Source organism: Pedobacter sp. (assembly GCF_045627485.1).
Lineage (GTDB): Bacteria > Bacteroidota > Bacteroidia > Sphingobacteriales > Sphingobacteriaceae > Pedobacter.
Genome location: NZ_JAZQNU010000172.1, coordinates 1 through 49373, shown reverse-complemented (window position 1 = coordinate 49373; position 49373 = coordinate 1). Strand labels below are relative to the sequence as shown.

Genomic DNA, 49373 nt, shown 5'->3' with positions numbered 1-49373 from the left:
GCATCCACTGGGTGTAGGCCCTGATGCGGTAGTTACCCTCGGCTAAGGTGTCGGGCAAATTGATATCCCCCCAGGTTACCCCCCCTGCTAAAGGCAGTTTAAGCTGACGTTTAATGGAATCAGATTCGTTGATGAGTTCTACATACAGACTTCCACTGATGTTAGAAGGCCGTCCGTCCTGGGTGTTGACGACATAGGCTTTGAACCAAATATCATCGCCAATGGCATAATAGGGTTTGTCTAGATGGAGGTGCACTTTCTCCTGCGGGTGGTTCTGCACATAGGCTTCCATTTTCTTTAGAAGTAAAGAAAATGGATCGTCATTTATTTTAAAAGCAGTAACTAAGGTGGCACCTAATAGGAGCAATGCTGTTATGTGATATCTGGTTTTCATGGAAAGCGATTAACATGTCAGATCAATATAACAATAATTGTAGCGTATTAGAATTTATTCTTCCACATCATGCTTTCAACAGGCTTTGTGGTCTTATTATTATACTTAGCATTATCTTTCATGTTGTACATCACATTGATGTCGCCTTCTACCATAAAATAGATTAGCTGGCCAATTGGCATGCCTGCATAAACTCTCACGGGTTGCGAGCATGAAATTTCAAGGGTCCAGGTGTTGCAAAAACCCACATCGCCTTTACCGGCTGTGGCGTGAATGTCGATACCTAAACGTCCTGTACTTGACTTGCCTTCCAGGAAAGGAATATGGGCATGAGTCTCTGTATATTCAAGAGTAACACCTAAATACAAAGTGCCAGGTTGCAAAACAAAGCCGTCTTTAGGTATTTCAAAGTGGGTGATGGTGTTGTGTTTTTTTGCATCGAGAACCCGGTCTTTATAAGTGGCCAGGTATTTACCCAAATGCACATCATAAGAGTTTGTCCCTAGGCAGTCGGCAGTAAATGGCTCAATAATAATTGTACCTTTTTCTATTTCTTCGAGGATGCGTTTGTCGGAAAGTATCATTTATTAAGTTATTGGGCTAAATTATGATTATTTTAAGATACTTTTACCATTGATTTCCCAAAATACAAATGCCAATCGTTTTTAACAAAAATATTGATGATCATACCATACTGGCTGTATGGAAGATACAAGAAAGTGAAACTGAACTCATCGCAGGCTTACAGCTCAAACAACATGAACTGGATTTTATTTCTTCACTAAATAACGGCAAGCGTTTGTTACATTGGCTAAGCACCCGATTATTGCTGCGAACCATGCTTAATACCAAAGAATACATCGATTGCCGGATGGACGATCACGGTAAACCATACCTGGTGAATATCGACTATGAAATTTCGCTGAGCCACTCTTACGATTATGCTGCGGTTATGATTAGTAAGGATAAGAAGGTTGGTGTCGACATTGAGAAGATGAAAGACAAGATCGAGTTAATCAAACACAAATTTCTATCTACCGAAGAACTGGAACAGAATCACCTGGACGAATCCATCGAGGGTTTGTACGTGTGTTGGTGTGTTAAAGAAGCAATTTATAAATGGAACGGCAGGAGAGGGCTGGAGCTTAAAAAAGATATGTTCGTAAAGGCTTTCGAATTAGCTGATTCAGGTGACGTGGAAGCGATAGTGAGCCTGCCTGACCGCAAACAACCCTTGTTGGCGAGTTATTTTAAAACCACTGATGGTTACATGCTCGCTTATGTGATGACTTAAGATCAATGATCATGAATAAAGAAGTGAAGTATATAGATTGGGGCCTGATAGATTACCAGGAGGCCTGGGCGAAACAGGAGACTGTTTTTAACGAAACAGTAGCTATCAAAACAGCCAACAGAACCAATAATACGACTTTAATTACGCCTAATATGCTGGTTTTTTGCGAGCATCCGCATGTATATACTTTAGGAAAAAGTGGAGTGCCCGAAAACCTATTACTGGACGAACAGGGGCTTAAAGAAAAACAGGCTGCTTATTATAAAATTAATCGTGGAGGGGATATTACTTACCATGGACCAGGACAGATAGTCGGTTATCCGATACTGGATCTGGATAACTTCTTTACAGATATTCATTTGTACCTGCGGACGCTGGAAGAAGCGGTAATTTTAACGTTAAAAGATTATGGTATTGAGGCGGGGCGTTACCCAGGTTATACTGGGGTATGGCTTGACCCGGATAATGATAAAGCCCGTAAAATATGTGCCATGGGTGTTCGATGCAGCCGATGGGTAACTATGCATGGGTTTGCTTTTAATGTAAACACTAATCTCGACTATTTCAATAATATCATTCCTTGCGGGATTGACGATAAAGCGGTTACCTCTATGCAAAAAGAGTTAGGTTACGAATTGCCCATGGAAGAGGTGAAACTTAAACTCAGAACACATATAGCTGATCTTTTTGGAATGACCCTGGTTTAATGGTCTAACATTCGGGCAAACTGATTGGAATGTTTGTAGCCAGTCCTCCGTCAGAGGTTTCTTTATACTTTGAATTCATATCAATCGCCGTTTCCCACATCGTGTTTACTACCGCATCCAGGCTCACTTTAGCCTTATCAGGATTGCTTTGCAGGGCAAGCTGACTTGCTGTAATGGCTTTTATTGCGCCCATGGTATTACGTTCAATGCAGGGAACTTGTACCAGGCCCCCAATAGGGTCGCAGGTCATGCCTAAATGGTGTTCCATGGCAATCTCTGCCGCCATAAGCACCTGTCGCTGCGAACCGCCCATCACTTCAGTTAATGCTGCCGCAGCCATCGCTGATGAAACGCCTATCTCTGCCTGGCAACCACCCATTGCGGCGGATATCGTAGCGCCTTTTTTAAAGATGCTGCCTATTTCTGAGGCACAAGCTATAAATTGTATAATTTTATCATCGTTATAACCATCGCAAAAAGCGATGTAATATTGTAATACCGCTGGAATAACGCCTGCAGCGCCATTTGTAGGGGCAGTAACCACCCGACCAAAGGAAGCGTATTCTTCATTGACAGCCAATGCAAAACAGCTTACCCAATCCAATATGTAATTGAAGTTCTGTCCGCCATTTCTAATGGCCATCATCCAGGTTTTATAGTCATGATAAGGTTGGTCGCCAATTAACCTTTTATTTAAAGCTGCTGCCCTGCGACCTACATTTAAACCACCCGGCAAAAAACCTGTGGTATGGCAACCGCGGAAGGTGCAGTCTTTCATTACGTGGAAGTGTTGTAAAATGCCTTTACGTGTCTCCTCTTCTTCACGCCAGGCCGTTTCGTTTTCCATCACAACTTCCGACACTTTTAAGCCCGTTGTTTTACACCAGTGCAGTAAATCGTCGGCTCTTTCTACCGGAAAAGGTAGCTCTACCTGTTCTTTTTCCGTTCCATCTTCCCCTTCTTTAACCACGAAACCTCCACCAATAGAGTAATAGGTTTCAGATACTGCTTTACCAGTGTTTAAGAACGCTTGAAAGGTGACCGCATTGGGGTGGAAAGGAAGGCTTTCCTGGAAAAGGAAAATAAGATCGTCATCAAAGTCGAAATGAATATTATGAAGGCCGTTCAAACGCAGTTGCTGCTGTTGTTTAATACCTTCTATGGTAGAATCTATAGCGTTAACATCAAAAGTCACCGGATCTGCACCCGTCATACCCAGTAAAATCGCAATATCTGTACCATGACCCTTACCTGTTTTAGCCAGGGAGCCGTACAATAATATTTTTACCTGTTCCACTTGTGTCAATTGTTCGTTTTGCACAAGGGTAGCTATAAACCTTTGTGCAGCACGCCAGGGACCTAAAGTGTGTGAACTTGAGGGACCAACACCTATCTTAAAAATATCAAATACTGAGATTTGTTCTCTTTGCATCCTACAAAGCTACGCCCGTTAAAAATCAAAAGCAAGTATCTTGTCGTCGGCCAACATGCGATCCACAAATTTCTTGTGGTTTTCAGGACGTCCAACAGCTACCCAGGTTCCAATAATCTTGTTATCACGCAGTTGCTGTCTGCCACGGATAAATTTTAATTTTGAGGTCGTGATATATTCTTCATATTTATCCAGGTTTTCCTTCTCAAAAGCCTTCACCACCCTATAAGTTCTGGTAACTATCCGACGCTCTACGCGATGTTCTATAAATGGGAAAACCAGGAGGGAGAACAATACGATACACGTAACACCAATGGCCTGTTCATAATATCCGGCACCGACAGCCATACCAATGGCCGCAACAATCCAGATCACGCTTGCAGTAGTCAGTCCTTTAACCTGGTTGTCGTCTTTAAAGATGACCCCAGCACCTAAAAATCCAATGCCTGTAACAATATTTGAGGCGATACGATCAGCGCTGCCCAGACCAATATTAACAGATAGGATGGTGAACAGGGTGGAGCCAAGTCCCATCATGATTAATGTTTTTAAACCCGCCTGTTTACTCCTGAACTCTCTTTCTGCGCCTATTAAACCACATAATATTATGGTAAGTAAAAACTTGTTTACTTCGCTTGAAGTAATGAAATGATTGTTTTCTAAAATTTCTGTAACGTCCATGGGCTAAAATATGATTAAGCATAGAAAAAGGGCGTCTGGAACTTCCAGACACCCTTTAGAATTAAATAGGAAAAAGAAGAATTACATCATTCCGCCCATGCCGCCGCCGCCCATAGGAGGCATGCCAGCACCAGCTGATTTTTCTTCAGGCTCATCAGCCAATACACATTCTGTAGTTAACAACATCGCTGCGATAGAAGCGGCGTTTTCTAATGCTACACGACCTACTTTAGTTGGATCAATAACACCAGCTGCAATTAAGTTTTCGTAAACATCAGTACGTGCGTTGTAACCAAAGTCAGCAGTACCTTCTTTAACTTTTTGAACTACGATAGAACCTTCAATACCTGCGTTTTCACAGATTTGACGTAATGGCTCTTCAATTGCACGTTTAACGATAGCGATACCAGTAGTCTCATCTTCGTTAGCACCTTTCATGCCTTCTAAAGCTTCGATTGCACGGATGAAAGCAACACCACCACCAGCAACAATACCTTCTTCAACCGCAGCGCGGGTTGCATGTAAAGCATCATCAACACGGTCTTTTTTCTCTTTCATCTCTACTTCTGAAGCAGCACCAACGTAAAGAACTGCAACACCGCCAGCTAATTTAGCCAAACGCTCTTGTAATTTCTCTTTATCGTAATCAGATGTAGTGGTTTCAATCTGAGATTTAATCTGGTTAACGCGAGCTTTAATATCATCAGACTGACCAGCACCATTGATTACAGTTGTATTGTCTTTATCAACAACAACTTTCTCAGCAGTACCTAAATAAGTTAAGTCAGCATTTTCTAATTTATAACCTCTTTCTTCAGAAATTACCGTTCCACCAGTTAAGATAGCGATATCTTCTAACATGGCTTTTCTACGGTCACCAAATCCTGGCGCTTTAACAGCAACAACTTTCAGTGATCCACGGATTTTGTTTACCACTAAAGTAGCTAAAGCTTCTCCGTCTAAATCTTCCGCAATAATTAATAATGGTTTTCCAGTTTGAACTTGTTTCTCCAGGATCGGCAACAATTCTTTCATGTTGCTGATTTTTTTGTCGTAGATTAAAATGTAAGGGTTTTCTAATTCTGCCTCCATTTTATCTGCATTGGTAACAAAGTATGGTGATAAGTAACCACGGTCAAATTGCATACCTTCAACTGTTTTTACTTCAGTTTCAGTACCTTTTGCTTCTTCAACAGTAATTACACCATCTTTCCCAACTTTACCCATTGCTTCTGCAATTAGTGAACCGATAACTTCATCGTTGTTTGCTGAAATAGAAGCAACTTGTTTGATTTTGTTATTGTCTTCACCAACAGTCTGAGATTGTGCTCTTAAGTTTTCTACAATTGCAGTAACCGCTTTGTCGATACCGCGTTTCAAATCCATTGGATTTGCACCAGCAGCAACGTTTTTAATACCAGCAGTAACAATAGCTTGCGCTAATACAGTTGCAGTTGTTGTTCCGTCACCTGCAATATCAGCAGTTTTAGAAGCAACTTCTTTAACCATTTGAGCGCCCATATTTTCGATAGGATCTTTTAACTCAATTTCTTTTGCTACAGTTACACCATCTTTAGTGATCGAAGGTGAACCAAATTTTTTATCAATAATTACATTACGGCCTTTTGGACCTAAAGTTACTTTTACAGCATTAGCCAAAGTATCAACACCTCTTTTCAGGGCGTCACGGGCTTCTACATTATATTTTACTTGTTTTGACATTTTCGTATGTTATTTTGTAAAGTTGAAAAAAGAAGATAAACTTATATTCAAACAATGATTTATTAAAGGGTACCTAAGATATCAGAATCTCTCATGATTAAGTATTCTTTACCTTCGATGGTTACTTCAGTACCACCATATTTGCTGTATAATACTTGATCGCCAACATTAACACTTACAGGAATTAAATTTCCAGTTTGATCCGCGTATTTACCAGGTCCAACAGCTATAACAATACCTTGTTGAGGTTTTTCTTTTGCGGTATCCGGAATGTAAATACCAGAAGCTGTTTTTTCTTCGGCAGCAGCAGCTTCAACAACTACTCTATCTGCATTAGGTTTAAAGTTTAAAGCCATAATTTATTATTATTTTATTTAAGGTTAATGTAAAAAATTATAAATAACGATTCCAATACATCAGTTTTTATGCCAAGGGGCAGCCCTTGACAAAATTACACCGCCTTGGCAGCTATTCGTTTTATGATCGGAATTTTCGTGTCAGTATGGCAGCGTCAGGCCTGCCTATATAGCAAGTAAGGCTTGCAAAACATGGAGGTATTAAGCATAAAAAAAGGCTGCACCATTTTCATGATGCAGCCTTTTTTTTATTACTTGTATATCTTATTGCACTGGTTTCTGTTCGTTAACCGGTGGAGTTGTATTTGCTGGTGCCTGTTGGTTAAGTGGCGATGGTGTAGGTGTCCTATCCAAATGCTCCTGAATTTTTGAGCCTCCAGTACTTCCGGTTCCATTTTTAGAAATCGCTGAGATGCTTAATGTGATCACTACGATTAATGTTAGAAGAACCCAGGTTCCTTTTTCCAGAACATCACCGGTACGTTGAACACCAAACATGTTGCTTCCTGAACCGCCAGTCATTAATCCCCCACCTTTAGGATTTTGGATTAATACAAAGATGCCTAGGGCAACGCAAATGATGATTAATAAAATAATTAAAAAAATCATAGTCTGTTATATAGTTAAATTTTCTTTTCTAAAGATTGGATAAGGTCGGCAAAGTAACGGCTTTTTTCTGGAAACTTCAAACTTAATTTTTGATAAGTGTCTATTGCCTTGTGATAAAGCATCTGTTCAATATAAATTTTAGCAAGTGTTTCTGATACCAGGTCATTGTGGTCTTCCGCGCTCTTTTTTGCCTTATTTTCGTTATCGATCTGTTCAGGCTTTGGGGGACTGATTTGTGGAGCCTTTTTTAAGAAATCGTCTATGATCGAGGTTTCCTTGTGATCGATGTGTTTGCCTTTCGGCGTGTTGTTAATAAGTTCTTCTGCGTTGAACGGACTTTGAATATGAAAGATGTGTTCAACATACTGTTGCTGCAATTCGCCCGGTGTCCTTTTTTTCGGCGTTGCATAAGGTTGAAACACCGCCTGATGTTCTTTGCGCGTTTTTGCCAGCCACCATAAAAACGTATAGGGTAAGGTGTCATCGTCGTAATTGCTTACGCTTACCGGCTCTTCTTTTGGCATAACAGGCTCCCGATCAGTTGTTGAAAGGGTTGTAACCGGTTCATCCTTAACTTCTTCCGTTATTTCTTCAGATGTAAAGTTCTCCTGAAAGGCAAAGAAATCTGAAGAAGAGATGCTTTCCAGTACAAAAGCGTCTTCAATGGTATCTGAAAAATTACTTTCATCCGGGTTTGTATCAGTCAGATTTGCCTTGCGCTGCATAACGTGATGTAGCAAATCCCCATTTGTATATAGTGCTGCAGTAGCTAAAGCTTTATCATTCGTAGGTTCAGCTTTCGCTAATAACAAGTGTAGTGCTTCAAAATATGGGAATTGCCTGGACAGGTCCTTTAATAAAGGAATATCCTGCTGATCCACTAAATCGGGTTCAGCAAGGCACATTGATAATCTTTCCTGTTTAATTTTGTCCAGCTCCACGGTGCTAAGTTAAGGATTGGTTTTTGTTTTGGCTACCATTGTGCAAATGCCCGGTTAAATATATTTTCAGTTATCATCACATTAATCTCTTTAATCAATTGGGGCTCAATCGACTGTAAACTCCTGCCTGTCAAAGAGAAATTCTTAAAGCTACTGAAGCTTTCTTCAAAGCTTTGTTTAGGGTCAAGGTTATTAGTATACTTGGCCGTTACTGTTATGGTTAAACGGCTTGATCCTTCGGTAAGCCTCTCATTATCGGTAAGTGTTAACTGCCTGATGTCATAGCCAGTAATACGACCTTCCAGTTTGGCGTCGGCGTCACCTTGTGTTAAATTTAGGCGGGTTTGCGTGCGAATCCTGTTTTTAAGCTCTTCTGTGAATTGCTGACTTAAAGTAGGTACTACCAATTGGGCATTGTTTTCAAAAAAATCAACGTTAATTGTTTTCATTTCCGGTGGAATCGAAGCGCCGTTAAACTTAATGGTGCAAGAATTAAATGTTGCCACGATAACCAACAGGACTAAAACTACTGTTCTTTTCATTTTTAATTTAAACTCAGTTCTTTAATTTTTCTATAGAGTGTGCGTTCAGAAATACCCAATTCCTGCGCAGCAAACTTACGCTTGCCTTTGTGCTTTTTCAGGGCTTTTTTAATCAGATCTGATTCTTTGTCGATTAGAGATAACGATTCCTCTACTTCCTCCGCATCGTTGGCATAGTTATATTCAATGGGGTTATTATTTGGAGTTGGTTTTTTAATCGTCAATGTCGGCTCCATACCAGATCCTAGTTCTGCTTCCTGATAAAGCTGATTAATGTAGTGTGGGTTGTCGGCAATGATGTGAGAAGTGTTTCCTCCACTTTGAATAATCTCTGCAACCAGTTTTTTCAGGTCCATCATGTCCTTTTTCATGTCAAAAAGAACCTTATATAGGATATCCCGTTCGGTATAATCTTCCTTGGTATACTGACCACTCACCATAGGCAGGTTGCTCGTGCTTTCATTCGGAATATAATTTAACAGGGCCTGCGCCGTTACATTTCTATCTTTTTCCAATACACAGATCTGCTCTGCAATGTTCTTTAGCTGCCTCACATTTCCTGGCCAGCTGTAATTGCTTAACATCTGTATAGCATCGGGCTCCAGTTGTATGCCCGGACTGCGGTATTTATCGCTGAAATCAGCCGAGAATTTTCTGAATAATAGGTAAATGTCCTCCTTGCGTTCATGAAGCGCTGGTATTCTCAACGGAACTGTATTTAAGCGGTAATAAAGATCTTCCCTGAATTTGCCAGATTTAACCCGGTTATATACATCAACATTTGTTGCTGCAATAATACGGACATCGGTCTTTTGAACCTTTGATGATCCAACCCTCAGGTATTCACCACTTTCCAATACCCTTAATAAACGTGCTTGTGTACCCAGGGGTAGTTCAGCCACTTCATCCAAGAAGATCGTACCGCCATTAGCTACTTCAAAATAACCTTTACGGGCCTCATGTGCACCTGTAAACGATCCTTTCTCGTGGCCAAATAGTTCTGAGTCAATAGTCCCTTCTGGTATGGCCCCGCAGTTTACGGCAATGAAAGCACCATGTTTTCTGGCGCTTAACTGGTGTATGATATGCGAGAACACTTCTTTACCACTACCACTTTCTCCGGTTATTAAAACCGACATATCAGTAGGGGCAACCTGACGTGCCGTATCTATCGCCCGGTTTAGAAGCGGAGAGCCTCCAATAATACCAAAACGATTTTTTATGTCTTGTATATCCATGATTATTCTGCTAGACGCCCCAATAAAGTGGCCGAAGTACAACGCTCTATGTAAACATTAACATATTGACCAGGACTGATGTTCTTTGTGGCTGGAAATACAACCATTGCATTTTGGTCATTTCTACCACAGTAATCCTGATCTGATTTTTTCGAGAAGCCTTCCACTAGAATTCTAACGGTTTTACCAACCTGTTGTTGTAGCCTGCGTAAAGACCATTCCTGTTGTTTGACTAAAATCTCACTCAGGCGGCGTTTTTTTACTTCCTCAGGAATATCATCTGTTAGCTTTCTGGCTGCCATGGTGCCTGGTCTTTCTGAATAACTGAAAGTAAAAGCGAAATCGTAACCCACATAATCCATCATGCTCAGGGTTTCCTGGTGTTCTTCCTCTGTTTCTGTACAGAATCCAGCGATAATATCCGAAGATATCGCACAGCCGGGAATTATTCTTTTCACAGCGTCAATGCGGTTAATGTACCATTCGCGGGTATAGGTCCGGTTCATCAATTCCAACACGCGGCTACTTCCAGATTGAACAGGCAGGTGGATGTAATTGCAAATATTATCGTATTTAGCGATGGTATATAATACCTCGTCTGTAATGTCTTTAGGGTGTGAGGTGGAAAAACGAATTCTTAACTCCGGACTAACCAAGGCTACTTTTTCCAATAATTGGGCAAAGTTAACTTCAATAGGTGCGCCTTCTTCTGCGTCAGCACCTTTCCATTTGTAAGAATCTACGTTCTGGCCAAGCAAGGTTACTTCTTTATAACCACGCTCATATAAATCCTGTGCTTCCGCCAGAATAGAATAAGGATCCCTGCTGCGTTCCCGGCCCCTGGTAAATGGAACTACACAAAAGGAACACATGTTATCACAACCACGCATAATGGAAATAAATGCCGTAATGCCGTTTCCATTTAATCGAACCGGGCTAATATCGGCATAAGTTTCTTCTCTGGATAACAAAACATTAATAGCTTTTGATCCATCTTCTGCTTGCGATAATAATTGTGGAAGATCACGGTAGGCATCTGGTCCAACAACCACATCCACCAGCTTCTCTTCTTCCATGAATTTTGCCTTTAACCTTTCGGCCATACAGCCTAAAACGCCTACAATTAATTTTGGATTACGGCGTTTTTCAGCACCAAATTGCGACAAGCGGTTTCTAACGCGCTGTTCTGCGTTTTCTCTGATCGAACAAGTGTTAATAAAAACCACATCAGCTTCTTTGTAGTCGCCAGTTGTGGTAAAGCCATCTTCTTTTAAAATCGATGCAACAATTTCACTGTCAGCAAAATTCATTTGGCAACCGTAACTTTCAATATATAGCTTTTTGCCGTTTCGCTGTTCAGGAGCGTCTATTACCAACGCTTCACCCTGCCGAGCTTCATCATGTGTCTTTTCTGTTAGCTGTAAATCAATCATATATAGTTGCTGTTTATAGGTTTCAAAAATACGCAAATATATCCGTAAATGACAAAGTGGCAGAGATATTGTGTTGTAATATTTAAATCATATTATTTTATGGCCGAAAACAAACTTAAATTAAGTAAGGTATGGAAGTGGATAATTGGCGTTTGCGTAGCATTAATCATTATTATTGGCGCCCTCACGATATACATAAACATAAGATGGAAACCAGTACTCACCGAAAAAATTAAGGAAGGTGTATATAATGCAACTGAGCATTTATACCGGATCGATTTCAAGGATATTCATCTTAACATATTTTCAGGTTCCGCTACTTTAGACAGTGTTGTGCTAATGCCCGATTCGGCAGGCTATGAAGTATTAAAGCAAAATAAACTGGCCCCTGTCCATGTGTTCCATGTCGAACTAGACCGGTTGGAGATAAATAGGGCAGGCTTATGGAATGCTTATTTTAAAAAGAAGCTGGATATCAAATCGATAGTCCTTAAAAAACCTTCAATTAATATGATTTACCGTAAAGTACCGGTTAAGGATGATACGGATGGGCAGAAAACACCTTATGAAATGATTGCCTCAACCTTTAAATCCCTTCGGGTCCATCAGGTGAAAGTTATAGACGCTGATTTTGATTACATCAGTGGAAAGGGAGGGTCGAAACGTAATTCAATTAAAAAACTAAATATTATTGTAGACGACATCTACTTAGATTCGCTTTCCCACCTGGACAGCACACGTTTTTATAACACCAAAGATATTTCCTTCCAATTACTGGGCTATACATCACTGACTAAAGATAAAATGTATACGCTTAAAGTTGATACCTTATTGGGTTCGGCGGCAGGTAAATCTATTCAGGTGAAAGGTTTCCGAATGGTGCCAATGCTGGGCGATCTTGCTTTTACCCGGAAATTTAAGGTGCAAAAGGATCGTTACGACCTGGACTTTAAAGCCATTAGCTTTGCTGGTGTTAACTTTTTAAAACTTAATCAGACGGGCGACTTACATGCAAAATCCGTCACCGTAGGCCCTGCAGAAGTAGCCATTTTTATGAATAGAGAATTACCACCCCCAGGTTTCGACAAAGGACGTAATTACCCCCATATGGCTTTGAGAAGGCTATCTCAGCCAATTCAAATCGATACGCTGATCCTCAAACAGGTTAATGTCGCCTACACTGAATATAACCCTGAAACGCAAAAAAGAGGGACAGTAAACCTTGATAATTTACAGGGTACAGTGCGAAATGTGACCAATGATTCACTACAGCTCACTAAAAACAGCCATGCGATTGCTAACCTGAGTACCAGGATTATAAAAGCGGCGAATATTGACATTCACATAGATTTTAACCTTTTATCTAAGAATGGCCAATTCAGCTATTCCGGTAAAATTGGTCCCATGAACATGACCGAATTAAACCCCTTATCTCGAAACCTGGGTTTAGTAAAAATTGATCAGGGGTCTGTGCAAAAGGCAGATTTCAACATATCGGCTAATTTTAAAGGTAGTAAAGGTACCATGAGATTCTATTACCGTGATTTAAAAGTGACCATGCTTAAAGCGGGTGAGGATGGTGGTCCAGCCAAAGAAAAAGGATTATTATCCTTTCTTGCTAATGCAATCATCATAAAAGATGCAAACCCTACTCCAGGAGAGGATGTAAGAACGGCAAATATCACGCTCGAAAGAACTCCTGCAGCGTCCTTTTTCAACCTCTTGTGGAAAAGTGTCTTTGTGGGAATCCGTGAAACGGTTGGTATCGGTGTCATCCCTGTTAAAAGCCCCGAACAGGCATATAAGAAGGTCGCGGATAAGGTCAAGGACGACAAGGAAGACAAAAAAGCAGAAAGAAAACGTAAACGTGAACAACGAAGGGAAGAACGCCGGGAGGAAAGGGCGCAGAATCAAGCAGAAGGGGATAATTGACTTGTTAACATGAAAAACGTATATTAGAGCGAGTTATGCGCTCCGCCTATGCTAGGAAAACTACTTAAGAGTCACCAAATAATTAAGTTGCTGGTTATCATCGCTGCGGGGTTTCTAGTCGTGTTCGGTTCTGTTTCTCTTTATTTGAATATCTGGGTAAAGCCTGTTTTGGCAAAAAAAGTTAAACAACTTGTAGCCAGTTCTACCGATAACCTCTATCACATCGAATTTTCCAGTATCAGTGTTAATTGTTTTACCGGTGATGCAAGCCTTACCAAGGTGAGGTTTGTTCCAGATACACTGGTGTTAAAAAGGTTGGTTGCCGAAAAGCGCGCCCCGAATAACATTTATCATGTTGAGCTTGAAAGGCTGAGCATCCATAATTTACACCCTTTTCGCGTCATTTTTCAGCGCCGTTTAACCATTGACCAGATTACAATTAATTTTCCTAAGGTAACGATGGTAAACAAACAGTACGCCTATAACGATAACAGGCCGCCTCGGCCTTTGCTTTCGCCATTTAATGTGGTATCTAAACACCTCAAAGAGGTTCGGATAGCCAGTATCGATTTTAACGAGATCAGTTTTAAATATATAGACAACAACCATGAAATTCCCAGGGTTGACTCATTGAAGCATCTAAATGTGTCACTAAGGGATTGGTTAATAGATGAGCACTCCGCGCAGGACACTACTCGCCAGTATCTGTTAAAAGACATCAGGCTGCAGCTTAACGATTACTCCTATGCAACAGCCGACAGCATGTACCACGTTAAGGCCTATGAAATCAATTTCAGTTCGGCAACTGGCAACTTAACAGTAAATAACCTTGCCTTGGTGCCACGTTATTCTGAAATGGACTTTTCGAAGGTACTTGGCTACGGTACAGACCGGTTTAACATTCATTTTAACGAGGTAGAACTTAAAGGGATCGACTTACCCTTATTTGTGAGAAAGCAAGAGCTACTGGCTAGTGACATGATCCTTAGTAATGGCCAGATAGCTGTATTTAGCAATAATGAAATCCCAAGAAAAAGGACCATAAAAACAGGCCGGGACCCTCAACAGTTACTGCAAAAACTGCCGGTTAAACTAACGATACGTAACATGGATCTGCATAACTTAGATGTGAGTTATGCAGAATTCAATAAAATTAGTAAGCAAAAGGGCCGTATTAGCTTTGAACAAACTTCCGGCACCATTACCAATGTTACCAACGTTGATAAAGAAAAGGAGAAAAACCGGTTCATGGAAATCAAATTGAACACTTTGTTAATGGGGCAGGGGCATTTAGAAACAAATTTTAAGTTTGATCTTGTGGCAAAAGATGGGGCCTTCAGTTACGGAGCCCAATTAAAAGGAATGAATGGGGTTATGTTAAATCCGGTAACGAAACCATTGGGCATGTTGCACGTTAAAAGTTGTATAATACAGGGGCTTAAATTTAATATTAAAGCTAACGAAAGCCGTGCCCTCGGAAAACTCGAGCTAAAATACAATCACCTTGCCATAGCCTTGTTAAAACGTGAAGAAGGTAAGGGCGCATTTATCCGGCAGGGCTTACTTTCATTGCTCGCTAATATGGTCGTGATTAATCCTGCCAACCCCAATGCCAGTGGTAAACTCTATGTCGCAAATATCGATTATCAGAGAGACCCCTATCGGTCCTTTTTTAATTTTATATGGAAAACCCTCTTTCAGGGCATCCGAAACAGCGTTGGCGTTACTCCTCAAAAGGAGGCTTATGTTAGAGCACAGGTAGCCTTATTCGAACAGATGAAGGCTGATCGGGAGAAAAGAAAGCTAGCGCGCGAAAAACGTAAGCAAAACAAAAGAAACTAGGGAAAGACTTTAAAATCTCTTCCCTATGGTAACGCCTACTCTTGGATAATACCCAGAGCTGCTATTGCCCAACAATCTCCCTGCACCTAGGTATGCCTCTCCTAATAGTCCGTTTCTTGTTAAAAATTTTGCCCCTGTAGCGGCTCCTAAACCAAAATAGGCCTTGGTGCTTTTCTTTAATTCATGTTCCTCCGCCACGACACCCATGTTACCTTCTATAAAAAAACCATTTGCTTTTTTGTTGCCAAAATACAAGCGGTAATTAGCAAGTAAAGCGTACCTAACGTCCTGGTCATCTAAAAGCGACACCATTGCGGATACGCCAATGCCCATATTATCTGCAATCAGCCTTTAATAACTAATTTCTGGTAAACCTAAAACCAGGTAAAAGAGGTTTACTTTAATTTCGTTGTTTCCGGTATGACCAATGGCTGCTGAACGCATCTGAATAACATTGGCTAAACTATCCTTTTGTGCATAAGAATAAGTAGTAACTGTAAATAAAATAATTAGGAGTAAAAGTTTTTTCATGCATCAAGATTAAACAAAAATCAGATATTTTAAGTATTGGCATAATTTATCTTCAATTTTAAATGTGTGCATTGCATTGCCAAAATACATGAAAAACATGCTAAACATATGGAGGACTGATGATGTTACTATTCATGATTATTACTTTGTAGAAGCAAAACACATTATTCTAATTATTATATGGAAAGCGCTCAGACACTAATCAACCGTATAACTGCCTTGGAAAAGGAAAATAATGAATTAAAAACGGCGGTAAGACTTGAAAGGAAAGCCAATAATGCAGCTTTTATGGAGAGCCGGACTATTTTTAAAACCATTTTTGAATCATCCAGGCTAGGCAACAAAATTATTAATAGAGACCTAACTATCATTGAGGCAAATATGGCCTTAATCACGCTATTAGGCTTTTCATCAAAGCGTGATCTTGTTGGAAAGAAAATTACGGACTATGCGCCAGATCACCGACGTTCAGATTGGGTCATTTTGCAGGATAAATTATGGCAGAACACCACACCTTTCTTTAGCCTGGAGACCTGCCTGGTGAAAGCTGATGGAACTATCATCTGGTGTCATGTAACGTCGATTCTTTTTATAGACAATGGAGAAACCCTTGGTTATACTATTATTGAGGATGTAACGGAACAATATAACCTGCGCACGCAGAAAGAGGAGTTTATCGGTGTAGCGAGTCATGAACTTAAAACGCCTATGACAAGCCTTAAAGCCATAAGCCAGATTTTAAGCAGGCAATTAACTGTTGGCACTCAAGTGAGCGAGCAGCTTTTTAAACTGTTAGGAGATTCAGAGCGTCAGGTGACCAGGTTGGTACGACTGGTTGACGACCTGCTCAGCACTACAAAGTTAGAGCAGGGACAACTTTCATTAAATAAGTCGGTTTTTTTTATGCCTGATCTCATAAACACCATCTCTAGTCATCTTCAATCAGAAGACAAAGACCGTCTTCAACTCAGGGGAGATCAAAATATCGAGATTTTCGGTGATGAGCATAAAATCGAACAAGTTCTTGTAAATCTTATTAATAATGCCATTAAGTACGCGCCCTTATCAAAGCGAATCATTATACAAGTGGAGCAGTTGGAAGGGTTTGTTAAAATTTCTGTGATAGATCTCGGCCCTGGAATTCCTGAAGAGAGCTTGTCAAAATTATTTGACAGGTATTACCGACTAGAGCAAAACCGATTTACTGCAGGCTTAGGCCTTGGCTTATATATCTCCTCAGAGATTATTAAAAGGCATGGTGGTGAAATAAAAGTAGAAAGCACCCCTGGCAAGGGAAGTAATTTTTCGTTTACTTTACCAAACCGGAATGCTTCCTTTCCATTAGTCTATAATCCTGTCTAACGTTTTGTATTCAAATCTGGCAATTTCATCCTGCGTTTGAACTAATTCTAAACCTCTTAACTCAGCCCCTATATAACCTTTCCCTTGTGTTCTTTTCAGGGTCTCCAGTTTATGCCACTGCTTCACTAAAATAGGTAGCTCTGCATTGATGTGGTCTCCAACAGCGTGTACTTTGATATAGGCGTTGTTGCCAACCCGTTCATAACCTTTAAAAACATAAGTGAGCTCATCTGAATTAGCGGAGGTAAGGGCGTCAACTAGCTTCGTGCTGTACGCTTCTGGCCTGGAAGGCGCTTCCAGGGGCAGGCTTTTGTCGGAAGTATTGGTGTTGCAACCTATGCCCAGGGTCGACAACAGCATTAAGGTTAGGATTGGAAATCTCTTCATATTTTACAAATGGTTAAACTAAGATAGGATCTCTTTTATCATTTCCTGATGGTTGTGGAGAAAGTATTTTTTCGTTTTAGTCCAACTTCATCAAGTTGATAAATGATAGCCATAGAATCGAGGTCGGCAGCCCCATTAAAATAAAATGCCCGTATCGGTTTAGATACGGGCATTTCTACATAAAAACTTAATTAAATTTATTTCAGCAAGGCTTCCGGTACAGGTTTATTCAATAAATTCTCATAATAAAACCTGATTCTTTGCACCCTGTCATGTGCTGTTTTAGCACCACCCGTCCAGCCATGTCTACCACCCGGGTAAATCATCAGCTCAAAGTGTTTGTTTAAATTCTGTAGCCTGTCTACCAGTTGAATGGTGTTTTGCATATGAACATTATCATCCATATCGCCATGCATAATGCGTAGCAAACCTTTGTAATTGCCGGCGTGGGTCAATACAGAAGCGTTTTTGTAACCCTCAGGGTTTTCCTGTGGTGTATCCATAAAACGCTCAGTATAATGGCTGTCATAAAGCTCCCAGCTCGTTACCGGCGCGCCTGCATAACCAAAGTCAAATACATCAGCACCATACGTTAAAGCTAAACACGACATGTAACCGCCGTAACTGTGACCAGTAATCAATAATTTAGCCGGATCAACATAAGGTAGTGCTTTTAACCATCTACCTGCAGTCATGTAATCCTGCATTTCCCATTTACCAAGGTTACGGTGCATTAAAGCCACGCCTTCTTTTCCAAACTGGCCCGATGCACGGTGATCAACGGCAATTTGAATAATGCCTTCGTTAGCCCACCATTGGTTGGCCGTGCCTTTCCAGGTATTAGTAACTGTACCTGCATCAGGTCCTCCGTAAATGCTGAAAATTACCGGATATTTTTTTGTTTTATCGAAATCGGTAGGGTAGGTAATAGCGGCTGGTAAATCATAACCATCGCCCGAAGGGATGGTGATCATTTCGGTCTTCCCGAAAGCGTAATTGTTAAAATCTGCAGATTTACTATCAGCAAGTTCCTTCACCAATTTGCCATTTGTATCCATCAATGCACGTTTATGGGGAGTGCTCACGTTAGAATACGTGGTGATGAAATGTTTGCCTGATGGCGACATGGCCACCTGGTGGGTGTAGTCACCAAAGGTTAACCTTTTAAGGTTTTTTCCGTTAAAACCTACGCTGTAAAGATCGGTACGCGTAGAAGCTTCTTTACGGGCTACAAAATAGATTACTTTCTTCTTTTCGTCTACGTGCAGCAAGTCCGTTACCTGCCATTTTCCGCTGGTTATCGGGTTAATCAGTTTTCCTTCTAAGGTATACAGGTAGAAATGAGCCCAGCCAGTTTTATCACTTTTAAGAATATAATGTTTATTGTCTTTTAAGTATTCAATACGACCGTCAAAAGCCAGGTCGATCCATGAACTTTGCTTTTCGTCGTATATCTCTTTTTTAGTGCCGCTAACCGGGCTTACTGAATAGAACTTCAGGTTTTCCTGCCCGCGATCCATCCATTGCACCATCATGCTGCTGCTGTCGAAACTCCAGTAAGGGGTCCCAAAGTATTGGTCAGCCTTTTCATCAAAATCAGCCCATACTACTTGTCCGCCTTCTGCTGCAACAAAACCCACCTTAACTTCCGGGTTTGGGTCTCCTGCTTTAGGGTAACGTGTTTTTTCGGTGTAGCCATGTTGGCCAGTCGATCCATTAATGGGAAACATTGGTACTTTAGTGTCATCAAAACGCATGAAAGCAAGTTTCTTGCTGTCCGGCGACCACCAGAATGCCTTGTAACGTGTGGCACGACCGAGTATCTCTTCAAAGTAAACCCACGACGCATAACCGTTGTAAATCACATCAGTACCATCGTTTGTATACCTGATTTCTTTTCCTGTGGCAACTTCAACTGCATAAAGATCATTGTCGCGGGTAAAAGCAACATATTTCCCATCAGGCGACGGCGTTGCGTTTTTGTCATTTTCTTTTACCTTAACACCCAGGCTGCGTTCAGCAGGGGGTGTATAAGCGGTTTTTGCACCGGTTTTAATGTTTACGGCCTGCACAGCGCGGGTGTTAATATCGCGTTCCAGGTAGTGTTCATCATCGCTCCAGCCGGTAACGGAATTCAAAGGATTGGTGATCGATATTTCTCTGCCAAAGGTCTGTTCCTGGCTTAGTCTTTTTAGTTGTGCAAGGGCCGGAGTGGCCAGGCAAAGTGCTGAAGCTAAACTTAATAGTAAAATTTTTTTCATTTAATTTTTGTGTAAAGCAATTTATAAATCGACCATCGTTTGAGTACCTTAATGAAAGCCGGCCCAACAGCCGATGGTTGACCTTAAGGTTTCAAAAATAATATTTAAAACGGAGAAAGGCGCTTTGTTTAAAGCGCCTTTCTCCCGTAATGTGTAACGATATCGTGGTTTACAATACCCAGTTCCAGCCAAACTCATCGTCAGCCAGTCCATAACGGATATCGTTAAGGGTCTTTGCAATTGCTTTTGAAACAGTACGGGTTTCAGGATCTGCCAAGGTATATAACACTCCCTCATAGCTGATCTGGCCAATTGGTGTTACCGTTGCGGCAGTACCTGCAGCAAAGGCATCCGTTAAGGTGCCATTTTCAATTCCTTCAATCACTTCTTTAACGCTCACCCTTCTTTCTTCTACTTCAATACCAGCTTTTATAGCCAGCTGAATCAGTGTATCGCGGGTAACTCCATCTAACACAGTGCTTCTGATGGAAGGTGTAACCAGTTTCCCGTTTAATACAAAGATCAGGTTAGCTGTACCCGCTTCTTCAATAAATTCGTGTGTAGCAGCATCTGTCCAGATTAACTGGTCAAAACCTTCTTTACTCGCTTCAGCAAAAGGGTAAAGTGAACGGCCGTAGTTTCCAGCGGTTTTGGCATAACCCACACCACCTTCATCGGCACGCGTATATTCTGTTTCGATTTTTACTTTTAAGGGTTTACTGTAGTAAGGACCTGTTGGGGTAGTTAGAATAGCAAAAGTATATTTCTCTGAAGCTTTTACGCCTAAAAAAGGATCCGTAGCAAACATCACCGGGCGCAGGTATAAAGAATAGCCATCAGCTTTAGGAACCCACTTCTCGTCAATGTCAAGCAACGCAGCAATACCTTGCATAAATACATCTTTTGGTACTGTAGGCATGGCCATACGTAAAGCGGATTTATTAAAACGCTCAAAGTTTTTATCGGCCCTGAATACACTAATCCGGTTATCCGCCTGGCGATAAGCCTTCATGCCTTCAAAAATAGCCTGTCCGTAATGTAGCGCAGAAATAGCCGGGCTCATTAAAATCGGTCCGTAAGGTAAAACCTGCAGGTTAGTCCATTCGCCATTTTCGTATTCAGCGATAAACATATGGTCTGAAAAAACTTTACCAAATGGCAAGCTTTCAAAGTCAGTATCAGCTAACCTTGACTCGGCAGCTTTATTGATGTTAATTGTTAACGTATCGGTCACGGTATTTGTACTTAATGTTTTAATTCCTTACAAAACTACATAAAATTCAAATGGCAGTCTCCCTTTTTTTCATAATGTTTGGTGTGTAAAGTACACTAACATCAAGAAAACCGGGAGGTTAGCTTTTTAGTATAACACCCTGAACTTAATGGTCTGTTCAACTTTTTTCAGCGATTTAAACAGGTCTTTATCATAGGCTGCATTGATGTCTGTAATGGCATAACCAATGGTTGCATTGGTCATCAGAAACTGACCTACAATGTTAATGTGGTGTTTCGCAAATATGGTATTGATCTGTGCCATAATTCCCGGAACGTTGTGGTGAATGTGTATTAACCTGTGCGACTTTGCAATCCGGGGTAATTGCAGGTTAGGGAAGTTCAGGCTCATGTAAGTTGTTCCGGTGTTCATGAAATCCATCATCCTTTTTGGAATGAAGTCCTGGTTACGGGGGTTATGTTTTACGTCGTCGAATACCACGATCCCCATACGGGTGCAGGTTTCCAGATCCAGCTTTTTAGCATTCCCTAAATAACCGATGGTTTTCAGTTTACTGGCCATCTTTAACTTATCCTTTTCAATGGTTTCACCTTCAGGTAATAGCATCATGTGAACATCGGCCACGTATTTATCCTCAAAGGTTTCCTTATGGCGCACAGAATAGCCATCTTTTTTTAACAGGGCAATGCTCTCTTCAGGTACGTCACCAATGATCAGGCATAATATTCGGTGCTTAGGGTAGGATATTGCCCTTGGCAGGTCGTTTACAAATAAAAACTCATCAAAGCTAGGCGTTACGTGGTCGGCTTTCTGTACAATGCTTTCCCGGGCTATATTTTCGGTAAAAGCATAGAACTTTTTGATTAAACCACTTTCCCTTAACTGGAAATCAGAATAGCCATCACCAATACCATATAAATCACCTTCAAGGTTAAGTTGCTGCATGAGTTTTACCTTGCCACCTTCTTCACTTAAAGGGTTGGCATGGTCATAGTCGATAATCTTTCCGTCACCCGTGGTAACAAAGGTATTGGCATAAATATTCTCTTTTTTGATGTGGTATTGGCTAACCACGGGGGTAATGAACTCTTTAAAACCACCAGAAACAATCAGGATTTCATCGGCATGCTGCTTAAAGAATTCCGCATTGCGGGCAAAAGAACTCGACACTTTTTTCTTCAACCTTTTAATCAGTTGTTTTAAGTGGTCTTCGGTTGCTTCCAATAATTTCACACGCTGGGCAAGGCTTTCACTAAAAGAGAGCTTCCCTTCCATGGCCATATTGGTATAATCTTCAATCTTCTTGTAAATTAATTCTCTGTCAGGGTGTTTTTTCAGGGAAATTCTTGCCAGTTCGTCCAAAGCCTCAACCTGGGTAAAGGTACTGTCGAAATCAATGATGTAAATGTTTTTTGGGGTCATGTTTTCCTGTGTTTTTAAACCGTTCTGTTTAAAGCCGCGCAGGTTTCTGCAATACTGGTGCGCAGTGGTTTAAATTCCATACCGATGGTATTTTTTATTTTGTCGTTACTATATAGGTTAATATTGCCGCTGCTGATGGCGGTGTCGCGCGTAAGTGCGCTGGGTTTTCCTGTAAACAAGGAAGCTATTTTGGCCACTTTCCAGGCCAGGCTCATCATCCTGGGGCTGGCCAGATTAGCCGGGGGTTCTACCTTAAATTCATTGGCAATGGCCGTAAGCAGATCGCGGTAAGTATAGTTTTCTGCTGAAATGATAAAACGTTCACCGTCTTCCCCGTCAGCAGAAGGTACATTACGGTCCATTAATTTCATCATCACTTTTGCAACATCTTCTACATCAACGAAACCAGTGCTGCCTTTGGTATAAAAAGATAAACCTTGCTTCACCAGTTTAAAGATGGCACCACTACCAGAAAAACCTGCATGGCCGCCAATAATTACCGATGGATTAATGATTACTGCACTCAGGCCTTCGCTTATGCCACGCCAAACTTCCATTTCGCCTTCATATTTCGAAATGGCATAGGTGTTAGCTTTGGCATCGTATTCCCAAAAGTCGGTTTCTGAAATCAGTTTGCCTTTTTTGGCAATGCCCAGCGCGGCAACCGAGCTTACATGGACCAAACGTGCCCCATACTCCAGGCAAAGGTTAACAATGTTACTGGTGCCGTGAATGTTTACGCGCAGCATGTCGTCTTTATCTTTTGAGCGAAAAGAAACCAATGCCGCACAATGATAAACCTGGGTAATACCTTCAAAGATTTCATCTAAAGTAGCTGTATCATTGATGTCGGCCACTACCCATTCCACCAGGGAGTTTCCTATCAGCCGGTCGGGAATGACAGAGGTTTCCCTTTTCAGTGCAAAAAGCTTCGTTCCATGTTGAGTGAGTTGATGGATGAGCTCAGCTCCTAAAAAACCAGTAGCACCGGTTACTAATATCATTTCATTATTTTTAGGATGTCCATAAATATATGGTACCAAAAATAGATATTTGAGCCCATAGATTATATCACTTTATGTCTTTATCAGATTTTTTTTCGCCTTTAAGCCTCAAAGGGATCACCCCAAAACAAGGGTTCTATACCAGTCAGCTGGGATTAAAGACCGATTTTTATACCGATCAATTTCCGGTATTGGAAAAAAACAGCTATGATATTGCCATTATTGGCGTGTTAGACGATCGTGCTGCGGTAAATAATAACGGTTGTGCCTTGGGGCCAGACTACTTCCGTGCGCAATTTTACGCTTTGCATGAGGGTGCTTTTAATAGTCGCATAGTTGATTTAGGCAATATTAAAGCCGGTGCTGCGGTTTCTGACACTTATGTAGCCCTCAAAATGGTGGTTGCCGAATTGATTAAACTAGGAATATTGCCTGTAATTATGGGTGGTGGACAAGACCTCACTTATGCCCAGTATACAGCCTACGAGGCTTTGGATCAGAAAGTAGACCTGGTGGTTGTGGATAATAAGTTTGATATCGACGAAGATGATCATGACGGTATTGAAGCGCAGTCGGATACCTATCTTAATAAAATTTTCCTTCACCAACCTAACTACCTTTTCAACTTCAGTAATATTGGTTACCAAACGTATTATGTAAACCAGGATAGCCTTAAGGTGATGAATAAGCTGTTTTTTGATGTCCACCGTCTTGGTGAGTTTACCAATGATATTGCTGTGGCCGAACCCATCATCCGTAATGCCAATATGTTGAGTTTCGACATGTCGGCCATCCGTTCTGCTGATGCGGTGGGTAATGCCAATGCGGGGCCTAATGGCTTTTACGGCGAACAGGCATGCAGCATTGCACGTTATGCTGGTTTGAACGATAAACTGACTTCTATCGGCTTTTATGAGTTTAATCCGGCTTATGATCGCAACAGCCAGACAGCCATGTTACTTGCGCAAATGGTTTGGTATTTTATCGAGGGGTTTTATAACCGTAAGAACGATATTCCTCTACAGCCTAAATCACAATACATCACCTACCGCATCAGCTTATTGGATGGTACCGCTATCATTAACTTTGTGAAAAGCAAAAAAACTGACCGTTGGTGGATGCAGGTACCTTACCCAGTCACAAATTCAAAAAATGAACGTTTCCATATGGTACCTTGCAGGTATGAGGATTATAACACTGCGGTAAATGGCGATGTACCAGATTTATTTTGGCGGACCTTCCAAAAATTACTATGAAATTATAATCAGCACAATTAAAGTTAACTGGTATCGTTAGATTTGAATACATGAAAAAACTCATATTATCCGCGGCAATTTTGTTGCCCCTTGCAACTTTTGCTCAAGACGGATACACCCTTAAAGGAAAAGTTGGTGCATTGAACGCACCCGCTAAAATATACCTGCAATACAGAACTGAAAAATCAGTGATCATTGATAGTGCGGAGCTTAAAAATGGCGCATTTGAATTTAAAGGCCAGGTAGCTGGTCCTGCAAACGCTCAGCTGGTTTTAAAACACCCCGTTGCACCCGTTCAGCCGGAAAGACGTGCTGCAATGGACGGCATGTCGTTTTTCCTGGAGAATAAAACCATGACCATTACGGCCCCGGATTCCATTAAAAATGCAACGATTAAAGGCTCGCCTCTAAATGATGATAATGCCAAGCTAAAAGCAATGCTGAAGCCGGTAACCGATAAAATGGAAATTTTAAGGCAGGAAGTCTACAGCAAAACGGAGGAGCAAAAACTGGATACCGCATTTCGCAATTCCATAGAGCAACGTTATGAGGCTTTAGAAAAGGAGATTGAGCCCATCAGCAAAAAATTTATTGAAGCAAACCGTAACTCTTTTGTGGCTTTAGTAGCTTTCAGGTCCAGCCTGGGTTACGATTTCGATCCAATGGCTGCAGAACCGGAATTCAATAAATTTTCGGACGCTTTAAAACAAACCTCATTGGGTAAAAGCATTGCTGATGCCATTAACGGCGCTAAAAAAACGGCTGTTGGCTCCATGGCAACTAACTTTACACAAAACGATCAAAATGGCAAACCTGTAAGTCTTTCAGACTTCAAAGGTAAATATGTGCTGGTAGATTTCTGGGCTTCCTGGTGTGGCCCTTGTCGCCGTGAGAACCCTAATGTGGTCACTGCTTTTAACAATTATAAAGACAAAAACTTTACCGTGTTGGGTGTATCACTCGATCGTCCGGATGGCAAAGAGTCCTGGTTAAAGGCGATTGAACAAGACGGTTTAGCCTGGACACAGGTGTCTGATTTAAAATATTTCGATAACGAAGTGGCTAAATTGTATGGCATTCAAGCTATTCCATCTAATATCTTAGTGGATCCGACAGGAAAGATTGTCGCTAAAAACGTACGTGAAGAAGGCTTACAGGCAGTTCTGGAAGAATTGCTTGGTCCGCCGGCATCAAAGTAATATCACCTAAAGATTTTTGAAGGGCAGTGCTATCTATGGATGGCACTGCCCTTTTTTTTATCAATATGTCTGCTGAGAGCTCACCACCAGAAGTGAAGCGGCATTATGGAATGTGCATTGCTGATATGCAATTACCAAATTTACTTGTATAACCAATACTAAATTAATTTCACACTGTGTATAGCTATGTTAACACAAGACAAATACAAGTGTCAGCTGGCGCTAGTTATAAGGGCCTTAGAAGGGGGTTAGAAGGGCCTTTCAAGGGCCTTTGAACGGCTGCGGCCCTCTTAACCCCCTTATAACCCCCTATTAATGGCGATATATGGACCATGTACGGGAGAACTGCACCATGTTCCTGGATAGTTTATTGCCGGTTCTTAAACAAAAAAGCCCCGGTTTGTTCAACCGGGGCCTAAATGAAATCATATGTTTTACATCAAATCGAAACCAATGTCTTCTCTGAAATATTTACCGTCAAAATAAATCCTTGCGGCATCTGCCGTTGCAGCTTGCAAAGCTTCAAACTGGCTGTCTTGCAAGCTGGTGATGGCGAGGACACGACCACCATTAGTTTTTGTAACACCACCTTCAGTGATCGTTCCGGCGTGGAAAGCCATCGACTGACGAATGTTGTCTAAACCAGTAATGGTTTTCCCTTTTTCGTAGTCGCCGGGATACCCTCCAGCTACAATCATTACCGTAGCAGCGTGTTTCGGGCTAATTTTCAGGTCTACCTCGTTAAGTCTTTTTTGCGATGTAGCCATAAAAAGCTCTACCAGGTCGTTTTCTATACGGGGAATTACGCTTTCTGTTTCCGGGTCGCCCATGCGGCAGTTGTATTCAATGACATATGGTTTGTCGCCTACTTTAATCAATCCGAAGAAAATGAAACCAGTGTAATTGATTTTATCTTTCTTTAAACCTTCTACGGTGGGAATAATAATATCTTGCTCTACTTCTTTCAGGAAAGCTTCAGTAGCAAAAGGAACCGGTGAAACCGAACCCATACCGCCTGTATTTAAACCAGTATCGGCCTGGCCAATACGTTTATAATCTTTGGCTTCAGGTAAAATCACATAGTTTTTGCCATCTGTTAATATAAAAACAGAAAGTTCAATTCCGGTTAGGAACTCTTCGACTACTACGGTGGTACCTGCAGCGCCAAATTTACCACTCAGCATGAGTTTTAGTTCTTCTTGTGCTTCTTTAGTGCTGTCAAGGATCAATACCCCTTTGCCAGCTGCCAGTCCATCTGCTTTTAATACAATAGGGGTAATGTGGTTTTCCAGATAAGTTAATCCTTCTTCAAGGGTTTCACTGGTGAAGGATCTTGAGCCTGCGGTTGGAATGCCATGACGTGCCATAAATTGCTTGGAGAAATCTTTACTGCCTTCCAAAATCGCACCTTCTTTTTTAGGGCCAATCACCGGAATGTTTGCCAGGCTGTCGTCTTTCAAAAAGAAATCATGAATACCATTCACTAAAGGCTCTTCGGGGCCAACTACTACTAAGCCAATGTTTTCTTTCAAAACAAGGGCTTTCACCGCATTAAAATTATTGGGGTCTAATTTAACATTTTGGCCATAGGCGGATGTTCCACCATTACCTGGTGCAATAATGAGTTTTGTACATAATGGAGACTGGCTCATCTTCCAGGCAAAAGCACTTTCTCTTCCACCTGAACCTAATAGTAAGATATTCATGTGGCAAATATAAAATAAAACGCCAGTGCCCGGGCAATGTACCGGATATTTTGTATTTTTAGCGCCCGACAACTGCCAAAGTGACCTGTACTACGCAATGGCTTAATTGTTGTATTTCATGATTTTTAATATATAAACACAAGCATAAAACGATGTTAGGATTTTTAACCAAAGTATTTGGCAGCAAATCAGAGAGAGATATAAAAGCAATACAACCTATTGTTATCAAGATAAATGAAGAGTATGCAAAGCTTTCCACTTTAACAAACGATGAACTCCGTGGTAAAACTGTTTATTTTAAAGATGTCATTGCTAAGGCATTATCCGAAATAGACGGTAAAATAAGTTCATTAAAGACTGAAGCTGAAAGTCAGACATTATCTTTAACGGAGAAAACTGCATTATACGATCAGATTGATGAATTAATCAAAGATCGTGACAAGGAACTGGAAGTTGTACTTTCAGATATTCTGCCACAGGCTTTTGCCGTGGTAAAGGAAACCTCCAGGCGTTTTTCTGAAAATGAGTTTCTTGAAGTAACCGCTACGGACTTCGACAGGGATTATGCCGCGCGTAAAAACAACGTTCAAATTAAAGGCGATAAGGCTTTATGGGCTAACCATTGGGAAGCTGCAGGAAGCGAAGTTAAATGGAACATGGTTCATTACGATGTTCAGTTGATTGGTGGTGTGGTTTTGCACAGCGGTAAGATTGCCGAGATGGCTACTGGTGAGGGTAAAACTTTGGTAAGTACATTACCAGCTTACCTGAACGCATTAGCGGGACAGGGCGTACACATTGTAACGGTGAACGATTACCTTGCTCGTCGTGACTCGGAGTGGAACGGTCCTTTATTTGAATTTCATGGGTTAACTGTTGATTGTATCGATAAACATGAGCCAAATTCGCCACAACGCAGAAAAGCTTATTTAGCAGATATTACTTACGGAACCAACAATGAATTTGGTTTCGATTACCTGCGTGACAATATGACGCAGGCGCCTGACCAGTTGGTTCAGCGCAAGTTGCATTTTGCCATGGTCGATGAGGTCGATTCCGTATTAATTGATGATGCCCGTACCCCATTGATTATTTCAGGTCCGGTACCTTTTGGCGATCAGCATGAGTTTCATGAGCTGAAGCCAAGGATTGAGCGTTTAGTGAATGCACAGCGTGAAATGGTTACCAAAACCTTAAATGAAGCCAAGAAATTAATCCACGAAGGTAAAACTGGTCCGGAAGAAGGCGAAGGTGGTTTAGCTTTATTAAGAGCGCACCGTGCCTTACCAAAAAACAAAGCACTGATTAAGTTTTTGAGTGAAGGAAGCGTAAAGCAGACTTTATTAAAAACTGAAAATTATTATATGGCAGATCAGAGCAAGAATATGCCAAAGGTTGATGCTGAATTGTTTTTCCATATTGATGAGAAAAACAACCAGGTTGAATTAACTGAGAAAGGTATTGAGCTGATCACAAAGTCTGGTGAGGATCCAAGTTTCTTCGTTTTACCTGATGTAGGTTCGGAGATTGCAGAGATTGAGAAATCATCATTAAGCAGTGAAGAAAAGATTGCCCGTAAGGATGAGCTGATGCGCGATTATTCAATTAAAGCAGAACGTATTCATGCGGTAAATCAATTGTTAAAAGCCTATACCTTATTTGAGGTTGATGTTGAATACATCATTGATGAAGGTAAAATTAAAATTGTTGATGAGCAGACCGGTCGTATTATGGACGGTCGCCGTTACTCAGATGGCTTGCACCAGGCCATTGAAGCTAAAGAAAACGTAAAAGTAGAAGATGCTTCACAAACCTATGCGACGGTAACTTTGCAAAATTACTTCAGGATGTATCACAAATTGTGTGGTATGACAGGTACAGCAACAACCGAAGCTGGTGAGTTCTGGTCTATCTATAAATTGGATGTTGTTGAAATCCCAACGAACAGGGTTATATCAAGAACTGACCACCAGGATTATGTTTACCGCACCATCCGTGAGAAATACAATGCTGTAGCTGAAGAAATTGTGAAATTAACACAGGCCGGACGTCCGGTGTTGGTGGGTACCACCTCGGTGGAGATTTCGGAGTTATTGAGCCGCATGCTTAAATTACGTGGTATTAAACATAACGTATTAAACGCAAAAATGCACCAGAAAGAGGCAGATATCGTTGCTGAAGCTGGTCAAGCCGGACAAGTAACCATTGCCACCAACATGGCGGGTCGTGGTACGGATATTAAATTAGGCGCCGGTGTAAAAGAAGCCGGAGGTTTAGCCATCGTGGGTACCGAAAGACACGAATCACGTCGTGTAGACAGGCAATTGCGTGGTCGTGCGGGTCGCCAGGGTGATCCGGGGTCATCTCAGTTCTTCGTGTCATTAGAAGATAACCTGATGCGTTTATTCGGTTCAGAGCGTATCTCTAACATCATGGTGAAAATGGGTATTGAAGATGGAGAGGTGATACAACACTCCATGATTACCAAATCCATTGAGCGTGCACAGAAGAAAGTGGAAGAGAACAACTTTGGTATACGTAAGCGTTTGCTTGAGTATGATGATGTGATGAACTCACAACGTACCGTAATTTATGCAAAACGTAGAAATGCCCTGTTTGGTGAGCGTTTAGACGTTGACATGAACAACATGGTATTTGATGTTGCTGAAGATGTGGTAACTGAATACAAAGAAGCAGGAAATTATGAGGGCTTTAAATTAGAGGTCATCAAGAATTTCTCTTTAGATACTTCAATTACAGAACAGGAATTTAGTTCGAAAAATATACACCAGTTAACTGATAAGTTATTTCAGGAAGCTGAAGCGTTTTACGCAAGAAAATGTGAAGCCATTATAAATCAGGCCATGCCTGTTTTACACCAGGTATACGAGGAGCGTGGTGATCATATCGAGCAGATCGTTATTCCGTTTACCGACGGTATGCGTAGTATCCAGGTTCCGGTTGGCTTAAAACAAGCCATCGCAAATGAAGGTCGTGAAGTAACGAAGTCGTTTGAGAAAACCATCGTATTAGGTTTAATAGATGAATCGTGGAAAGAGCATTTGCGCGAAATGGATGAGTTGAAACAGTCTGTTCAGAATGCCGTTTACGAACAAAAAGATCCATTGGTAATTTACAAAATGGAAGCCTTTAATTTGTTCAAGAACATGTTAACAGCTGTGAACAAAGAAGTGGTAAGTTTCTTATACAAAGGTGGTATTCCGGTACACCAGGAAGCAGAAACTTTGAAAGAAGCAGAAGCGCCTAAAGCACCTGCCGCCAAGTTGAAAATGTCGAAACCAGAGTTTCAGCAGGTAGGAGAAGCGGTTCCTGCAGAAGATACCAGGGAAGCGGTGCCACAGCAACCCATAAGAAAAGAAGTAACAACAAGTAGAAATGAGCCCTGCCCTTGTGGAAGTGGCAAAAAGTTCAAGAACTGCCACGGTGCAGGATTGTAATTTGTAATACACAGATAGAATGCCGAGTTTTGTAAGAAATTCGGCATTCTTTTTTTATACTCTTTCATGAAGATCATTATTACCTGTTTAATTTGTATTAGCTGTTTTTCTGCACTGGCACAAACCAGGGGAAAAGTGACTGTTATCAAGAGCCCGCTGATAGATAGTTTAATTAACAAGCGGTTGGAGTTAAGTAAAAAGGCGGCTGCACCTACCATAAAGCCTAACGGGCCCATTGTGGCACAGGTAGGTTACCGGGTACAGATTTTTTACGGATCTGACAGGCGGGAAACCTTTCAGGAGCAGTCACGTTTCAAGGCCATGTACCCTAAGTTAAATACTTACATCACCTATAAAGAGCCGAATTATTACCTTCGTGTTGGCGATTTTAGAACACGCCTGGAAGCACAACGGTTAATGAATGAATTAAAGCCGATGTTTCCTACCCTTTTTATTTTCAGAGAGAAAATCAACGCACCTGCGCTAGAGGAAAATTATGATTAAAGAAAAGATTCAACAATTAGCAGCCGACATTTTCGAAGAGGTAGTTGCTTTACGTCGACATATACACGCCCATCCAGAACTTTCATTTAAGGAATTTGAAACTTCTGCTTTCATCCAGCAGAAACTTACCAGCTGGGGCATCCCTTTTGAGGTGATGGCCAATACAGGAGTTGTAGGATTGTTAAAAGGAGATTTGCCATCAGACCAGGTGATTGCTTTACGTGCTGATATGGATGCCCTGCCAATTGTGGAAGCCAATGAGGTTCCCTATAAATCAAAAAACGAAGGAGTAATGCACGCCTGTGGACATGATGTGCATAGCGCTTCGCTTTTAGGTACTGCCTACATTTTATCGAAATTGAAAGCAGAATTTGCAGGTACGATTAAATTTATTTTTCAACCAGGTGAAGAACTACTTCCTGGAGGGGCCAGCATCCTGATTAAAGAAGGGGTATTGGAAAATCCTAAACCGTCACATATCCTTGGGCAGCATGTTATGCCTTTAATTGAGTCGGGTAAAGTAGGCTTCCGTTCTGGAATATATATGGCTTCAACTGATGAATTATATGTTACCGTAACCGGAAAAGGAGGTCATGGCGCGCAGCCTCACCAGAACATTGATCCGGTATTGATCGCTTCGCATATCATCATCGCTTTACAGCAAATTGTAAGTCGCAATGCCGACCCCCGTATACCAACAGTATTGTCTTTTGGTAAGGTAATGGCAATGGGCGCAACGAACATTATTCCTAATGAAGTGAAGCTGGAAGGAACGTTAAGAACGCTTGACGAGGATTGGCGCGCGGAAGCTAAACGACTGATGAAAAAAATGGCTGAAGGTATTGCAGAGAGCATGGGTGGAAGTTGTGAATTCCGCATTGAAAAGGGATATCCTTTTCTGATCAATGAACCTGTATTAACCGCCCAGTCACGTGCAGATGCCGAGGTGTATTTAGGGAAAGAAAATGTGGTAGACCTTGATATCTGGATGGCCGCAGAAGATTTCGCTTATTATTCGCAGGTAACTGACGCTTGTTTTTACAGGTTGGGAACCGGTAATGCAGCAAAGGGAACTACCCATTCTGTACATACGCCAAAATTTAATATTGATGAAGATGCCCTTAAAATCTCTACTGGTTTAATGGCTTATCTTGCCGTAAAACAATTAGGAAACTAAATAAACGTTCTTTCTCCTATATGACCATGAAGAAAATACTTCTGCTTGCCTTGTTATTGCCTTTTTTCTTTAGTGGTTTTGCCCAGGAGATTAAACGCTATAATCCGGATACCATCAAAACAATTACCCTCGATACCACGGTAAATATTACTGCCCGCAGGTTAAGTGTAGAAACATTTATTGATGCGGTGGTATCTGACACCAGTTTTTACCGGGCTTTCCAGCAAATGAAACGCTTTGGCTTTATAGCCGAGAACCGCGTTTTTACCTACGATAAGAAAAATAAGGTGAATGGCCGGATCTACCGCAGAATACAACATAACCAGAAGGCTCCAAAGATGGTGTACCTGGCTAAAGAAGACGAAGGAAAAATTTATAAGAAAAATGGCAAATACCAGTTATATACGCTGGAAATGTTTGATTATATCTTTCTCAATGCCTATAAGTCTGAATTTTCTGACGCTGCATTTGCGGGGAAGGCAGGGGATAAAGGTTCCATTGGCAGCTATAAAGACAAGCTGAAAACCTTGATCTTTTCGCCGGGAAGGCCTGTTAAAGGATTGCCTTTTATTGGCAACAAAACGGAAATCTTTACCCCGAACATGCGCCAGTATTATGATTATAGTTTCTTCAGTTCTACTTACCTCGATTCCATTCCAGTGTATAAATTTAAGGTTTTGGTAAAACCTGATTTAAGCAGCTGGACCAAAGATGGCCTGATGATTAAAGAACTGACGACTATTTTTGATAAGCGAAATTTCGAAATTCTGGGGCGTTATGTAGACATGAAATACAGTAACCTGCTGTTCAACTTTGATGTGCAGATGAATATTGAAATGAGTTATTTTGGTGATGAAAAACTGCCTTCTAAAATCTCTTACCAGGGCGACTGGAATGTGCCCTTAAAGAAGGAGGAAAGAGCCAGTGTGCTTATCCTGCATAAGAATTATAAGATAGAGTAGGGCTTCATAAATTTGTTTAACTTTAGTGTTGATAAAAATTATTCCTAAAAAATTAACCTGAACATGAAACCTTACGCCAAACTATTACCCGCTTTATTATTTGTATTATTATTTACTTCTATGGTGCCTAAACCAAAAAAAATACTGTTTTTCGGAGACTCCATTACCGAGATGGGCGTACAGGCCGGCGGCTATGTCTCCATAATTAAAAAGACACTGGACTCGACGAAATATTCCCTGGTTGGTGCTGGTATTGGTGGCAATAAGGTATATGATTTGTATTTACGCCTTGAGGATGATGTATTAAGTAAAAATCCTGATGTGGTGGTGATCTATGTGGGTGTAAATGATGTATGGCATAAACAATCGTCGGGAACGGGTACAGATCAAAACAAATTTGTTAAATTTTATCAGGCGCTGATTAAAAAGATTAGTGCCTCAGGAGCCAAGATCATTTTATGTACCCCGGCAGTAATTGGTGAAAAGAAAAATGGTGCTAATGAAATGGATCAGGATCTTGATAAATATGCTGGGGAGATTAGAAAACTTGCAGCTGAACATAACCTGCCTCTGGTTGATTTAAGAAGTTTATTTACGGCTTACAATCTGGCCAATAATCCACAGAACGTGGCAAAAAGTATTCTGACCACAGATGGCGTTCACCTGAACGATAAAGGCAATCAATTGGTAGCGGCACAGCTGTTACCTTTAATCAAATAAAAAGGATATAAACGATGATTAACCACGATACGATTAACAAAATTATGGATACTGCCCGCATTGAGGAGGTAGTAGGTGATTTTGTGGCGTTAAAGAAACGTGGAACCAGTTTAATTGGTAATTGTCCCTTTCATAACGAAAAAACACCTTCCTTCCATGTTTCGGTAACCAAGGGCATTTATAAATGTTTTGGTTGTGGTAAAGGGGGCGATGCGGTCCATTTTATTATGGACCATGAAAAGTATTCTTATCCGGAAGCGTTGAAGTTTCTGGCCCAGAAATACCATATTGAGGTTGAAGAGACAGTACAAAGTACACAGCAGATCGAGGCCCAAAACGCCAGAGAAACTTTGTACATTGTTTCGCAGTTTGCGGCTTCCTTTTTTGCCAATGAACTGTGGACCGGTGCCGATGGCAGGGCCATAGGCCTGAGTTATTTTAAGGAACGTGGCTTTAGGGAAGACATCATCAAGAAGTTTGACCTGGGCTATTCTCCGGATGTTTGGGATGCTTTAACAACTAAGGCCATTACCAGCGGTTATAAGGAAGAAAACCTGGAGCGAACGGGTCTTTCCATCAGGAATGATAAAGGTAAGCTTTACGACCGGTTCAGGGGACGGGTGATGTTCCCTATTCATAACTTTACCGGGCGTGTAATCGGTTTTGGTGGCAGAACGTTAAAGACTGATAAGAATGTTCCTAAATATGTTAACTCTCCGGAGAGTGAGATTTACCATAAGTCGAATGTGCTCTATGGTTTGTTTCATGCCAAGAAAGCCATCAGGGAAGCGGATAACTGTTACCTGGTTGAAGGTTATGCCGACGTATTATCTGTACACCAGGCCGGTGTAGAGAATGTGGTGGCCTCATCGGGTACTTCACTAACTACTGAGCAAATCAGATTGATTGGCCGTTTTACTCAAAACGTAACCATTCTCTATGATGGTGATGCCGCAGGTATAAAGGCCTCATTAAGGGGGCTGGACATGATTCTGGAGGAAGGACTGAATGTGAAAGTGGTAAACTTTCCTGACGGCCATGACCCGGATTCTTACATGCATAAAGTTGGCGCAGGCGCCTTCAAAATATACATTGAGAATAACCGTAAGGATTTCATTCTTTACAAGGCTACTACGCTTTTAAAGGAAGCTGGTAGGGACCCGATAAAAAGGGCCGGCATTATCAGGGACATCGTAGAAAGTATCGCCAAGATACCCGATAACATTAAGGCTTCCGTTTTTATCAGGGAATGCAGTCACTTACTGGAAGTGGAAGAGCGGATCCTGATTTCGGAACTCAATAAAATACATGCCGGGAAGCTGAAGAAAATGGCTCCGCCATCTTCCTCTTTTTCTTCACAGCAACCACCTGATGGGCCGCCTGATAATTTGTTTGACGACCAGGCCACACCGGGTGACACCGTTGGGCGTTCTTCGGTTTCTGACGAATTACAGGAACGTGAAATTGTACGCTTGTTGTTAACCTTTGGTCATGAACTGGTGAGCTGGGATAAAATTGATAACATGTATATTGGTTCTTTTATTATGCAGAACCTTGCCGATGTGACTTTTGAAGATGCGGTTTGTGATAAGATCATATCCTATTATAAACAGGAGATTGAAAGTGGGAAATTGCCTACTGCAAACCAGTTTATTAAAAACCAGGACCGGGAAGTTGCCGACCTGGCGATTACGCTGTCTACTTCGCCTTATGCGCTGAGTGAAAACTGGTACAATAAACACCAGATTTACGTTCGGGACGAAACGATGAACTTGAAAGCAACTATTCTGGGGGGAATATTTCACCTTAAAAAAAGGAAAGTTGACCGTATTTTATTAAACTTGTTAAACGAAATAAAGGAAGAAAACGATGCCGTGAATCAGGAAATTCTGATGCAACGGTATAGTTTTATTAAAAATGTGGAAAAGGAGATTTCGAAGTTTCTAGGTTCTGTAATTGTCAAGTAGGTGGCAGCGCATAATGAGCTGGGACGTTATGGTGAAGACCTTGCCCGACATTATCTGGAGGACAAGGGCTATCGTATATTGAACCAGAACTGGTTTTATGGAAAGGCAGAGATAGACCTTATTGCTTATTATGATGGGAAGCTTATCTTTATTGAGGTAAAAACCAGAAGTTCTGTTACGCACGGAAAACCGGAAGAGTTCGTTAATTATAAGAAAGAACGACAATTAGAATTCGCTTCTCTGGAATACATTGAGCGCTCACAACACCATGGAGAGATTCGTTTCGATGTGATCGCCGTAACCATGAATAGTAATACAAAGTATAAAATTAATCATATAGAAGATGCATTTTGGCCAGGCTAGTACCCCTAAAACATTAACCACCATTTTTTCACTGTTGTTCTTCCTGAGTGTTTTTCTGTTTTCCTGTAAGGATAAAGATCAAAACCCGGCAATCGAATTTAAATCGCCAGGCCAGGGGCAGGAGCTGAAACGCGGTGAAGCTGTTAATCTGGAGCTGGATGTGCCGGCCGGCAGCAACGTAAATTCCATTACCTACCTGGTAGATGGAAAGGAAGTAGGCAGTACCCAAGATACCGCACCTTTTCAGTTAAAGACAGACAGCCTGGGTTTAGGCTACCGCCTGGTTACCGCCGTAGTGGATCATGATGGTGGTAAGGACACCCTTACGATGAACATTGTAGTAAAATCGGCTTTAAAACCAAGTTTATACAGCTATAAAGTGGTGAATGCTTATCCGCATGATACGGCCGCTTATACCCAGGGACTGGAATACCACAATGGCCTCTTTTTAGAAAGTACTGGCCAGAATGGTGCATCGACGTTAAGGTGGGTGGACCCTAAAAGCGGTAAGGTGATTCAAAAAGTTGGCCTGGATGAGAAATACTTCGGGGAAGGTGCTTCATTAGTAGGCGATAAGGTTGTTATGCTTACCTGGGAGAATTATGAAGGGCTTGTATTTGACGCAAAAACTTTTAAGCAGTTAGGTACTTTTCCTTACCAGAATAGTCGTGAAGGTTGGGGGCTGGCCTTTGATGGTAAACACCTGATAAAATCTGATGGTACCAACAGACTCTGGTTTTTAAATAAAGATACTTACAAGGAAGAAGGTGTTATTGAGGTGTACGATGACCAGGGGCAGGTTGTTCAGCTTAATGAACTGGAATATGTTGATGGAAAGATATACGCGAACATCTACCAATCGGATAAAATAGCCATCATAGACCCAAAATCAGGCGCTGTGTTGAGTTATATAGACCTGAGCGGAATATTACCCGCCCAAGATCGTTACCCAAACACAGACGTCTTAAATGGCATAGCCTGGGATGCCAAAGGCAAGCGTCTGTTTGTTACCGGAAAGAAGTTTAGCAAGTTGTTTGAAATTACCCTTGTTCCGCAGTAATCGTTTATTTCTTAGCTTTAGGTTCGCTGATAAATCCGTTAAAAGTAATCGACTGCCTGTTATTGTTTAATACGTTAAGCGTTCCATAACCATTTTCTGAGACATAAAGCGTTAAACGCTGGTTGTCCTTCACATCATTAGGCTCAATAGTGATGGTCCAGCCGCCTTTTTTGCGTTCTTTTTTAACGTATTTAAAATCTTTAGATTTAAATTTAATGCCGGAATCATCGGGATTCATTGAGGCTTGATAAGCACGTCCGTAATAAGGTAAAAAGGCTATCACGCTGTCTTTTTTGATCCTGAGGTCATATTGAGCACCTGTTAATGCAATAGAACCAGATGCGTTGGGGTTGGGCATGCTGCTCATTACTGCAAAAACATCCTGACTGGATAAAGGTAAAGCCCTGGTGGCTACAAATACGAAGTCCTGTGCATTTACGAGCCTTTCGGTCGTAGCTTTATCTGTTTGGGCAAACACGGGCAATGCGGTTAAAATTAACAGTACGGCGAATATGTTTCTAAATGTTTTCATGTGCTGCATTTTTATATGAATATAGACAATTGTTTATTCAAAAGGTTTAAAAAAAAGGGGTCACTTCACCTAGATGAAACAACCCCTTTTTAGTAGGAAGGTGCTAGCTTTAATTAAAGTCTGCAGCTTTTACTTCCGCATTTACTTTGACGTCTTTAACCGTAATAGAAAAGTCCTGATTGCCCATTGGGGTAATCACAGATTGATTAATCTTATGGGGTATCATCACATTGCCTTCTTTACGGTAATCGCTGTATTCAGCGATTTGGGTAATGTCTGCTCCATTTACTTTGGCTGTTTTCTCTTCTTTTAGCAAAAGACCCGATTTTACATCGTAATATTCAGTTCCTTTTTTTCCATTGTCATCTGTAACAATAATCTTGTAAGCATCAGCCGCACCTACTTTAGCAACACCGCCTAAGTCCAGTTTTTTACCACTGTAGTACAATTGTTCAAATATCCCTTTTTTAGCTTTTTTTTTTGCTAATTCATCGCCACTGATGTCTTTTTTCTGGCCCATTTGACTTTGAAAACCAGTGGTGCCATTAAATGCCTGCTTCATCACTGTTGTTCCATTCATGGAAATCTCAGTACTTTCCAGGTTTGGGTGCATATACCTGATCGTTGCATTTAATTTTTGGCCCTGTACTTCGAAGTCGCCGTTTTGCAATAAGGAAGTTACCTTTTTAAGTTCAGTTTCTCCGCCGATAGCCGTTAGGTAAGCTGCAATAATTTCCTGTGGGGATTTATTAACGGCTACATTACTGGTGGTGTTTTCGGTTACTGGTGCAGCATAGTTGTTGTATTTTTTAACCGTAAAGCCTAGTTTCTTTAACCCCGGTAGAAACACTTCCTCTTTTCCAACGATAACAATACGGGTGTCGTCATATCCGAAGTATTTTTTGCTTACACGGAGGATATCCTCTGGTGTTACTGCATTGATTTTTTGCAGGTAAGTACGGTAAAAGTCCTTTGGCAGGTTATTAATCAGGATGTTGGTGGCAAAGGATGCCATACGCGCTGGGTTTTCTAAGCCGAGGGCGAAAGATCCGTTATAAAGGTTTTTGGCGTTCTGCAGCTCTTCTGTACTCACTTTAACTGTGCGCATGTTGTTGATTTCTCTTAAAAATTCGACTACTGCGCTGTCTACTTTCTCATTTCTAACTGCTGCATTGGCCTCAAACTTGGTTTGAAAACGCCCGGCACCTGTTGAAGAATAGGCGCCATAAGTGAATCCATGTCTTTCACGCAGGTTTCTAAATAACCTGGAATCAGAACCACCACCTAAAATCTGGTTAGCCAGCAGTACCGCATGGTAATCAGGATTACCCATTGGCAGGTCAACCAGGTTGGTTACTGTGATCTCTGATTGTACCGCAGTAGGGAGGTCGACCACATTGATTTCTGTTTTTGTGGGATTGGTAACCTTGGATATTACTGGTAGCGTTAAGTTATTGCCTTTCCAATCGCCAAACGCTTTGAGTGCTAATGCTTTTGCCGCTTCAGGCTTAATGTCTCCAACGAAGGTGAGGTAACCCCTTGACGGAGTTACATACTTTTTATAGGCTGATTTTACATCGTCAAGTGAAATAGAATTAACACTTTGTTCAGTCGTAAATTCACCATTTGGATGCGTTTTACCGAAAGACAAGGCGTTGACTACACGCTGGGAGATGTCTTTAGCACTTCGCTCACTGGATTTTAATCCAGTGATGGTTTGTGATTTTAGTTTTTCGAAGGAAGGTTGGGGAAAAGCAGGGTTTCTCAAGGCATCGGCCATTAACAAAAATGCTTTGTCAAAATATCGTGTGAGAGAAGAAACACTGCCACCATTTGCACTGAGGCCTATGTTGGCACCAAGTTGATCTACTGCTTCATCAAACTGTACCTTAGTTTTTGTTGTGGTACCTTCATTTAACATGCCACCCATTAACTGGATAACACCAGCTTTTTCGCCTTCCGTAATTGGGCCGGCATCAATGCTGTAAGTTGCGGTGACTTTCGGTAGTTTATGGTTTTCTACAACAAGTACAGTGATGCCATTAGGTAGTTTATAAGTTACCGGGTCGGCAAATGTGATGGTAGGAGGCGGACCGGGAGTTGGTCTAACGCTTCTGTCTAGTTTTTGAGCTGAAGCCGCTTGTATGCAAACGGTAGCCAGGGCAAATAAGAATATCTTTTTCATTTTACAGTTCTTTTGATGAGGAAATCAGCTTATTTCTTAGGTAAATAGTAAAGTACCACACGCTGGTTTTTGTTAAGGTATTTGCGTGCAACTTCTCTGATTTCTTCCCTGGTGACGGTTTTAATCTGGTCTAATTGCTCATTAATTTCGTTGGTATTTTTGTCGTAAAAACTATACCCATTAGCGAGATTTTCGGCCACGCCAATCATTCTACTGTTGGCGCTGATGTAACTATTCTCAAACTGGTTCTGAAGTTTTGTATATTCTGCTTCACTGATTAAGTCGGTTTGCAAACGGACAACCTCTTCGTCGATATCTTTTAACAGGTCGTTAAGCGGTGTGTTGTTGTTTGGCAGTGCCAGGGTTATATATGCGCCGTAATCTTCCAGGGTATAATTGAAAGCAGCTACCTGTATCGCAGTTTTCTTATCATCCACCATTTTAGTGCTTAACCTGGAGCTTCCACCTGCTGAGAGCAGGTTACTAATTAAGCCTAATATCTGGCTATCGCGGCTTTTCATGCCTGGAACCCTGTATGCGGCAAAGATGGCCGGTATCTGGATATTTGCATCGTAAGCGGTGTCAATAATCTCTTTTTCTATTGGCTTTAGGGTGTATTTCTGTCTTACCACAGGGTCACCTTTAGGTACTTCGTCAAAGTACTTTTTTACCAGCGATTTTGTTTTCGCCACATCGATGTCGCCGGCAATGGTAAGTACGGCATTGTTTGGGGCGTAGTACTTTTTAAAGAAGGCTAGAAATTCATTCAATTTAGCGGCATCCAGGTGTTCCATAGCGCCAATTGGCTGCCAGCGATAAGGATGGCCGTCAAACAGGTGTTTGAAAATGTTTTCTGTAAATTTGCCATAAGGAGAATTATCAACGCGTAATCGTTTCTCTTCTTTAACCACTTCATTCTGAGTTTTTACACCTACTTCATCAATCTTGGGATGAAGCATTCGTTCACTTTCCAGCCATAAACCCAGCTCCAGTTGATTGGATGGGAAAATGTTGTAGTAAAAGGTTCTATCCTGGGAAGTATTAGCATTGTTCTGGCCGCCATTGCTGCTCACAATTTGCATAAACTCCCCACGCTTCATGTTTTCACTACCTTCAAAAAGCAAGTGTTCAAAGAAATGTGCAAAGCCAGTTCTCTCTGTTTCCTCGTCTTTCGAGCCTACATGGTACATCACGGACACGGCCACCACAGGTGCGGTTTTATCCTGATGCAAAATAACATGCAGGCCATTGTCCAGGTCGAACTCGGTAAATTTAACCTGCTGGGCGAATGCATTCAGGAATATTCCTGAAATGACCATTGTTAAAAAGAGCGTTTTTTTCATATATCTGTGGTGAATTTGGTGGTTACGAAGTAATCGGGTCTCTATTTTTTCCAGTTTTTATATTGATTGATCAATCCATTTGTTGATGCATCATGGCTTTGTACTGGTTGGTCGTCTTTAAGTTCTGGTAAAATGCTTTTAGCCAGTTGTTTGCCAAGTTCAACACCCCATTGGTCGAAGCTGAAAATATTCCAGATAATACCCTGTACAAATATTTTATGCTCATATATTGCGATTAGACTACCCAGGGTGTATGGTGTTACACGCTTTAACAAGATAGAGTTGGTTGGCCTGTTTCCTTCAAACACTTTGAAAGGCGCGATCTTATCCATTTCACTTTCCGGCTTTCCTTCTTTTTGCAATTCTTCCTTTACCTGTTCCAGTGTTTTTCCGTTCATCAGGGCTTCAGTCTGCGCGAAGAAATTTGATAACAAAATAGGATGGTGGTCGCCGATTGGGTTTAAACTCTGTGCAGGGGCAATAAAATCGCAGGGAACCAGGCGGGTACCCTGGTGTATAAGCTGATAAAAGGCATGCTGTCCGTTGGTTCCTGGCTCACCCCAAATGATAGGGCCGGTTTCATAGGTAACTTCTTCGCCATTCCTGTCTACATGTTTACCATTACTTTCCATATCACCTTGTTGGAAGTAGGCGGCAAAGCGGTGCATATATTGGTCGTAAGGTAAGATTGCCTGTGTTTCTGCATCAAAGAAGTTAATGTACCAGATGCCCACCAGCGCCATGATCACAGGAATGTTTCTTTCAAAAGGTGTTGTTTCGAAATGATTATCAGCAGCATGTGCGCCCGCTAACAGTTGTTTGAAATTATCGAACCCAATACTTAGTGCTATGGGTAAACCTATGGCGCTCCATAACGAGTAACGGCCGCCAACCCAGTCCCAAAATTCAAACATATTTTCGGTATCAATTCCAAAAGCAGCTACATCTTTCGCATTGGTAGACAATGCTGCAAAATGTTTGGCAATAGCAGTGGTTTCTGCTCCACTATTTAGAAACCATTCTCTTGCCGAATTGGCGTTGGTCATGGTTTCCTGAGTTGTAAAGGTTTTTGAAGCTACTAGAAACAGTGTTGTTTCCGGATTTAAGGTTTTTAATGTTTCCACTATATGTGTACCATCGATGTTAGAAACAAAATGAAGGTTCAAGTGGTTTTTGTAAGCTTTAAGGGCTTCAGTTACCATTACCGGCCCCAGGTCGGAGCCCCCGATTCCAATATTAACCACATCGGTAATGGCTTTGCCAGTATGGCCTTTCCATTCACCCGAAATTATGGCCTGGCTAAATTTTTCCATTTTAGCCAGTACAGCGTTCACGTCGTCCATGACATTTTTGCCATCAACGAAGATGCTTTTATCACTTTGGTTCCTCAGTGCGATGTGCAAAACGGGGCGGCCTTCAGTCTGGTTAATGATTTCTCCGCTGAACATGGCTTTGATGGCCTCATCCAGTTTGCACTCCTTGGCCAATTGTACGAGAAGGGCTATGGTGGTATCATCAATTCTGTTCTTGGAGTAATCCAACAGTATGTCATCGAAAAGGACAGAAAACTTTTCAAAACGTTGTGGATCTTCTTTGAAAAGATCTTTAAGGCTTTTCTCGTTAATATTTATATAATGATCGGTCAGGTATTTATAAGCCTCGGTTTCTGTGAAATTAATTGATGGTAGCATAAAAATAGTGTTTGTGTAAATGTAATGGTTTATTTTATTTGTTAAAATCAATGTCTGTAATTGCGCCGATAAATGTATCATATTTCCTAAAGAATGAATGTTGGTCTGTCGTTTTTTACTTTAAGATTTGGCCGTGAATTTGTTGCATTTCCTAGACAAGAATTAATATACTTAAATAAGTAAGATCATGTTAGAGAAATTAAATCAATTGGTAAAAGAAAACGCTCAGGATGCCATTGTAAATAACCCTGATATTCCAAATGAACGCAAGGAAGAAGCTGTTTCGGCAGCATCAGAATCAATCATTGATGCCTTGAAAAAGCAGGTATCCTCGGGTAACGTGTCTGAACTGGCCAGCATGTTTAAAGGCGGTAGTGAGGCATCAGGTAACCCGGTGGTTCAACAGGCATCCAGTGGTTTTACGGCAAAACTGGCTGCGATGGGTGTTAATATGGACAGTGCCAAATCTATTGCTGCGTCGTTTATACCGATGCTGATGGCCAAGTTTGCCAACAAAACAAAGGATCCAAACGACAAGTCATTTGATATTCAGGATATCATGAGCCAGATTTCTGGCCCGGATAGTAAGTTTCAATTATCAGACTTAACTAATATGCTGGGTGGAAAGGATGATACCAAAGGCGGAGGTGATGATAAGACAGGTGGAGTGATAGATAAATTAAAAGGGTTATTCTAACAGGCACTTCGTATTTATTATATATTTGTGGTTATGACTAAGGAAGACATACAGGATTTAAGGGACAGAGTAGCGTCGCTGAGGAGGCATCTTTGACGTCGAAACACGACTAGAGGATATTCATGTGGCCCAGCAGATGACCATGCAGCCGGATTTTTGGGATGATCCTAAAAAGGCGGAAAAGCATTTAGCCGCACTGAATGCTAAAAAGGTTTGGACAGATGCCTGGCAGGCCGTAAAAAGTGAGCTTGACGATACCGAAGTGCTTTTTGAATTTATGCAGTCAGGTGATGCCACGGCTGAAGAAATGCAGGAGCAATATGAAAAATGTTTGGCTGCAGTAGAAAACCTGGAGCTAAAGAATATGCTGAGCAGCAAGGAAGACCAACTGAATGCGGTAATGCAAATTACTGCTGGCGCAGGAGGTACAGAAAGTTGCGACTGGGCAGCCATGCTGATGCGGATGTATATTATGTGGGGTGAGAAAAACGGGTACAAGGTAACTGAGCAGGATTTCCAGGAAGGGGAGGTGGCAGGTGTTAAATCTGTTACGCTACAATTTACCGGCGATTTCGCTTACGGCTATCTTAAAGGTGAAAATGGCGTACACCGCCTGGTGCGGATCTCTCCATTTGACTCTAATGCACGTCGACATACTTCTTTTGCTTCGGTATATGTATACCCACTGGTAGATGATACGATTGAAATTGAGGTTAAAGATTCGGAAATTGAGTTTGAAACGTTCCGTTCTGGTGGTGCCGGTGGACAAAATGTAAATAAGGTGGAAACAGCTGTTCGTTTGTACCATAAGCCATCGGGTATTGTGATTAAAAATCAGGAGTCGCGCTCCCAATTACAAAATAAGGAGAATGCAATGCGTTTATTAAAGTCGCAGTTGTATGAAGCCGAAATGCGTAAACGAATGGAAGCTTCGGCGGCCGTGGAAGGTTCTAAAATGAAAATAGAGTGGGGATCGCAGATTCGCAATTACGTGCTTCACCCCTATAAATTAGTGAAAGACCTGAGAACAAATTATGAAACTTCTAATGCCCAGGGGGTACTAGACGGTGAACTAAATGAATTTTTGAAAGCTTATTTAATGGAGTTTAATGACAAAACTTAATCTTACCCTGATCTTGTTGGCGATATTCACCGGGCCCTTGGTGGCTCAAGAAGTTATTCCTTTATATGAAGGAGCTATTCCGGGAGCAAAACCTGTACCCGCAAATTATAAGGAACTTTGGGTTACCGGCGACGACGGCGTGATCAGGGTGAGTAAAGTTTCATTGCCTACGATAACGGCTTACTTACCAGAAAAGGGCAAGGCTACAGGCACTGCAGTATTGATTTGCCCCGGTGGGGGTTATGGTATCCTGGCTATCAATCATGAAGGTGATAAAGTAGCAAAGGAGTTTACCAACATTGGGGTGGCGGCCTTTGTGTTAAAATATAGGTTGCCCGACGATCAGATTATGGAAGATAAGTCGACAGGGCCTTTGCAGGATGCGCAACAAGCAATGTCGTTGTTGCAGAAGAATGCCAAACGTTGGGGCATTAACCCTGATAAAATAGGCGTAATGGGATTCTCTGCAGGTGGTCATCTTGCGTCTACATTGTCTGTTAGGTACAACGCACCAAAAATTAGTGACCAAACGGCTAATATAAGGCCGGCGTTTTCGCTGCTCATTTACCCGGTAATTTCTTTATCGGCTTTCCCACATTTGGGCACGTCAAATAACTTGTTGGGTAAAGAAGCTTCGGATGTGCAGAAGGTGTATTTCTCAAATGATAAACACATCAATAAACAGACTCCACCAGCTTTTATTGTGCATGCAGCTGATGACGGAGGTGTAGCGGTGCAAAACAGCATATTATACGCACAGGGTCTTGTGGAGCATCAGGTGCCTGTAGAGCTACATGTTTACCAAAGTGGAGGGCATGGCTTTGGCTTAAACAATAAAACGACCACTGACCAGTGGTTTGAAAGGTTACGAAATTGGATGCAGATGAATAAGTTACTCTAGGGCGTAACTAAAACATCCTGCAACTCCTTTAATTCTTCTACTTTTTCAATGGACCCCTGTTGGCTGTAGGCCGATATGAGGTTGCGTATAACCCTACCAATGATTTCCGTATTACTGCATGGTGCATAATACCCGGGCTGCGGTTCGAGGTTAAGTTGTCGGAGGAACTGATCGACATCGTGTTTTCCAAAAATGGCACCTTTGTTAAATGCATTGATATAAAATAATACGCTATAATTCTGATCCAGCTTGGCCTCATCGAGGTAACCCAGTATAAAATGCTGCGGCAGGTTGACCCCATAAACAGGAACATCAAGTTTTTGCGCTACTGTGGCGTAAATAATCGCTAAAGAAATTTGATTTCCTTTTTTGCTTTCCAGCACCTGGCTGATATAGGAATTTTGTGGATCCTGGTGGTTTTTTACATTTCCAGTGAAGCCGTGCTGGTTGTAAAAGACGTGGTTGATTAACTTGATCTTTTCAATAGCGCTCATTTCATGTTGCATGCCCATCCATATGTCTCTTCTGATTTCGTCAATCTGGTTAAGCAACTTTTGTTCATCAAGATCTGGGTATTGGTGTCGATTTATGATCATTGCCCCCTGTAGCAAGTCAAATGCACCACCAAGTTGCCACAACCTGAGGTCTTCTTTCACGGAATTAAACTGAATGCGGTGAACTACATTTTCAATGCGTTCCTGTAACAGACCATCTAGCGATTGCTCCCATGCAGTTTCTAAAAAGGCAATTGCGGCTGGGCCGTAATCGAGTAAACGCTGTTCTACGTGTTGAAAAACTTCCTGATCCGTATCATCAAGGAGCTTTACTAAAGCACTTATTTCTTTACTATTTTCCATATTATGCAATTACAATAGTGCGTTTGTCTATTTTTGCCGCTATGGATATTAATTTCTTTGTAGATTTTCTAAGGCATCGTTTTACGGCTAAAACCAGACATGGGACGCACTCTCCATTTGTTTATAAACTTGCTGACGAGGTAATTTACGATTTTAACTTTAGACCTGAATATAAAGCCATCGAGGAACAACGAAAAAAACTTTATCATGACGATGCATTAATACATGTTACCGACTTAGGCGCTGGATCTCACCTTAATAAAAACAGAAGCAAAAAAGTCAAACAAATTGCGAAGAATGCCCTGAAAAGCCCGCGTTTGGCACAGTTGATTTACCGACTTGCAAAAGACACGCAGCCTGCGCTGGTGATTGAATTGGGGACCTGTTTAGGTTTAACATCTGCCTACCTGGCAAAAGCTTGTCCGCAGGCAAATGTATTAACTATTGAAGGCTGCCCTCAAACGGCTGCGGTTGCTGCACAGAATTTTAAAAACCTTCAATTAGGTAATGTAGAATTACAGGTAGGTAATTTCGATGTGCTGTTACCTGAAGTGTTGGCAAAACTGGAAAAAGTGGACTTCGTTTATATAGACGGAAACCACCGTAAAGATGCTACATTAAACTATTTTAAGTGGTGTTTGCCAAAAGTGCATGAAGGTTCGCTGTTGATTTTTGACGATATCTATTGGAGCAAAGGCATGAAAGAAGCCTGGGAGGAAATCAAGGCACATCCGGAGGTGACGGTTACTGTCGATTTATTCTGGATTGGCTTGGTGTACTTCAAAAAAGGACAAGCTAAGGAACATTTTAAACTGAAATATTAATAATTTAAAAAGCCTCAGCCAGACTGATGTAAAAGCCGCTCTGTCGTTTTTCGTTGGGTGCCATACCACCAACACCATAATCCAGTCTGATGCTTAAGCCTTTTGCGGGATCATAGAAATACCTGCCTCCAGCGCCGAAATTTGGTTTCAATCCCTGTAAAGAGAAGTTACCATTTTCATAAACGCGGCCTGTGCCTGCAAATCCAACTAATCCGAAACGATTGCTAAACCGATAGCGGAGTTCTGTTTGAGCGGTAAGAAGGTTTTGATCTCGATAGCGGCCTCTGTAATAACCCCGCATCATTTCATCGTTTCCGAGTTGTGGAAGTAAGTAGAATGGGGTGTTTTTTCCCTGCACTGTATAGTATATACCATTAACCCCAAGCACCAGTCGGTTAGCCAATGGGAAGAAGTTACTTATTTTTACCCGGATCTGGCTGGCACTGTAGTTGCTTTTTGAAAACATGTTAGGGGCATATTGATAGCTCACCCTACCGAAAAAACCTTTTGTCGGGTAATTATTAGAATTCCGCGTGTCGTAACTTTGTGAAACACCAATAAATAGCACCGGTCCACCTTGTCTGTCCACCAAGTCAGGATCGGAAAAAAAGATGCCACCTTCAGCCCGATCTGTATATTGGTATCTTTCAAATGCTACTGAGATGCCTGTATAGGTGTTAGGGAGCAATGCTTTTTCCGCTTCCATTTGAATTTTGAACATTTCTTCTAATACCCTATTCTCATCACGTTCCAGGGTTTCATTTCCTACTCCGTAAAAATTAAATGGTGTTCTCTTGAACTTTAGCTCACCCAATAGGTGGTATTTGTTTTCCTTGGTATAGATATCACTTTTCAGTGATACATTATATTGTTTTTTAGTAGTGATGGACGCTAAGGCGGAGAAGTTGGAACTACGGTTAAGGGGGTCTGTTGGATCGAGATATGTGGAGTACAACGTGCCCGCTCCAAATTCAAAGCCATTTTCCTGGCTATAGCCAACAACCGGTATTGGCATAAAGCTAGGTCTTCGTGTAGTGTCAACGTCATTAGACAAAAGACGCTGTATTAACTTCTTTTGCCCAAAGGAGTGGAGGTTGCATATTAAGAGCAGGAAAAATGCCGGGAAATATTTCATCGGCTCAAATGTAAAGGAAGTATATATATAAATAAAAGGTTTCTTTGTGAGTTTATCAGGATTTTGTCTGATTTGAGATTATTTGTCTATTTTTGGACTTTTATAGATAAAAAGATGAGCACAAGAGGACCTATTTCACAATTCATGGAGGGTAATTACCTTCACTTCAATTCTGCAGCCATGATGGATGCTGCAAAAGGAAATGAAACACATTTAGATGAGGGTGGAAAAATGATGATTACCCTTGCTGGGGCGATGAGTACAGCAGAATTGCGTATTTCTTTAGCGGAAATGATTCGTCACGATAAAGTATCCATCATTTCTTGTACAGGCGCTAACCTCGAAGAAGATATTATGAATCTTGTGGCCCATTCACATTATAAAAGGGT

Annotated in this window: 44 protein-coding genes and 1 pseudogene; 20 read left to right on the top strand and 25 right to left on the bottom strand. The window is 41.4% G+C overall.

Annotated elements, in window-relative coordinates; genetic code table 11:
* Together ACR2F3_RS13285 and dcd are read right to left on the bottom strand one after the other, a co-directional pair.
* Window positions 1–394 (bottom strand): annotated as a pseudogene (locus ACR2F3_RS13285) (TonB-dependent receptor); the annotation flags it as partial.
* Window positions 395–441: 47 nt separating this feature from the next.
* Complete coding sequence (gene dcd / locus ACR2F3_RS13280) at window positions 442–978, bottom strand: dCTP deaminase (protein WP_432710458.1); 537 nt, start codon at window positions 976–978, stop codon at window positions 442–444.
* A gap of 68 nt (window positions 979–1046) precedes the next feature.
* On the opposite strand from dcd, the gene ACR2F3_RS13275 reads away from it, so the two are divergent.
* Both ACR2F3_RS13275 and lipB read left to right on the top strand, forming a co-directional pair.
* Window positions 1047–1688, top strand: a complete 642-nt coding sequence (locus tag ACR2F3_RS13275; RefSeq protein WP_432710457.1) for a 4'-phosphopantetheinyl transferase family protein — start codon at window positions 1047–1049, stop codon at window positions 1686–1688.
* Window positions 1689–1699: 11 nt separating this feature from the next.
* Window positions 1700–2395, top strand: a complete 696-nt coding sequence (lipB, locus tag ACR2F3_RS13270) for a lipoyl(octanoyl) transferase LipB (RefSeq protein WP_432710456.1) — start codon at window positions 1700–1702, stop codon at window positions 2393–2395.
* Between the two features lie 4 nt (window positions 2396–2399).
* On the opposite strand, the gene ACR2F3_RS13265 is transcribed toward lipB, so the two are convergent.
* The 9 genes from ACR2F3_RS13265 to miaB form a co-directional block, all read right to left on the bottom strand.
* Window positions 2400–3827 carry an L-serine ammonia-lyase gene (locus ACR2F3_RS13265; protein ID WP_432710455.1) on the bottom strand — a complete coding sequence of 476 codons (1428 nt, stop codon included), beginning with the start codon at window positions 3825–3827 and terminating at the stop codon, window positions 2400–2402.
* An 18-nt stretch (window positions 3828–3845) separates the two neighbouring features.
* On the bottom strand, window positions 3846–4508 hold the full coding sequence (locus tag ACR2F3_RS13260; protein ID WP_432710454.1) for an MgtC/SapB family protein: 663 nt from the start codon (window positions 4506–4508) through the stop codon (window positions 3846–3848).
* An 81-nt stretch (window positions 4509–4589) separates the two neighbouring features.
* A complete protein-coding gene (gene groL / locus ACR2F3_RS13255; RefSeq protein ID WP_432710453.1) occupies window positions 4590–6230 on the bottom strand; it encodes a chaperonin GroEL in 1641 nt (546 codons plus the stop codon).
* Between the two features lie 62 nt (window positions 6231–6292).
* The gene (locus ACR2F3_RS13250; RefSeq protein ID WP_432710452.1) at window positions 6293–6586 is read right to left on the bottom strand and encodes a co-chaperone GroES; all 294 of its coding nucleotides are present in this window, start codon (window positions 6584–6586) and stop codon (window positions 6293–6295) included.
* Window positions 6587–6850: 264 nt separating this feature from the next.
* Window positions 6851–7195, bottom strand: coding sequence for a preprotein translocase subunit SecG (gene secG, locus ACR2F3_RS13245; RefSeq protein WP_432710451.1), 345 nt, complete (start codon window positions 7193–7195; stop codon window positions 6851–6853).
* A 14-nt stretch (window positions 7196–7209) separates the two neighbouring features.
* A complete protein-coding gene (locus tag ACR2F3_RS13240) occupies window positions 7210–8136 on the bottom strand; it encodes a hypothetical protein (protein WP_432710450.1) in 927 nt (308 codons plus the stop codon).
* A gap of 32 nt (window positions 8137–8168) precedes the next feature.
* A complete protein-coding gene (locus ACR2F3_RS13235) occupies window positions 8169–8678 on the bottom strand; it encodes an LptE family protein (protein ID WP_432710449.1) in 510 nt (169 codons plus the stop codon).
* A 2-nt stretch (window positions 8679–8680) separates the two neighbouring features.
* Complete coding sequence (locus ACR2F3_RS13230; protein ID WP_432710448.1) at window positions 8681–9916, bottom strand: sigma 54-interacting transcriptional regulator; 1236 nt, start codon at window positions 9914–9916, stop codon at window positions 8681–8683.
* Between the two features lie 2 nt (window positions 9917–9918).
* Complete coding sequence (gene miaB / locus ACR2F3_RS13225) at window positions 9919–11349, bottom strand: tRNA (N6-isopentenyl adenosine(37)-C2)-methylthiotransferase MiaB (protein ID WP_432710447.1); 1431 nt, start codon at window positions 11347–11349, stop codon at window positions 9919–9921.
* Window positions 11350–11448: 99 nt separating this feature from the next.
* Here miaB and ACR2F3_RS13220 point away from each other — a divergent pair, with 99 nt between their 5' ends.
* Both ACR2F3_RS13220 and ACR2F3_RS13215 read left to right on the top strand, forming a co-directional pair.
* Window positions 11449–13281 (top strand): hypothetical protein, encoded by a 1833-nt coding sequence (locus tag ACR2F3_RS13220; protein ID WP_432710446.1) that lies wholly within the window; start codon window positions 11449–11451, stop codon window positions 13279–13281.
* A gap of 48 nt (window positions 13282–13329) precedes the next feature.
* Window positions 13330–15123, top strand: coding sequence for a hypothetical protein (locus tag ACR2F3_RS13215; protein ID WP_432710445.1), 1794 nt, complete (start codon window positions 13330–13332; stop codon window positions 15121–15123).
* Between the two features lie 9 nt (window positions 15124–15132).
* On the opposite strand, the gene ACR2F3_RS13210 is transcribed toward ACR2F3_RS13215, so the two are convergent.
* Together ACR2F3_RS13210 and ACR2F3_RS13205 are read right to left on the bottom strand one after the other, a co-directional pair.
* On the bottom strand, window positions 15133–15456 hold the full coding sequence (locus tag ACR2F3_RS13210; RefSeq protein ID WP_432710444.1) for a hypothetical protein: 324 nt from the start codon (window positions 15454–15456) through the stop codon (window positions 15133–15135).
* Window positions 15457–15474: 18 nt separating this feature from the next.
* On the bottom strand, window positions 15475–15654 hold the full coding sequence (locus ACR2F3_RS13205) for a hypothetical protein (protein ID WP_432710443.1): 180 nt from the start codon (window positions 15652–15654) through the stop codon (window positions 15475–15477).
* Between the two features lie 219 nt (window positions 15655–15873).
* Between ACR2F3_RS13205 and ACR2F3_RS13200 the strand changes: the two genes are divergently transcribed.
* On the top strand, window positions 15874–17016 hold the full coding sequence (locus ACR2F3_RS13200) for an ATP-binding protein (protein WP_432710442.1): 1143 nt from the start codon (window positions 15874–15876) through the stop codon (window positions 17014–17016).
* Here ACR2F3_RS13200 and ACR2F3_RS13195 read toward each other — a convergent pair.
* From ACR2F3_RS13195 to ACR2F3_RS13175, 5 genes are all read right to left on the bottom strand, one after another.
* The gene (locus ACR2F3_RS13195) at window positions 16996–17403 is read right to left on the bottom strand and encodes a hypothetical protein (protein WP_432710441.1); all 408 of its coding nucleotides are present in this window, start codon (window positions 17401–17403) and stop codon (window positions 16996–16998) included. The two genes, ACR2F3_RS13200 and ACR2F3_RS13195, sit on opposite strands and share 21 nt — an antisense overlap.
* 197 nt (window positions 17404–17600) lie before the next feature.
* Window positions 17601–19664, bottom strand: coding sequence for a DPP IV N-terminal domain-containing protein (locus tag ACR2F3_RS13190; RefSeq protein ID WP_432710440.1), 2064 nt, complete (start codon window positions 19662–19664; stop codon window positions 17601–17603).
* 169 nt (window positions 19665–19833) lie between these two features.
* Window positions 19834–20898, bottom strand: coding sequence for a branched-chain amino acid aminotransferase (locus tag ACR2F3_RS13185; protein WP_432710439.1), 1065 nt, complete (start codon window positions 20896–20898; stop codon window positions 19834–19836).
* Window positions 20899–21024: 126 nt separating this feature from the next.
* A complete protein-coding gene (locus ACR2F3_RS13180; RefSeq protein ID WP_432710438.1) occupies window positions 21025–22320 on the bottom strand; it encodes an HAD-IB family phosphatase in 1296 nt (431 codons plus the stop codon).
* Window positions 22321–22334: 14 nt separating this feature from the next.
* Window positions 22335–23324: an NAD-dependent epimerase/dehydratase family protein gene (locus tag ACR2F3_RS13175; protein WP_432710437.1), complete on the bottom strand. Its 990-nt coding sequence runs from the start codon at window positions 23322–23324 to the stop codon at window positions 22335–22337.
* Between the two features lie 74 nt (window positions 23325–23398).
* Here ACR2F3_RS13175 and ACR2F3_RS13170 point away from each other — a divergent pair, with 74 nt between their 5' ends.
* A complete protein-coding gene (locus ACR2F3_RS13170; protein WP_432710436.1) occupies window positions 23399–24580 on the top strand; it encodes a formimidoylglutamase in 1182 nt (393 codons plus the stop codon).
* A gap of 50 nt (window positions 24581–24630) precedes the next feature.
* Window positions 24631–25779, top strand: coding sequence for a redoxin domain-containing protein (locus ACR2F3_RS13165; protein WP_432710435.1), 1149 nt, complete (start codon window positions 24631–24633; stop codon window positions 25777–25779).
* Window positions 25780–26213: 434 nt separating this feature from the next.
* Here the strand turns inward: ACR2F3_RS13165 and purD are convergent, their stop codons facing one another.
* A complete protein-coding gene (gene purD, locus ACR2F3_RS13160) occupies window positions 26214–27485 on the bottom strand; it encodes a phosphoribosylamine--glycine ligase (protein ID WP_432710434.1) in 1272 nt (423 codons plus the stop codon).
* Window positions 27486–27637: 152 nt separating this feature from the next.
* On the opposite strand from purD, the gene secA reads away from it, so the two are divergent.
* From secA to ACR2F3_RS13120, 8 genes are all read left to right on the top strand, one after another.
* On the top strand, window positions 27638–30943 hold the full coding sequence (gene secA, locus ACR2F3_RS13155) for a preprotein translocase subunit SecA (RefSeq protein ID WP_432710433.1): 3306 nt from the start codon (window positions 27638–27640) through the stop codon (window positions 30941–30943).
* A gap of 66 nt (window positions 30944–31009) precedes the next feature.
* Window positions 31010–31447: an SPOR domain-containing protein gene (locus ACR2F3_RS13150; RefSeq protein WP_432710432.1), complete on the top strand. Its 438-nt coding sequence runs from the start codon at window positions 31010–31012 to the stop codon at window positions 31445–31447.
* Entirely contained in the window at window positions 31440–32624 is a 1185-nt protein-coding gene (locus ACR2F3_RS13145) for a M20 metallopeptidase family protein (protein ID WP_432710431.1), read from the top strand. The genes ACR2F3_RS13150 and ACR2F3_RS13145 overlap by 8 nt, the downstream gene beginning before the upstream one ends.
* 26 nt (window positions 32625–32650) lie before the next feature.
* A complete protein-coding gene (locus tag ACR2F3_RS13140; RefSeq protein WP_432710430.1) occupies window positions 32651–33586 on the top strand; it encodes a hypothetical protein in 936 nt (311 codons plus the stop codon).
* 63 nt (window positions 33587–33649) lie between these two features.
* Window positions 33650–34306, top strand: a complete 657-nt coding sequence (locus tag ACR2F3_RS13135) for an SGNH/GDSL hydrolase family protein (protein ID WP_432710429.1) — start codon at window positions 33650–33652, stop codon at window positions 34304–34306.
* Between the two features lie 14 nt (window positions 34307–34320).
* Window positions 34321–36273, top strand: a complete 1953-nt coding sequence (gene dnaG, locus ACR2F3_RS13130; protein WP_432710428.1) for a DNA primase — start codon at window positions 34321–34323, stop codon at window positions 36271–36273.
* Window positions 36274–36636, top strand: coding sequence for a YraN family protein (locus ACR2F3_RS13125; RefSeq protein ID WP_432710427.1), 363 nt, complete (start codon window positions 36274–36276; stop codon window positions 36634–36636).
* A complete protein-coding gene (locus ACR2F3_RS13120) occupies window positions 36617–37696 on the top strand; it encodes a glutaminyl-peptide cyclotransferase (protein ID WP_432710426.1) in 1080 nt (359 codons plus the stop codon). Before ACR2F3_RS13125 ends, ACR2F3_RS13120 begins: the two co-directional genes overlap by 20 nt.
* A 4-nt stretch (window positions 37697–37700) precedes the next feature.
* Here ACR2F3_RS13120 and ACR2F3_RS13115 read toward each other — a convergent pair whose 3' ends face one another.
* The 4 genes from ACR2F3_RS13115 to pgi all read right to left on the bottom strand — a co-directional run bounded on the left by ACR2F3_RS13115 (window position 37701) and on the right by pgi (window position 43447).
* Entirely contained in the window at window positions 37701–38228 is a 528-nt protein-coding gene (locus tag ACR2F3_RS13115; protein WP_432710425.1) for a DUF4251 domain-containing protein, read from the bottom strand.
* 109 nt (window positions 38229–38337) lie between these two features.
* A complete protein-coding gene (locus tag ACR2F3_RS13110; protein WP_432710424.1) occupies window positions 38338–40413 on the bottom strand; it encodes a M16 family metallopeptidase in 2076 nt (691 codons plus the stop codon).
* A 29-nt stretch (window positions 40414–40442) separates the two neighbouring features.
* Window positions 40443–41756: a M16 family metallopeptidase gene (locus ACR2F3_RS13105; protein ID WP_432710423.1), complete on the bottom strand. Its 1314-nt coding sequence runs from the start codon at window positions 41754–41756 to the stop codon at window positions 40443–40445.
* A 41-nt stretch (window positions 41757–41797) separates the two neighbouring features.
* Window positions 41798–43447, bottom strand: coding sequence for a glucose-6-phosphate isomerase (gene pgi / locus ACR2F3_RS13100; RefSeq protein WP_432710422.1), 1650 nt, complete (start codon window positions 43445–43447; stop codon window positions 41798–41800).
* Between the two features lie 187 nt (window positions 43448–43634).
* On the opposite strand from pgi, the gene ACR2F3_RS13095 reads away from it, so the two are divergent.
* The 3 genes from ACR2F3_RS13095 (at window position 43635) to ACR2F3_RS13085 (ending at window position 46168) form a co-directional block, all read left to right on the top strand.
* Window positions 43635–44144, top strand: coding sequence for a hypothetical protein (locus tag ACR2F3_RS13095; RefSeq protein WP_432710421.1), 510 nt, complete (start codon window positions 43635–43637; stop codon window positions 44142–44144).
* Between the two features lie 33 nt (window positions 44145–44177).
* A protein-coding gene (prfB, locus tag ACR2F3_RS13090; protein WP_432710420.1) for a peptide chain release factor 2 occupies window positions 44178–45267 on the top strand; the annotation gives its coding sequence in 2 pieces (ribosomal slippage) (window positions 44178–44237 and window positions 44239–45267; 1089 coding nt in all).
* On the top strand, window positions 45254–46168 hold the full coding sequence (locus ACR2F3_RS13085; RefSeq protein ID WP_432710419.1) for an alpha/beta hydrolase: 915 nt from the start codon (window positions 45254–45256) through the stop codon (window positions 46166–46168). The genes prfB and ACR2F3_RS13085 overlap by 14 nt, the downstream gene beginning before the upstream one ends.
* Here ACR2F3_RS13085 and ACR2F3_RS13080 read toward each other — a convergent pair.
* A complete protein-coding gene (locus ACR2F3_RS13080) occupies window positions 46165–47025 on the bottom strand; it encodes a transglutaminase-like domain-containing protein (protein ID WP_432710418.1) in 861 nt (286 codons plus the stop codon). The genes ACR2F3_RS13085 and ACR2F3_RS13080 overlap by 4 nt on opposite strands.
* A gap of 41 nt (window positions 47026–47066) precedes the next feature.
* Here ACR2F3_RS13080 and ACR2F3_RS13075 point away from each other — a divergent pair, with 41 nt between their 5' ends.
* The gene (locus tag ACR2F3_RS13075; protein WP_432710417.1) at window positions 47067–47849 is read left to right on the top strand and encodes an O-methyltransferase; all 783 of its coding nucleotides are present in this window, start codon (window positions 47067–47069) and stop codon (window positions 47847–47849) included.
* A 4-nt stretch (window positions 47850–47853) separates the two neighbouring features.
* On the opposite strand, the gene ACR2F3_RS13070 is transcribed toward ACR2F3_RS13075, so the two are convergent.
* Window positions 47854–48984 (bottom strand): BamA/TamA family outer membrane protein, encoded by a 1131-nt coding sequence (locus tag ACR2F3_RS13070; protein ID WP_432710416.1) that lies wholly within the window; start codon window positions 48982–48984, stop codon window positions 47854–47856.
* Between the two features lie 114 nt (window positions 48985–49098).
* Between ACR2F3_RS13070 and ACR2F3_RS13065 the strand changes: the two genes are divergently transcribed.
* The coding region (locus ACR2F3_RS13065) for a deoxyhypusine synthase family protein (RefSeq protein ID WP_432710415.1) at window positions 49099–49373 on the top strand (275 nt) is incomplete at its 3' end.

Excerpts from the sequence above, each read along its gene's own strand:
- ACR2F3_RS13135 (WP_432710429.1), top strand. The coding sequence starts at position 33,650 with ATGAAACCTTACGCCAAACTATTACCCGCTTTATTATTTGTATTATTA.
- ACR2F3_RS13230 (WP_432710448.1), bottom strand. The coding sequence starts at position 9,916 with ATGGATATACAAGACATAAAAAATCGTTTTGGTATTATTGGAGGCTCT.
- ACR2F3_RS13085 (WP_432710419.1), top strand. The coding sequence starts at position 45,254 with ATGACAAAACTTAATCTTACCCTGATCTTGTTGGCGATATTCACCGGG.
- ACR2F3_RS13210 (WP_432710444.1), bottom strand. The coding sequence starts at position 15,456 with ATGGGCATTGGCGTATCCGCAATGGTGTCGCTTTTAGATGACCAGGAC.
- ACR2F3_RS13175 (WP_432710437.1), bottom strand. The coding sequence starts at position 23,324 with ATGATATTAGTAACCGGTGCTACTGGTTTTTTAGGAGCTGAGCTCATC.
- ACR2F3_RS13095 (WP_432710421.1), top strand. The coding sequence starts at position 43,635 with ATGTTAGAGAAATTAAATCAATTGGTAAAAGAAAACGCTCAGGATGCC.
- pgi (WP_432710422.1), bottom strand. The coding sequence starts at position 43,447 with ATGCTACCATCAATTAATTTCACAGAAACCGAGGCTTATAAATACCTG.
- ACR2F3_RS13235 (WP_432710449.1), bottom strand. The coding sequence starts at position 8,678 with ATGAAAAGAACAGTAGTTTTAGTCCTGTTGGTTATCGTGGCAACATTT.
- ACR2F3_RS13275 (WP_432710457.1), top strand. The coding sequence starts at position 1,047 with ATGCCAATCGTTTTTAACAAAAATATTGATGATCATACCATACTGGCT.
- ACR2F3_RS13205 (WP_432710443.1), bottom strand. The coding sequence starts at position 15,654 with ATGAAAAAACTTTTACTCCTAATTATTTTATTTACAGTTACTACTTAT.
- miaB (WP_432710447.1), bottom strand. The coding sequence starts at position 11,349 with ATGATTGATTTACAGCTAACAGAAAAGACACATGATGAAGCTCGGCAG.
- ACR2F3_RS13215 (WP_432710445.1), top strand. The coding sequence starts at position 13,330 with ATGCTAGGAAAACTACTTAAGAGTCACCAAATAATTAAGTTGCTGGTT.
- secG (WP_432710451.1), bottom strand. The coding sequence starts at position 7,195 with ATGATTTTTTTAATTATTTTATTAATCATCATTTGCGTTGCCCTAGGC.
- ACR2F3_RS13260 (WP_432710454.1), bottom strand. The coding sequence starts at position 4,508 with ATGGACGTTACAGAAATTTTAGAAAACAATCATTTCATTACTTCAAGC.
- secA (WP_432710433.1), top strand. The coding sequence starts at position 27,638 with ATGTTAGGATTTTTAACCAAAGTATTTGGCAGCAAATCAGAGAGAGAT.
- ACR2F3_RS13120 (WP_432710426.1), top strand. The coding sequence starts at position 36,617 with ATGCATTTTGGCCAGGCTAGTACCCCTAAAACATTAACCACCATTTTT.
- ACR2F3_RS13150 (WP_432710432.1), top strand. The coding sequence starts at position 31,010 with ATGAAGATCATTATTACCTGTTTAATTTGTATTAGCTGTTTTTCTGCA.
- ACR2F3_RS13165 (WP_432710435.1), top strand. The coding sequence starts at position 24,631 with ATGAAAAAACTCATATTATCCGCGGCAATTTTGTTGCCCCTTGCAACT.
- ACR2F3_RS13140 (WP_432710430.1), top strand. The coding sequence starts at position 32,651 with ATGAAGAAAATACTTCTGCTTGCCTTGTTATTGCCTTTTTTCTTTAGT.
- ACR2F3_RS13250 (WP_432710452.1), bottom strand. The coding sequence starts at position 6,586 with ATGGCTTTAAACTTTAAACCTAATGCAGATAGAGTAGTTGTTGAAGCT.
- ACR2F3_RS13080 (WP_432710418.1), bottom strand. The coding sequence starts at position 47,025 with ATGGAAAATAGTAAAGAAATAAGTGCTTTAGTAAAGCTCCTTGATGAT.
- ACR2F3_RS13180 (WP_432710438.1), bottom strand. The coding sequence starts at position 22,320 with ATGACCCCAAAAAACATTTACATCATTGATTTCGACAGTACCTTTACC.
- ACR2F3_RS13190 (WP_432710440.1), bottom strand. The coding sequence starts at position 19,664 with ATGAAAAAAATTTTACTATTAAGTTTAGCTTCAGCACTTTGCCTGGCC.
- ACR2F3_RS13265 (WP_432710455.1), bottom strand. The coding sequence starts at position 3,827 with ATGCAAAGAGAACAAATCTCAGTATTTGATATTTTTAAGATAGGTGTT.
- ACR2F3_RS13075 (WP_432710417.1), top strand. The coding sequence starts at position 47,067 with ATGGATATTAATTTCTTTGTAGATTTTCTAAGGCATCGTTTTACGGCT.
- ACR2F3_RS13145 (WP_432710431.1), top strand. The coding sequence starts at position 31,440 with ATGATTAAAGAAAAGATTCAACAATTAGCAGCCGACATTTTCGAAGAG.
- ACR2F3_RS13195 (WP_432710441.1), bottom strand. The coding sequence starts at position 17,403 with ATGAAGAGATTTCCAATCCTAACCTTAATGCTGTTGTCGACCCTGGGC.
- ACR2F3_RS13110 (WP_432710424.1), bottom strand. The coding sequence starts at position 40,413 with ATGAAAAAGATATTCTTATTTGCCCTGGCTACCGTTTGCATACAAGCG.
- ACR2F3_RS13105 (WP_432710423.1), bottom strand. The coding sequence starts at position 41,756 with ATGAAAAAAACGCTCTTTTTAACAATGGTCATTTCAGGAATATTCCTG.
- ACR2F3_RS13170 (WP_432710436.1), top strand. The coding sequence starts at position 23,399 with ATGTCTTTATCAGATTTTTTTTCGCCTTTAAGCCTCAAAGGGATCACC.
- ACR2F3_RS13220 (WP_432710446.1), top strand. The coding sequence starts at position 11,449 with ATGGCCGAAAACAAACTTAAATTAAGTAAGGTATGGAAGTGGATAATT.
- dcd (WP_432710458.1), bottom strand. The coding sequence starts at position 978 with ATGATACTTTCCGACAAACGCATCCTCGAAGAAATAGAAAAAGGTACA.
- lipB (WP_432710456.1), top strand. The coding sequence starts at position 1,700 with ATGAATAAAGAAGTGAAGTATATAGATTGGGGCCTGATAGATTACCAG.
- ACR2F3_RS13115 (WP_432710425.1), bottom strand. The coding sequence starts at position 38,228 with ATGAAAACATTTAGAAACATATTCGCCGTACTGTTAATTTTAACCGCA.
- groL (WP_432710453.1), bottom strand. The coding sequence starts at position 6,230 with ATGTCAAAACAAGTAAAATATAATGTAGAAGCCCGTGACGCCCTGAAA.
- dnaG (WP_432710428.1), top strand. The coding sequence starts at position 34,321 with ATGATTAACCACGATACGATTAACAAAATTATGGATACTGCCCGCATT.
- purD (WP_432710434.1), bottom strand. The coding sequence starts at position 27,485 with ATGAATATCTTACTATTAGGTTCAGGTGGAAGAGAAAGTGCTTTTGCC.
- ACR2F3_RS13070 (WP_432710416.1), bottom strand. The coding sequence starts at position 48,984 with ATGAAATATTTCCCGGCATTTTTCCTGCTCTTAATATGCAACCTCCAC.